The 57,671-nt window shown below is 27.2% G+C and carries 63 protein-coding genes, 10 tRNA genes and 1 pseudogene (2 of these 74 only partly in view); 51 read left to right on the top strand and 23 right to left on the bottom strand.

Going from position 1 to position 57,671, the window contains the following annotated elements; genetic code table 4:
* The 13 genes from MSROBK_RS08415 to MSROBK_RS08355 all read left to right on the top strand — a co-directional run.
* On the top strand, positions 1-1,205 hold the 3' portion of the coding sequence (locus MSROBK_RS08415) for a DAK2 domain-containing protein (RefSeq protein WP_040093977.1). It extends 415 nt beyond the left edge of the window; 1,205 of the gene's 1,620 nt are visible here — the last part of the coding sequence; its start codon lies off the left edge, out of view; the stop codon is at positions 1,203-1,205.
* A gap of 94 nt (positions 1,206-1,299) precedes the next feature.
* Positions 1,300-1,375 (top strand) — tRNA-Cys (locus tag MSROBK_RS08410).
* Positions 1,376-1,413: 38 nt separating this feature from the next.
* A tRNA-Arg gene (locus tag MSROBK_RS08405) sits at positions 1,414-1,490 on the top strand.
* Positions 1,491-1,513: 23 nt separating this feature from the next.
* Positions 1,514-1,590, top strand: a tRNA-Pro gene (locus MSROBK_RS08400).
* Between the two features lie 15 nt (positions 1,591-1,605).
* A tRNA-Ala gene (locus MSROBK_RS08395) sits at positions 1,606-1,681 on the top strand.
* A 34-nt stretch (positions 1,682-1,715) separates the two neighbouring features.
* A tRNA-Met gene (locus MSROBK_RS08390) sits at positions 1,716-1,792 on the top strand.
* A 1-nt stretch (position 1,793) separates the two neighbouring features.
* Positions 1,794-1,870: transfer RNA gene (locus MSROBK_RS08385), tRNA-Ile, on the top strand.
* Between the two features lie 31 nt (positions 1,871-1,901).
* A tRNA-Ser gene (locus tag MSROBK_RS08380) sits at positions 1,902-1,994 on the top strand.
* Between the two features lie 55 nt (positions 1,995-2,049).
* A tRNA-Met gene (locus MSROBK_RS08375) sits at positions 2,050-2,125 on the top strand.
* A 2-nt stretch (positions 2,126-2,127) separates the two neighbouring features.
* Positions 2,128-2,203, top strand: a tRNA-Asp gene (locus MSROBK_RS08370).
* 5 nt (positions 2,204-2,208) lie between these two features.
* Positions 2,209-2,284 (top strand) — tRNA-Phe (locus MSROBK_RS08365).
* A 95-nt stretch (positions 2,285-2,379) separates the two neighbouring features.
* Positions 2,380-3,072, top strand: a complete 693-nt coding sequence (locus MSROBK_RS08360; protein WP_040093975.1) for a hypothetical protein — start codon at positions 2,380-2,382, stop codon at positions 3,070-3,072.
* 25 nt (positions 3,073-3,097) lie between these two features.
* Positions 3,098-3,823 (top strand): amidohydrolase family protein, encoded by a 726-nt coding sequence (locus MSROBK_RS08355; RefSeq protein WP_227991210.1) that lies wholly within the window; start codon positions 3,098-3,100, stop codon positions 3,821-3,823.
* 85 nt (positions 3,824-3,908) lie between these two features.
* Here the strand turns inward: MSROBK_RS08355 and MSROBK_RS14090 are convergent, their stop codons facing one another.
* On the bottom strand, positions 3,909-4,307 hold the full coding sequence (locus MSROBK_RS14090) for a transposase family protein (protein ID WP_416375050.1): 399 nt from the start codon (positions 4,305-4,307) through the stop codon (positions 3,909-3,911).
* Complete coding sequence (locus MSROBK_RS14085) at positions 4,292-4,744, bottom strand: IS5 family transposase (RefSeq protein WP_040092446.1); 453 nt, start codon at positions 4,742-4,744, stop codon at positions 4,292-4,294. Before MSROBK_RS14085 ends, MSROBK_RS14090 begins: the two co-directional genes overlap by 16 nt.
* A 75-nt stretch (positions 4,745-4,819) precedes the next feature.
* On the opposite strand from MSROBK_RS14085, the gene MSROBK_RS08345 reads away from it, so the two are divergent.
* The 12 genes from MSROBK_RS08345 (at position 4,820) to MSROBK_RS08290 (ending at position 11,725) form a co-directional block, all read left to right on the top strand.
* Complete coding sequence (locus tag MSROBK_RS08345) at positions 4,820-5,329, top strand: amidohydrolase family protein (protein ID WP_227991209.1); 510 nt, start codon at positions 4,820-4,822, stop codon at positions 5,327-5,329.
* 58 nt (positions 5,330-5,387) lie between these two features.
* On the top strand, positions 5,388-6,134 hold the full coding sequence (gene nagB, locus MSROBK_RS08340) for a glucosamine-6-phosphate deaminase (protein ID WP_040093973.1): 747 nt from the start codon (positions 5,388-5,390) through the stop codon (positions 6,132-6,134).
* Positions 6,135-6,310: 176 nt separating this feature from the next.
* Positions 6,311-6,622, top strand: coding sequence for a lipoprotein (locus MSROBK_RS08335; protein ID WP_040093971.1), 312 nt, complete (start codon positions 6,311-6,313; stop codon positions 6,620-6,622).
* Between the two features lie 139 nt (positions 6,623-6,761).
* Complete coding sequence (locus MSROBK_RS08330; protein WP_040093969.1) at positions 6,762-7,520, top strand: hypothetical protein; 759 nt, start codon at positions 6,762-6,764, stop codon at positions 7,518-7,520.
* 580 nt (positions 7,521-8,100) lie between these two features.
* Complete coding sequence (locus tag MSROBK_RS08325; RefSeq protein ID WP_040093964.1) at positions 8,101-8,340, top strand: hypothetical protein; 240 nt, start codon at positions 8,101-8,103, stop codon at positions 8,338-8,340.
* A gap of 509 nt (positions 8,341-8,849) precedes the next feature.
* Positions 8,850-9,071, top strand: coding sequence for a hypothetical protein (locus tag MSROBK_RS08320; RefSeq protein WP_133165075.1), 222 nt, complete (start codon positions 8,850-8,852; stop codon positions 9,069-9,071).
* A gap of 1 nt (position 9,072) precedes the next feature.
* Positions 9,073-9,210, top strand: a complete 138-nt coding sequence (locus MSROBK_RS08315; protein WP_157944246.1) for a hypothetical protein — start codon at positions 9,073-9,075, stop codon at positions 9,208-9,210.
* Between the two features lie 2 nt (positions 9,211-9,212).
* Positions 9,213-9,914, top strand: coding sequence for a hypothetical protein (locus tag MSROBK_RS08310; protein ID WP_040093959.1), 702 nt, complete (start codon positions 9,213-9,215; stop codon positions 9,912-9,914).
* 1 nt (position 9,915) lies between these two features.
* Positions 9,916-10,839 carry a recombinase RecT gene (locus tag MSROBK_RS08305; protein WP_052443531.1) on the top strand — a complete coding sequence of 308 codons (924 nt, stop codon included), beginning with the start codon at positions 9,916-9,918 and terminating at the stop codon, positions 10,837-10,839.
* Positions 10,824-11,330, top strand: a complete 507-nt coding sequence (locus MSROBK_RS08300) for a hypothetical protein (protein ID WP_133165074.1) — start codon at positions 10,824-10,826, stop codon at positions 11,328-11,330. Before MSROBK_RS08305 ends, MSROBK_RS08300 begins: the two co-directional genes overlap by 16 nt.
* Positions 11,320-11,523: a hypothetical protein gene (locus MSROBK_RS08295; protein ID WP_105629002.1), complete on the top strand. Its 204-nt coding sequence runs from the start codon at positions 11,320-11,322 to the stop codon at positions 11,521-11,523. The genes MSROBK_RS08300 and MSROBK_RS08295 overlap by 11 nt, the downstream gene beginning before the upstream one ends.
* Complete coding sequence (locus tag MSROBK_RS08290) at positions 11,495-11,725, top strand: hypothetical protein (RefSeq protein ID WP_105629001.1); 231 nt, start codon at positions 11,495-11,497, stop codon at positions 11,723-11,725. Before MSROBK_RS08295 ends, MSROBK_RS08290 begins: the two co-directional genes overlap by 29 nt.
* A gap of 19 nt (positions 11,726-11,744) precedes the next feature.
* Here the strand turns inward: MSROBK_RS08290 and MSROBK_RS08285 are convergent, their stop codons facing one another.
* From MSROBK_RS08285 to MSROBK_RS08260, 6 genes are read right to left on the bottom strand one after another with little or no spacing between them, the layout of a single operon-like run.
* A complete protein-coding gene (locus tag MSROBK_RS08285) occupies positions 11,745-12,143 on the bottom strand; it encodes a hypothetical protein (protein WP_133165073.1) in 399 nt (132 codons plus the stop codon).
* A 13-nt stretch (positions 12,144-12,156) separates the two neighbouring features.
* Positions 12,157-12,762 (bottom strand): hypothetical protein, encoded by a 606-nt coding sequence (locus MSROBK_RS08280; protein WP_040093947.1) that lies wholly within the window; start codon positions 12,760-12,762, stop codon positions 12,157-12,159.
* Positions 12,763-12,774: 12 nt separating this feature from the next.
* Positions 12,775-13,743: a hypothetical protein gene (locus tag MSROBK_RS08275; RefSeq protein ID WP_105629000.1), complete on the bottom strand. Its 969-nt coding sequence runs from the start codon at positions 13,741-13,743 to the stop codon at positions 12,775-12,777.
* Positions 13,733-14,650, bottom strand: coding sequence for a hypothetical protein (locus MSROBK_RS08270; RefSeq protein ID WP_040093943.1), 918 nt, complete (start codon positions 14,648-14,650; stop codon positions 13,733-13,735). Before MSROBK_RS08270 ends, MSROBK_RS08275 begins: the two co-directional genes overlap by 11 nt.
* A 6-nt stretch (positions 14,651-14,656) precedes the next feature.
* A complete protein-coding gene (locus MSROBK_RS08265) occupies positions 14,657-16,021 on the bottom strand; it encodes a hypothetical protein (RefSeq protein WP_040093941.1) in 1,365 nt (454 codons plus the stop codon).
* A 16-nt stretch (positions 16,022-16,037) separates the two neighbouring features.
* Complete coding sequence (locus MSROBK_RS08260) at positions 16,038-16,499, bottom strand: hypothetical protein (protein ID WP_105628999.1); 462 nt, start codon at positions 16,497-16,499, stop codon at positions 16,038-16,040.
* 341 nt (positions 16,500-16,840) lie between these two features.
* Between MSROBK_RS08260 and MSROBK_RS08255 the strand changes: the two genes are divergently transcribed.
* Together MSROBK_RS08255 and MSROBK_RS08250 are read left to right on the top strand one after the other, a co-directional pair.
* Positions 16,841-18,331 carry a ribosome-inactivating family protein gene (locus MSROBK_RS08255; RefSeq protein WP_040093936.1) on the top strand — a complete coding sequence of 497 codons (1,491 nt, stop codon included), beginning with the start codon at positions 16,841-16,843 and terminating at the stop codon, positions 18,329-18,331.
* A gap of 11 nt (positions 18,332-18,342) precedes the next feature.
* A complete protein-coding gene (locus tag MSROBK_RS08250) occupies positions 18,343-18,855 on the top strand; it encodes a lipoprotein (RefSeq protein ID WP_040093934.1) in 513 nt (170 codons plus the stop codon).
* A 31-nt stretch (positions 18,856-18,886) separates the two neighbouring features.
* Here the strand turns inward: MSROBK_RS08250 and MSROBK_RS08245 are convergent, their stop codons facing one another.
* Positions 18,887-20,560, bottom strand: a complete 1,674-nt coding sequence (locus tag MSROBK_RS08245) for a hypothetical protein (RefSeq protein ID WP_159373256.1) — start codon at positions 20,558-20,560, stop codon at positions 18,887-18,889.
* A 107-nt stretch (positions 20,561-20,667) separates the two neighbouring features.
* Between MSROBK_RS08245 and MSROBK_RS14080 the strand changes: the two genes are divergently transcribed.
* On the top strand, positions 20,668-21,120 hold the full coding sequence (locus MSROBK_RS14080) for an IS5 family transposase (RefSeq protein ID WP_040092446.1): 453 nt from the start codon (positions 20,668-20,670) through the stop codon (positions 21,118-21,120).
* Positions 21,105-21,503, top strand: a complete 399-nt coding sequence (locus tag MSROBK_RS14075; protein WP_242441474.1) for a transposase family protein — start codon at positions 21,105-21,107, stop codon at positions 21,501-21,503. Before MSROBK_RS14080 ends, MSROBK_RS14075 begins: the two co-directional genes overlap by 16 nt.
* A gap of 85 nt (positions 21,504-21,588) precedes the next feature.
* Here the strand turns inward: MSROBK_RS14075 and MSROBK_RS08235 are convergent, their stop codons facing one another.
* The 6 genes from MSROBK_RS08235 to MSROBK_RS08210 form a co-directional block, all read right to left on the bottom strand.
* Positions 21,589-22,188 carry a hypothetical protein gene (locus MSROBK_RS08235; RefSeq protein ID WP_040093929.1) on the bottom strand — a complete coding sequence of 200 codons (600 nt, stop codon included), beginning with the start codon at positions 22,186-22,188 and terminating at the stop codon, positions 21,589-21,591.
* A 74-nt stretch (positions 22,189-22,262) separates the two neighbouring features.
* Positions 22,263-23,195 carry a hypothetical protein gene (locus tag MSROBK_RS08230; RefSeq protein ID WP_040093927.1) on the bottom strand — a complete coding sequence of 311 codons (933 nt, stop codon included), beginning with the start codon at positions 23,193-23,195 and terminating at the stop codon, positions 22,263-22,265.
* A gap of 3 nt (positions 23,196-23,198) precedes the next feature.
* On the bottom strand, positions 23,199-24,590 hold the full coding sequence (locus tag MSROBK_RS08225; RefSeq protein ID WP_040093925.1) for a hypothetical protein: 1,392 nt from the start codon (positions 24,588-24,590) through the stop codon (positions 23,199-23,201).
* Positions 24,583-24,861, bottom strand: a complete 279-nt coding sequence (locus MSROBK_RS08220; protein WP_040093922.1) for a hypothetical protein — start codon at positions 24,859-24,861, stop codon at positions 24,583-24,585. Before MSROBK_RS08220 ends, MSROBK_RS08225 begins: the two co-directional genes overlap by 8 nt.
* Positions 24,861-26,321 carry a PBSX family phage terminase large subunit gene (locus MSROBK_RS08215; RefSeq protein WP_040093919.1) on the bottom strand — a complete coding sequence of 487 codons (1,461 nt, stop codon included), beginning with the start codon at positions 26,319-26,321 and terminating at the stop codon, positions 24,861-24,863. The genes MSROBK_RS08220 and MSROBK_RS08215 overlap by 1 nt, the downstream gene beginning before the upstream one ends.
* A complete protein-coding gene (locus MSROBK_RS08210; RefSeq protein WP_040093917.1) occupies positions 26,314-26,712 on the bottom strand; it encodes a hypothetical protein in 399 nt (132 codons plus the stop codon). The genes MSROBK_RS08215 and MSROBK_RS08210 overlap by 8 nt, the downstream gene beginning before the upstream one ends.
* 328 nt (positions 26,713-27,040) lie before the next feature.
* Between MSROBK_RS08210 and MSROBK_RS08205 the strand changes: the two genes are divergently transcribed.
* Positions 27,041-28,018, top strand: a complete 978-nt coding sequence (locus MSROBK_RS08205) for an IS30 family transposase (RefSeq protein WP_040093915.1) — start codon at positions 27,041-27,043, stop codon at positions 28,016-28,018.
* A gap of 360 nt (positions 28,019-28,378) precedes the next feature.
* On the opposite strand, the gene rpsD is transcribed toward MSROBK_RS08205, so the two are convergent.
* Positions 28,379-28,993 (bottom strand): 30S ribosomal protein S4, encoded by a 615-nt coding sequence (gene rpsD / locus MSROBK_RS08200; RefSeq protein WP_040093914.1) that lies wholly within the window; start codon positions 28,991-28,993, stop codon positions 28,379-28,381.
* 289 nt (positions 28,994-29,282) lie between these two features.
* Between rpsD and MSROBK_RS08195 the strand changes: the two genes are divergently transcribed.
* The 7 genes from MSROBK_RS08195 to MSROBK_RS08165 all read left to right on the top strand — a co-directional run bounded on the left by MSROBK_RS08195 (position 29,283) and on the right by MSROBK_RS08165 (position 38,642).
* Positions 29,283-31,013 carry a septation ring formation regulator EzrA gene (locus MSROBK_RS08195; protein WP_040093913.1) on the top strand — a complete coding sequence of 577 codons (1,731 nt, stop codon included), beginning with the start codon at positions 29,283-29,285 and terminating at the stop codon, positions 31,011-31,013.
* 15 nt (positions 31,014-31,028) lie between these two features.
* A complete protein-coding gene (thiI, locus tag MSROBK_RS08190) occupies positions 31,029-32,225 on the top strand; it encodes a tRNA uracil 4-sulfurtransferase ThiI (protein WP_040094056.1) in 1,197 nt (398 codons plus the stop codon).
* Positions 32,212-32,559: a hypothetical protein gene (locus MSROBK_RS08185; protein WP_040093912.1), complete on the top strand. Its 348-nt coding sequence runs from the start codon at positions 32,212-32,214 to the stop codon at positions 32,557-32,559. Before thiI ends, MSROBK_RS08185 begins: the two co-directional genes overlap by 14 nt.
* 70 nt (positions 32,560-32,629) lie before the next feature.
* Positions 32,630-35,671, top strand: a complete 3,042-nt coding sequence (locus tag MSROBK_RS08180) for a DNA polymerase III subunit alpha (protein ID WP_227991207.1) — start codon at positions 32,630-32,632, stop codon at positions 35,669-35,671.
* Positions 35,672-36,325 carry a copper homeostasis protein CutC gene (locus tag MSROBK_RS08175; protein ID WP_040093908.1) on the top strand — a complete coding sequence of 218 codons (654 nt, stop codon included), beginning with the start codon at positions 35,672-35,674 and terminating at the stop codon, positions 36,323-36,325.
* Between the two features lie 129 nt (positions 36,326-36,454).
* Positions 36,455-37,423: a phosphate acetyltransferase gene (pta, locus tag MSROBK_RS08170; RefSeq protein WP_040093906.1), complete on the top strand. Its 969-nt coding sequence runs from the start codon at positions 36,455-36,457 to the stop codon at positions 37,421-37,423.
* A gap of 31 nt (positions 37,424-37,454) precedes the next feature.
* Positions 37,455-38,642, top strand: a complete 1,188-nt coding sequence (locus tag MSROBK_RS08165; protein ID WP_040093904.1) for an acetate kinase — start codon at positions 37,455-37,457, stop codon at positions 38,640-38,642.
* Between the two features lie 54 nt (positions 38,643-38,696).
* On the opposite strand, the gene MSROBK_RS08160 is transcribed toward MSROBK_RS08165, so the two are convergent.
* Complete coding sequence (locus tag MSROBK_RS08160; protein ID WP_227991205.1) at positions 38,697-39,782, bottom strand: phosphatase PAP2 family protein; 1,086 nt, start codon at positions 39,780-39,782, stop codon at positions 38,697-38,699.
* A 437-nt stretch (positions 39,783-40,219) separates the two neighbouring features.
* Between MSROBK_RS08160 and MSROBK_RS08155 the strand changes: the two genes are divergently transcribed.
* The 5 genes from MSROBK_RS08155 (at position 40,220) to MSROBK_RS08135 (ending at position 45,286) form a co-directional block, all read left to right on the top strand.
* Positions 40,220-40,807 carry a hypothetical protein gene (locus MSROBK_RS08155; RefSeq protein WP_040093902.1) on the top strand — a complete coding sequence of 196 codons (588 nt, stop codon included), beginning with the start codon at positions 40,220-40,222 and terminating at the stop codon, positions 40,805-40,807.
* A gap of 94 nt (positions 40,808-40,901) precedes the next feature.
* Positions 40,902-42,044, top strand: coding sequence for a hypothetical protein (locus MSROBK_RS08150; RefSeq protein ID WP_040093899.1), 1,143 nt, complete (start codon positions 40,902-40,904; stop codon positions 42,042-42,044).
* Between the two features lie 104 nt (positions 42,045-42,148).
* Positions 42,149-43,318 (top strand): DNA recombination protein RmuC, encoded by a 1,170-nt coding sequence (gene rmuC / locus MSROBK_RS08145; RefSeq protein ID WP_040093897.1) that lies wholly within the window; start codon positions 42,149-42,151, stop codon positions 43,316-43,318.
* A gap of 23 nt (positions 43,319-43,341) precedes the next feature.
* Entirely contained in the window at positions 43,342-44,403 is a 1,062-nt protein-coding gene (locus tag MSROBK_RS08140; RefSeq protein WP_040093895.1) for an alanine racemase, read from the top strand.
* A gap of 241 nt (positions 44,404-44,644) precedes the next feature.
* The gene (locus MSROBK_RS08135; RefSeq protein WP_040093893.1) at positions 44,645-45,286 is read left to right on the top strand and encodes a hypothetical protein; all 642 of its coding nucleotides are present in this window, start codon (positions 44,645-44,647) and stop codon (positions 45,284-45,286) included.
* A gap of 11 nt (positions 45,287-45,297) precedes the next feature.
* On the opposite strand, the gene MSROBK_RS08130 is transcribed toward MSROBK_RS08135, so the two are convergent.
* Complete coding sequence (locus MSROBK_RS08130; RefSeq protein WP_159373255.1) at positions 45,298-45,795, bottom strand: hypothetical protein; 498 nt, start codon at positions 45,793-45,795, stop codon at positions 45,298-45,300.
* Between the two features lie 254 nt (positions 45,796-46,049).
* Between MSROBK_RS08130 and MSROBK_RS08125 the strand changes: the two genes are divergently transcribed.
* The 6 genes and pseudogenes from MSROBK_RS08125 (at position 46,050) to MSROBK_RS08110 (ending at position 49,655) form a co-directional block, all read left to right on the top strand.
* Positions 46,050-46,625 carry a hypothetical protein gene (locus tag MSROBK_RS08125; RefSeq protein ID WP_040093887.1) on the top strand — a complete coding sequence of 192 codons (576 nt, stop codon included), beginning with the start codon at positions 46,050-46,052 and terminating at the stop codon, positions 46,623-46,625.
* A 26-nt stretch (positions 46,626-46,651) separates the two neighbouring features.
* A complete protein-coding gene (locus tag MSROBK_RS14070) occupies positions 46,652-47,104 on the top strand; it encodes an IS5 family transposase (RefSeq protein ID WP_040092647.1) in 453 nt (150 codons plus the stop codon).
* Positions 47,089-47,487, top strand: coding sequence for a transposase family protein (locus tag MSROBK_RS14065; protein ID WP_242441474.1), 399 nt, complete (start codon positions 47,089-47,091; stop codon positions 47,485-47,487). Before MSROBK_RS14070 ends, MSROBK_RS14065 begins: the two co-directional genes overlap by 16 nt.
* Before the next feature lie 500 nt (positions 47,488-47,987).
* Positions 47,988-48,410: pseudogene (locus MSROBK_RS11800) on the top strand (aldo/keto reductase); the annotation flags it as partial.
* Positions 48,411-48,455: 45 nt separating this feature from the next.
* The gene (locus tag MSROBK_RS11795) at positions 48,456-48,707 is read left to right on the top strand and encodes an aldo/keto reductase (protein WP_052443529.1); all 252 of its coding nucleotides are present in this window, start codon (positions 48,456-48,458) and stop codon (positions 48,705-48,707) included.
* A 72-nt stretch (positions 48,708-48,779) separates the two neighbouring features.
* Positions 48,780-49,655: a lipoprotein gene (locus MSROBK_RS08110; protein ID WP_146182470.1), complete on the top strand. Its 876-nt coding sequence runs from the start codon at positions 48,780-48,782 to the stop codon at positions 49,653-49,655.
* 16 nt (positions 49,656-49,671) lie between these two features.
* On the opposite strand, the gene trpS is transcribed toward MSROBK_RS08110, so the two are convergent.
* The gene (trpS, locus tag MSROBK_RS08105) at positions 49,672-50,694 is read right to left on the bottom strand and encodes a tryptophan--tRNA ligase (RefSeq protein WP_040093882.1); all 1,023 of its coding nucleotides are present in this window, start codon (positions 50,692-50,694) and stop codon (positions 49,672-49,674) included.
* Positions 50,695-50,877: 183 nt separating this feature from the next.
* On the opposite strand from trpS, the gene eno reads away from it, so the two are divergent.
* From eno to MSROBK_RS08090, 3 genes are all read left to right on the top strand, one after another.
* Positions 50,878-52,254 (top strand): phosphopyruvate hydratase, encoded by a 1,377-nt coding sequence (eno, locus tag MSROBK_RS08100; RefSeq protein WP_040093879.1) that lies wholly within the window; start codon positions 50,878-50,880, stop codon positions 52,252-52,254.
* A 213-nt stretch (positions 52,255-52,467) separates the two neighbouring features.
* Entirely contained in the window at positions 52,468-53,190 is a 723-nt protein-coding gene (locus MSROBK_RS08095) for an MrcB family domain-containing protein (protein ID WP_040093877.1), read from the top strand.
* The gene (locus MSROBK_RS08090; protein WP_040093875.1) at positions 53,191-53,577 is read left to right on the top strand and encodes a protein NO VEIN domain-containing protein; all 387 of its coding nucleotides are present in this window, start codon (positions 53,191-53,193) and stop codon (positions 53,575-53,577) included.
* Positions 53,578-53,619: 42 nt separating this feature from the next.
* Here the strand turns inward: MSROBK_RS08090 and glpK are convergent, their stop codons facing one another.
* The 4 genes from glpK to MSROBK_RS08070 form a co-directional block, all read right to left on the bottom strand.
* Positions 53,620-55,131 carry a glycerol kinase GlpK gene (gene glpK / locus MSROBK_RS08085; protein ID WP_040093872.1) on the bottom strand — a complete coding sequence of 504 codons (1,512 nt, stop codon included), beginning with the start codon at positions 55,129-55,131 and terminating at the stop codon, positions 53,620-53,622.
* Between the two features lie 18 nt (positions 55,132-55,149).
* Positions 55,150-56,328: a type 2 glycerol-3-phosphate oxidase gene (glpO, locus tag MSROBK_RS08080; RefSeq protein ID WP_040093870.1), complete on the bottom strand. Its 1,179-nt coding sequence runs from the start codon at positions 56,326-56,328 to the stop codon at positions 55,150-55,152.
* 31 nt (positions 56,329-56,359) lie between these two features.
* Positions 56,360-57,109 carry an MIP/aquaporin family protein gene (locus tag MSROBK_RS08075; RefSeq protein WP_040093869.1) on the bottom strand — a complete coding sequence of 250 codons (750 nt, stop codon included), beginning with the start codon at positions 57,107-57,109 and terminating at the stop codon, positions 56,360-56,362.
* 384 nt (positions 57,110-57,493) lie between these two features.
* On the bottom strand, positions 57,494-57,671 hold the end of the coding sequence (locus MSROBK_RS08070) for a spiroplasma phage ORF1-like family protein (protein ID WP_174842687.1). Its footprint extends 230 nt past the window's final position; 178 of the gene's 408 nt are visible here — the last part of the coding sequence; the start codon falls outside the window, past its right edge; the stop codon is at positions 57,494-57,496.

Here is a 57,671-nt window from a genome sequence, read left to right as displayed (position 1 = left end):
AACATGTTTTAACATTGGATCAAGAAATTCCGCTTCCTGATTTATTTCAGAAAATTGTTGATTTTTCAACAGAATCTCTAAATAATACCCCAGAGTTATTACCAGTTTTAAAAGAAGTTGGTGTTGTTGATTCGGGTGGTTTTGGCTTAGTAAAAATTTTTGAAGGAATTACAATATATTGAAAAACTGGGAAAATTGTGCCACAACGGAAAAAACAAATTGAAAATACTGGTGATAATGTTGTAATGGATTTACAAAACGAAGAATTTGATTATTGTACTGAAGCAATTGTTATCTTAGATAGCAAACATATTAATAAAATTAATGTTACCCAAGTTCGCCAAACCTTAGAAGATCAAGGTGGCCATTCAATTGTGGCTGTTGTTGATAATGACATTTTAAAAGTGCATGTTCATACCTTGATGCCTGGAAATACTTTAATATTTTTACAACAACATGGTGAATTTAAAAATATTAAAATTGAAAATATGAATTTACAAGCAGCAAAACATGTTAAAACAATTAGCGTTGAACGGGAATTAAAAAATCCAGCGGCAATTATTGCAGTAACACCAGCAAATGGTATTGCTCAATTTTTTAAAAGTGATTTAAATATTCAATATACTGTTAATGGTGGTTCTTCAATGAATCCTTCAACAGATGATTATTTAAGTGCTATTGAAGCGGTTGATGCAGTTGATGTTTTTATTTTACCTAACAACAGTAATGCAATTTTAGCAGCACAACAAGCAGCAAAAGTTGAACGAAAATCAAATGTTTATGTTGTACCGACAACTTCGATTCAAGAAGGAATGGTTGCCGCATTATCATTTGAACCAGGTGAAATTGCGAAAAAGAATTTTTCAACTTTAAAATCAAGTTTAAAAACCGTAACAAGTTTAGGAATTACTGCTTCGGCAAAGACAACATCAATTGATGGGGTTAAAATTAATAAAGGGGAATATATGGGTATTATGAATAAAAAAATTATTTGTTCATATCCAACCTTATCAAAAACAATGAAATATTTATTTGACCGCGCGATTAGTAAATCAACAGAAATTGTTACAATTTTCACGGGTGAAGATGCTGAAAGGCGAGATATTAATGCCATCCGGAAATATCTTGACGAAAGTTTTGATGTTGAATATGAATTTATTGATGGTGATCAACCATTATATTCATTTTTAATTGCTGTTGAATAAAAAATTTTTATTAAGAAAATGATTTTAAGTTTTTTGTCTATTTTAGTTGAAATGCATTGTGAATATGATAATATAGTAGGGGTTTAGATTTTATGGCACTATAGCCAAGGTGGCTAAGGCATGGGACTGCAACTCCCCGATCGTCGGTTCGAGTCCGACTAGTGCCTCCATTTAAATCGGATTAACATTTAAATACTTTTACTTCTATGCGCCCATAGATCAATTGGATAGATCGTTTGACTACGGATCAAAAGGTTGAGGGTTCGAATCCTTCTGGGCGCGCCATCTATTTAAATGTTATTTTTTTTCGGAAAGTAGCTTAGCTTGGTAGAGCACTCGGTTTGGGACCGAGGGGTCGCAGGTTCAAATCCTGTCTTTCCGACCATTTTTTTATTTAATTGGGCCCGTAGCTCAGCTGGGAGAGCACCTGCCTTGCATGCAGGGGGTCGACGGTTCGATCCCGTTCGGGTCCACCATTAATTTACCAAAAAGCAATTAAAATTTTTATATGGCGGGATAGCTCAGCTGGTTAGAGCGCTCGGCTCATACCCGGGAGGTCAAGAGTTCAAGTCTCTTTCTCGCTACCATGGACCCTTAGCTCAGTTGGTTAGAGCATCCGGCTCATAACCGGATGGTCACTGGTTCAAGTCCAGTAGGGTCCACCATTGTTATATTTAATTGCTTTTAGAGCATCGTGGAAGATTACCCAAGCCTGGTTGAAGGGATCGGTCTTGAAAACCGACAGGCGGTGAAAGCCGCGCGGGGGTTCGAATCCCTCATCTTCCGCCATTTTTTTGCAAGAAAAAACTTGCAATTAAAACTTAAAATATGATAGTATTAAAATTGTGGGGTGGAGCAGTGGTTAGCTTGTTGGGCTCATAACCCAAAGGTCGCGGGTTCAAGTCCCGCCCCCGCAACCAATGGTCTTGTAGTGAAGTGGTTATCATGCCTCTCTGTCACAGAGGAGATCGCGGGTTCAAATCCCGTCAAGACCGCCAATCGTGGTTCAGTAGCTCAGTCGGTAGAGCATTTGATTGAAGCTCAAAGTGTCGGCGGTTCAATTCCGTCCTGAACCACCATTGAATTTAGTTAAAAATAACCCTAGACTCTAAATTAATAATTGATTAGTTTAGAGTTTTTTTATTTTGTTATATAATTAACAAAGGTGATGGAAATGTTTTCAAGAATGACAAAAGATGTAACTTTTTATTTAAAACGTGAAAAATGAAAATTTGCTTTAAATGAAGATAATTTTAAGTATAAACCACGGTTTGTGTTAGACCGTTATCAGAAAAAAATGGGTGAGCAAAACTTTCGCAGTTTTAAGTATTGGATTTTTAAACGCTGGATTTTAAAAAACTTTGCTTATACGCAAGATTTTATTCATCGTTTTTATAAGTATCAGCGGAAATTAGATTTAGTTTTAAATGGTCGTGAACAAGAATTTATTTATAATGTTGAAGAGGTTAATTTTACCTTGTGACGACCGTTAAAAGTCTTGCCAGTGGCGTTTGATTTAGAATCAAAGGAAAAATGTCATTTTAAAAACAATGCCGTTAATATTCATTTTTTTACTGCTCAAAATGAGACTGATTTTTTTTGCAAAGGAGTATTGTTAATTACGAACAAGCGATTCATTATTGATGGTTTTGATAAAGATAATAATGAAAGGGTTGTGCAGTTTAATTTAAACAATATTAATAATGTTGAATATATTGATATTGGTGTTAAAATTACTGTTGGTAAACAAACTTATTTACTGCGAGAAAATAATCATATGTTAATTTTAGCGCTCTTGTATCGGTGCTTAGGACGAAAAAAAGTAACATTTGATTTGAAAAAATTACCATTAAATTTTACTTTTTAAAGAATAGAAAGATGAGACAAAGAAGATGATTTTAAAAAATGCAAAAATAGTTTGTGAAGACCAAGTAATTACAAATGGTTGATTAGAAATTAAAGATAATAAGATTATTAGTGTTAATGCTGGGCAGACGACTGAACCAGGTTATGATTTACAACAAGCAATTATTATGCCAGGATTTATTGATGGTCATGTTCATGGCGGTTATGGGGAAGATACCGAAAAAGGAACAATTGGTAGTTTTCAAAAATTTGCCCAAGAAGTAGCCCAAGAAGGAATCACAAAGTATTGTCAAACAATTATTACTGGTAGTGATGAAACAATAACATCAATTTTAACTGTTTATCAAGATTATATGGCAAATTATAATAAAGGTCCACAAGCTCGCCAGATTGGTGCTCATTTAGAAGGACCATTTATTTCAAAAACTTTTAAAGGAGCCCATGATCAAACGCTTTTACAAGCACCAAACATTGAACTTTTAAAAAAATGAATCGCAGTTTCAAATGATAATATTCGGATTGTAACATATGCACCTGAAGAAGAAGAGGGTAGTTTCACCAAGTTTTTATTAGAACATAATATTTTACCATCAATTGGTCATTCAAATGCGACGTTTGATTTAGTGGCGGAGCGGGTAAAAATGGGGGTTAAACATGTTACACATTTATATAATAGACTTCTTGCATTACTTGTTAAAAAATTGCAAATATTTGTAAAAAAGATACTAATAGAAAAATATAATTTTAATTAATTATGTTTTTTATTTAAAAATTTAATATTTTTCCACAACGAAAAATTAATTTATTATTTAAATTATTTAATTTTAAATAAATATTTTATGTTAAATATAATAATTGTAAATTATAAATTGAGGCAATTAAATTAAATCTTAAACCAAATCTTTTTCTTCGATTACGATATTTTTCTGTAATAATTTTAAATTTTTTAAGAATAGCAAAAATATTTTCAATAATAATTCTCATTTTTGAAACTAGTCTATTATATTGCTTTTGTTCTTTGTTTAAAGGGTTTTTCTTTGTTTTATTTGTAGGTATTAGAACATTATTGTGATTTTTTTGTATTCCTTGATAACCACTATCAACTATTAATTTGGTATTTTTTAAAATTGGGATTTTTGATTCTTTAAATAAAGCATAATCATGTTTTTTTCCGAGCGAAAAACTTGTTGCAATAATTTTTTTGGTTTCTTGTTCGATAATTACTTGTGTTTTGATCGTGTGTTTTTTCTTTTTACCAGAATAAGATTGTTTTTGTCTTTTTTTGGGCGTTGGATTGGAGTTTCGGTAGCATCAATAATAATAGTTTTATCATTAAAATAATCATTTATTAGTGCTTTTTTACCAGCAAGTTGTTGAAAATCAGAGTTTTTAATTAAAATATCTTCAATTCACTTAATATTACGATAACAATTAGCCTCACTAATATCAAAACTTTTACCAAGATGAAAATAAGTCTGATATTCTCGTCAATATAATAAAGTCATCAATAATCTATTTTCTAATGATAATTTATTAGTTTTACCACCTTTTTTAAATTTTTCTATTTCAGCAACTTTTAAAATATCTAACATTTTATTAAAAGTGGATTTTTTTATTCCTGTTAATCTTAACCATTCTCTATCATTAAGAGTATTAAATTTATTATTGTTCATATTTTTATGTCCTCATAAATTATATTTTATAATAATATTTTTAATAAAAAAGGGTATCGCAAGAAGTCTAATGCAATGAGTAAGTATGATCATCGCCAACCAGGAGTTGTTCCAGCGGTTTTAAATTTCAATGAAGTTGTTGGAGAGTTAATTAGTGATGGAATTCATGTCAATGAAAATATTATTAATTTAACTTACAAGATTAAAGGAGCAACGGGCATTGCGTTAGTGACTGATGCGATGCTTGCGAAAGGGCTTCCTGATGGGGAATATCAATTTGGACCTTTGCCAGTTGTTAAAACGGGGCAAAAAGTTGTTATTAAAGGAACGGAGACAATTGCTGGGTCAGTGGCAACATATGATTATTGTGTTCGTAATTTTCATCATTTTACTAATTGCTCATTACAAGAATTAGCATTGGTTGCTAGTACTAATATTGCCAAGCAATTAGGAATTTTTGAAAAGACCGGTTCAATTGCTGTTGGCAAATTAGCGGATTTAGTGGTGTTGGATGCAGAATTAAAGGTTTTAATGACATTATGTGAAGGTGAAGTTGCTTATTCACAATTGAAATTCAAGCAATAAAAGAAGTTTTTAGGTTATAGGATATAATAAGACAATAGTAAGAAATGAGGTTAAAAAAATGAAATTAATTGTTGTTGAAGATGAAAATGCAATTGGAAAGGTTGTTGGGCAAATTTTTGTCAATACAGTGCAACAAAATCCAAAGATTGTCTTTGGATTAGCAACTGGTTCTTCACCAGAACCAATTTACCAGTATCTTATTGAAGATTATCAAAAAAATAAGACAGATTGAAGTAAAGTGACAACTTTTAACTTAGATGAATATGTTGGTTTAGAACCAACTCATCTTCAAAGTTATCGTTATTTTATGAATGAAAAGTTATTTGATCATCTTAATATTGATAAAAACCATACGTATGTTCCATTGGGAACAGGTGATTATGTTGCTGGGGCAAAGGAATATGATGCTTTAATTGCTAAAGCGGGGGGAATTGATTTACAACTATTAGGGGTTGGAACAAATGGTCATGTTGGGTTTAATGAGCCACTAGCTGATTTTAATTCCTTAACAGGTGTTGTTGATTTGGTAGAAACAACAATTCAAGCAAATGCCCGTTTTTTTGCTTCAGCAAATGAAGTACCAAAACAAGCAGTATCAATGGGAATTAAATCAATTTTAAATGCTAAAAAAATTATTTTAATTGCCAATGGTTCAAACAAAGCACAAGCAATTAAACAATTAGTTGAAGGAGAAATCAATAATTTATGACCATGCACCGCTTTACAAATGCATCAGGATGTTACTGTTGTCGTTGATAAAACGGCGGCTGGTTTATTACAATCTCACGGAATTAACATTAATTAATGGATTAGAAAAAAGTTTTCACGACTATTGAAATTAAAGTTGTTAAAACTTTTTTTGTGATATAGTAATTTTGCTATTTACTAACAAAAAAAGTAATAATAATTTATTAATTTAATAATAATATTAAAATTTTCAATAAAAATTGTATTTTTTGCTTAAAACAAGGGAGTGGAAAGATGAAAAAGCTTTTAACGCTTTTAAGTGGTTTAACATTTATTAGTACAACGAGTCTAGGGGCGATTGCTTGTAAACAAAATAAAATTACATCAATAAATCCAACAATAGAAGTTGACAATGAAAAAGAAAAGAAAGAACTTGAAAAGCAAGAAAAGAATTTTAATGAAAAAATTAATTCTTATTCTGAGACAAATCCAATGATTTTAGATAATGAAAATTATAATGATATTAAGGCAGATGATGTAATTAAAAAATTATATGATGATCACTTTGCAGATATTAAAGATGAATTAGCAAATAACGCCCGCTAACTTTAAAGAAATTACGGCTGATGAAGCGGGGCGATGAAAAGCACATGGTCATTTACAATTAACCGCAAAATTTAAAGGGCATGATTTAAAAAACAATAAAATAGCTGAACAAAAAAATACAATTTTTTCAGTTTACTTTATGACTAATGTTTTAAATCTTAAAGAAGTTGAAACAATAAAGAAAAATATAACTAATTTAGATGGTGATAATGAAAGGTTAAATGTTTCATTACTTGTAGAAGCATCTGTTTTTAGTAACATATTAAAACTATTAACATCAGTTAATAGTTTAGGCCCTTTGCCAACAGTAATTCCGACCAGTTTTAATGAGAGTGACCCTCATTGAAAACAATGAAATGAATTTGTTAATAGTTTACAATTAAGTTCTGAATTTAGTAAATTATTAAGAGAAGACTATAAAGAAAGTACTTTTTCGGGTGAAACAAAAATAATAACGGGTCTGACAATAACATATCAAGGTAAATATCTTGATATTTTAAATGCGTTATTACCAAATGTTATTAACTTTAATAATTTTCTGCAGCAAGAAAAAGATATTAATAATTCGGATAATAAATTACTTTTATTAGGGAAATATTTATTTGCTAAACCAAAAAATATTAATAATGATGGTTTTTTAAGCGTTAATAGTAAAATCAAAAATAAAGCAATTAAAAAAGATGACGAATTTTTAAAGTTTAATACTAATCTTGAATCACTTTTTCATAATATTTTAGAAGGTTGACAAAATAAGAATGGTGAATGGTCATCTGCTGATGAACCATTATTATTAGAAACCTTAGGTTCATCAAAAGATGTTGCTAGTGGTAAAGTTAAATATAATAAACCATGAGAACAAAGTGAGAATGAATCTAAAATTAGTTATGCAATGACATAATTACTTGAAATTAAAAGAGTTAAAGATTCGTTTAGTAATTTATTTACAAAGAGTTTAAATGAAAACTGGGGCATAACTATCACAATTCCGAAGGCAATTCTTGGTAACGAGGATTATCATTATAATTTTATAATATTATCTAGTGATACAATTAAGAATTTGTTAACTGAGGCTGTTTTTAAAAAACTTGATTTAATAACTAATGAAAGTATTTCAATCACAGCAACCTTTACTAAAAAAATGATATTTGAATATTTGGATAAAACAACTAAACAATTGTAAACTGTAAAACGAAACGCGCTAAAACAACTCTTATTAAAGGGTTGTTTTTTTATTTGTAAACCCATAATTATTAATTAATTCAGAGAAAGGACAGCATCTTAAGTTCTTAAAATAGAAACTTTTTATCACAACTTTTATTAACTTTTTAAAAGTTGTATTACACATTTGTTAAATATCTTAGAAATCTTTACAAAGTGTACCTGTTTTTTCTCCTAATTTAAGGTGTTGTCTTTTCTCTGTTTCAATTAATTAATTTTGCTAATAAATAAAAAAATAATACCAAAGAAAGGAATGAGTAATGAAAATTAATAAACAAAAACAAATTTGCGATATTGATAATTGCTATAAAGCAATATCATTCATTACCGAAGAATTTGTATCAAATAAAGTTTTATGAACTTGTGAAAAACATAAAGATTTATTAAATCATACAAAAGATAAAAACCAAAAGCTGTTTTATAAACGCTTAGAAAATTCAAAAATTATCTTTGATTATGAAACTGGTTTGTTAAAACTTTGATTTTATAAAACAACTTAATGCAGTGTGGGACGGTTATTTTAAATAACTAAGTGTTTTTATTCCACGTGAGGCGGTCTAGCCCAGCGGTAATCAGTCCGGAAATAATAGACGCTTTAACAAGCGATAGTCGTGATAAGTGCGAGGTCAACATCAAACGACAATAAATATTGAGATGGCCACTTTATAAATAAATTTGCGATAGATATTATCCCATTAGAGGATGACAGAGGTTTTAAAAACCGCAAAGTCAGCATTAGGCTCTTCAAGGTGCAAGTGAATTTATTTTAAAAACTGAACGCTTTGACCTGAAATGGTGCGGATGAAGAGAGAGAATTCTCTGGCATTATCTTATAAAAACAACTGTCGATTATTAAACATTAAACAATAAAACATACCGCCACCACTCACCCGCAGTGAAGCGAATGGCGTAGTAAATAAATAGATAAATACTTAATTATATAACTAACTCTCGCTTTGGCACTTTCACTTGGGAGTGAGTGCCAGCGAGTTAAAAATAGGAGGTAAATATGACAATCAAAAATCTAATATCAATATATATGTACAATGATTTTTGTATTAATATATTTGATAATAAAACAGGGCAAAAAGAAAATATTAATGATGATATTAATTTAATTAAAAATGAAGAAGCATATTTATTAAATCAAGAAATAATTTATTTTGATGTTAAAGAACAAAAAGGAAGAAAATTAATAGAAATATTAATATCAAAAAATGAGGTAAATTAGTATGTGAAAAGATGAAAATGGTTATGTTTATACAGAAGAAGACTTATTCAATATTGCATTAGAAGAATGTCATTCAGAAGAAAGTGCTTATGAATATATTGATAATTTAATTGAAGAAATGGAATTAGAGGAAATTTAATTATGGAAGATTTAAAGTTAAATAATGAAGTTAAAAATATTACTTATCCATTTTATTTAAAAGGAAATGATTTTAAAGAATTAAGTTTAAAAGCATTACCAATTAAAAAATGAATTGATGAAAATGGACAAGAATTAGCAGAATTTATATATCGACAACAAGCTTGATTAATGAATGGAGGATATAAATCACAATCACTAAAAGATTTAAAATTAGTAGTTTCAAAAATTGATTATGTTTTTAGAAAACCATTAGAATTAATAAAAAATTTTAAAGATGAATTAAATTTTATTAGAAAAGATATTTTGAATTTAGAAAATAATATTAAGAATAATCATGATTCTTTAAAAAATAATGTTATTAATATTCAATTTCAAAAACAAAATGAAATTATTGAAAATCATAAAAAAGAACAATTTTTAGAAATTAAAAGTATAGCAAAACAAGAGCAAGAATTAAAAATTATTACTAGTAATTTTCGTAAAGATAAATTATTAATTAAAGATATTGAGGTTATTGGTATTAATGATGATTTTTTACAAAAAGCCGATAAATTAGAACTTATTAATCTTATTAAAAATTATTTAACTATTGATGAACAAATTGTTAAAAATGAAATTAAAGATCAGTGAGATAGTAATAAAGATATTAATTTAATTGGGGTTAAAGGTATTAATTTTAAAATAAATAAAGGAGAAAAATAATATGGCAAATATTGTTGAATTTTTAAGAACAGATAGAACAACAGAATGAATAAAAAGTAAATTTTCTAATGAAAATGAAATTGCAAGATTTAAAAGTAATATAATTGCAATATCAAATAGTAATGAATTATTACAAAAAGCCGATCCAAAAACAATTATGACTGCTTGTTATCAAGGTGTTTTATTAAATTTACCAATGGAAAAACAATTTGGTTATGCTTATGTAGTACCATATAACACAAAAATAACAAGAATTATTAATGGTCGTGAAATACAAGAATGAGTTAATCAAGCACAATTTCAAATGGGTTATAAAGGTTATATTCAATTAGCCCAAAGAAGTGGTCAATATTTAGATATGTCAGTATCAGATGTAAAAGAAAATGAATTAGTAAATTATGATCGTTTAAAAGGAACTAGTTTTAATTGAATTCAAAATGAAGATGAAAGAGAAAAATTACCAATTATTGGTTATGTAGCATACTTTAAAATGGTTAATGGTTTTGAAAAAACTTTATATATGACCAAAGAACAAATGGAAAATCATTTTATGAAATATTCTAAAACTTATGCTAAAAATAAATCATTTTATATTGCTAGTTTTGATGAAATGGCCCTTAAAACCGTATTAACATCATTATTAAGAAAATGAGGTATTATGTCAGTTGAATTACAACAAGCATATAAATCAGATCAAGCAGTTATTACAACTAATGATGAAAAGATTTATATTGATAATGATGCTACTTTCACTCAAAATAAGGGGCATATTAACGATGAAATTTTATCAAATAATATAAAATTATATACCCCACCTAATGATGAAATAGTGGACATAAACGATAATGTAGTTAAAGAAGAAGATATTTCAAATGTAGTACCAACAGTTAATAATAATAACGATGAGGAATGAGCCACTTGATAAAAATAGGTATTGACCCATCAGGAACTGGTACTACTGCTATTGTTATATATGAAGATAATAAATTAATTAAACAAAATGAATTTACTAGTAAATATTGAAAAGAACATTATAAATTTATTGATGAATTTATAGATGAATATTTATATTCAGATTATTATGTAAAAAATAAAGGTGAACTTTTTCCAAAAGGATTAAATATTGAAGATTGTTTATATACATCTGCTAATGCTAGTAAAGATAGAGATGATTTATTAAGATTACTGGGTGCGATTGAAAATACTTGAGTTAGTTATAATTGAGTATCACCACGCCATACTAAATCAGTTGTTAAAAATATGGAAAATTTAAGTAAATATAATGATAGTTCTGTATGAAAATATGAAAAAGATATTAATTTAACTTATGAATATGGTAAAGGTTGAAAAAATAAGAATGAAAAAATAAGTAATCATTTACGAGATGCCATTATTATTGCTAATTATGAGAGTTAATATTATGAAACATTCATATAATCAAAAAACTGGAAAATATTATTCTTGCAAAATTAGGAATGTTAATATTTACTTAAATAAAAACGAAGAAAAAGTTTGAAATGAATTAAATTTTAGTACTTATTCTCAAAAAATAGAATATCTTATTAACTTTTATATAACACATGATAAAGGAAATAAAGAATATAAATAATTATATTTTATGTTATCGCTATGAACAAGGTAATCGCCCTTGTAAAAACCCTCGTGGTGAATATATAATTGGGATTGATAAACAAGATGTAGATATTAATTCAACTGAATACTGAGAATATTATAAAAATAATTATGGAGAAAATAATTTAGTTATTTGTAAAGTTAAAAATTTAGACTTAATATTAGAAAATAAAAAATAACCAATTAAGGTTATTTTTTTTAAATACTATTTGTTAGTTTTTTAATAGCATCTTTTTGTTCTTGTTTTTTATCGTTTACTTTAACTTGTTTTTTAACATTTTTAATTTGACCTGTTTTTAATGCTAATTCAGTTGCATAATCAGGTCCTCGTAAATGTTTTTCGTGGGCAATAACAGCAGTTCTTAATTCTCTAATTTCTGCTTTATATTTTTTAATTTTTTTAGCAGATAATCCAAGAATACCAAGACTACCCATTCCACCAGCACCCGCTAATACAAGTAAAGCAATTACTATTTCATTACTAATTTCCATTTCTTTATTTCCTTTCTTATCCTTACTCAAACAGTGGCCATCCATTCTTTCAGAACAAAATAATTTATAAATTAAACTATATAACCACCCAAAAATATCAGCCACCCCTATATATAGTCTATTTTAAATTTAATTCTTTGTTATTTTCATTTTGTATATTTTTTAATTTTTCTTCTGTTATGCCATCTAAATTATTTCATTGTTTTGCTATTCGTGGTTGAATAACACGCGGATTAATCCGACAATCTAAACAATGTCTTAAATGGTCTTTTTTTCATTTTGATTTATCAATTCAAATTATAATTAAAGAAATTATTAAAGTGATTAAAGGTAAAATTGTAAATACTAATCCCATTTTAGAAACTTTTAATCGTGGTATATCAATTTTCATATCTACTTTGGGCTTACTACTAGCAACAAATATTCCTTGAATTCCATGTGTAAATAAAGGTGTTAATAATATTGCTATGCCATTACCTCAATATTGACCATAATTATATCAATCAATTTTATTCTTAATACCATCAATCATCCCATATTCTAATCAACAATTTAATGCTAAAAATATTAATGTATAAAAACTAACTACTCAACTACGAATTTTATATTTTCTTTCTCATTCTCTAATATCTTTATGAGTTCAATTATAAGTTGGAATAGGGTCTTTTTTAAATCAATTTCAAGGTAAGGCACCCTTTAATCAAGTTGTTTTATCTTGTTTCATTAATTGCCCCCTCTAAATTACTTTTTTTCTTTCAATGTGTAAATAAGAAATTGTTCCATCAAATCTACCAGTATATATAGCAATAATTCCGTCATCTTCTAATTCTACACGATGAGAAACAGGACTTTCTAATTCAGCAGACCCAATAGTTATTTTTCCTATAAAATTTTTGTATGTTGCTAAATAATAATTATTTTGATTACTTGTTTTAATTCAAATATTATATTTATAATTTTCTTTATCTCAATTATTTATTTGATAATCATACCTTGTATTATCTAAATCACTTGTATCAACAACTTCTCAATCATTTATATTAATCTTAATATATTCGTTATAATCAATTTTACTAAAATCATTAATAATAGGATAAGTAATATTTATTGAATTATCTGTTTGTAATCGCTCTTTTAATCAAAATAATAATGTTGGATAAAAAGTTTTTTTACTAATATGTTTATATTCTTCTTCTCATGGATGAGCATAATTATCTAAACTATAATTATAAGGTCTAGATACTGTTTTACTAGATATAATATCAATTATTTCACCTGCTAATTTTAAAGCATTTTTAACATCACGAGTAATATTTTCATTTGCCTCAGGGTCATTAGTTTGTGAATATGCTACACCACCTTGTGAAAATGAAGCACTACCAGTTAAATCATTAACTCCTTTGGGTAAATATCAATTAATAACTGCTAATAAACAAGCAGATTGAATATAACTTAATCATTTATCATATTCAATTAAACCAGTATTATCTTTTTTTACTCATGGAAATAAATCTTTTTTATTTATTTTATCTGAAATTGTCCCACCTGATAATCTATCCATTCATAAACTAGTTTTTAAAATAGCATTATAAATTAAATTATCATTATAAGCAGATTTCTTTCTATCATTAGTAGGTTGTCAAAGTTTACTTGCTTTAACATCTTCAACTGTTATAAATAACAAATTACTTAAATTATTTTCCATATAAAACACCCCTTAATTGATTACGATATTTATTTTTTAAATTATTTGGCTTATAACTATTAACTCTTGTTTTTGTTTTCTTAATTGTTTTGATAGTTTGATTGGTTTTGTAAAACATATTTTTAACTGGTGTTTTATATAAGTTTTTAATATTTTTAACATCACTTTTTCGCTCTCGATATCATTTTTTATTATTAATTTCACCAGCAAAATTAAAGTTAAAATGTCCAATCTTTAAATTATTAATAAACTTTTTAATTTGTTGTAATTTTTGAACTGTTGGTAATGTTAATTTAGTAGTTCCTTTGGGATATTTTTCTTTTAATGCTTTTGGTAATCGTTTTTTAATATAATTTCTTAAATGACTAGGTAATCATTTTCTTAATCAATAACGTCAAAATAAAGTTCCTGCATTAGATACAGCATTACTTAATAATTTTCAAATTTCAACTGGAACACTAGGATAAACATAGGGTCCATAAAATTTTGGATGTTTTGCTGTTTTTGTATATATTAAAATAGTTAAATTACCTGTTAAAGTTAACTTATTTGTAATATTAAACATTCCACTATCAAGTCAACTACTATTTAAAGGTTGTCAATTAGTATTTAGATAATTTTCATTTTTAAATTGTTCTCTATTTTTAATATTATTATCTTTTTCTAATTGACTTAATATTTGTTGTATTTCTTTTTTATGACCTTTTTTAATTAAATCTAAATAAGTAAATGGATCTAATCATTTATAAATATCTTCAATCTTATTTGTAATTTTTTGTAAGGGATTAGAATAATATGAAGCAAATTTATTAACCTTATTAATTAAATTAACAAATTTATTTATTACTAACTTATTACCTAAATTTTCTGTTAATAAAGTTAAAACGCGTAATATTAGTAAATTCATTGTTTATTAAGAATTTTTAATTATAACATCAATCGGATTTGTTTGACCAGTGGCCTTGTTTTTACCCTCAATTTGAACTTCAACAGTTTTATCATTTGTAATATCTATTGGTCAATCTTCACCCTTAGCTTCAATAAAGTAATCATAATCATTCTCAGTTAAAGAACTATCTACGGCTTTAATTGCTTTTAAAACGACAGCTTTAAATTGTGGTTTTAATTGTTCGGCTGTTGTTTGAGTTGGGTCTGTAACGTGAATAGTTGGTTTATCTAATTTATTAATTCCATTAATATCAATTTTATTTGATGATGGAATTACATAATCAACAGGAACTCTAAATGTTTTATTAAGATTACTTTTAGCAGTATTAATTTCATCTTGGGTTGGCGCTTTTTCTAAAATAATTTTACATGTTTTAGGATATAAAATAGTTGGTGTTGCATACTGCACTTTACCAATTCATTTAGGGTTAGCAGTATCATTATCTAAAACTTGTTGAATAGTATCCATATTAATTGGATATGCTCATACTTGTTTATTAATAATTAAACCATTTACATTAGTAAAATTATAACCTTTATCACGGTTAACTTGTCCTTTTGTATATGTTTTTTCTAAATGAAAACTTTTAGATACAGGAATACCCATTGCAGTATTTTCATATAATTCACCATTAACCATTGCTTTTAATTGAGCTTGTGAACCAATTACTTTTAAATAAGCTGGTGTTAATCCTAAATAGGCTCTTCTACCTAAAACCATAAACATTTTATCGGTTGGTAAACCAAAATATAAATTACTAATTTGATTTGTTAATTCAATCAAAGTTTCATTTAATGTAAAGAATGCTTTATTTGCATCATCAGCATTTTCGGCTGTATAACTACGAAATGGAATTACTTCATATTGACCATCTGCTAAGCAATAATCATAAATAGCCTGAATTAATTCACATTCTAAATTAACAAATTTATTTTGTACAACACTAGAAATAGCATCAGCAATAACACCATTTTTAATATTTTGTTCTATTAATGCTAAGTCAAAAGCCTCATTCATTAATTTTAAATTAAATCTTTTATCAATAGGTACTGGAATTCTTGTTAATCCCATAGTTTGAGTTGTCCCACCATTTGGTAAAGTATAATCATTTTGTCATACCACACGATGAGTTAAATTATATAATGCTTGTCCTGCATTAGGTAATCAAGCAACTTGTTCCGCGGTTGCAGTAGCATATTGCATAATGCTTGCATATTCGTTATATAAAGGTCCGCGCAATAAAGCATTGACCATATCAACATAGGCTTTTTGACCTGTTGTATTACCTTGTAATGTAAAAGGTACTTGTGGCAAATTAATTGTTGCCATAATATTTCACTCCTTATTATCTAAGGTTTTTAAGCGTATAATCAGTTAATTTTTTAATTTCTTCTGGAGTATATGCTCCTTTTTCTTTAATAATTTCAATTTCATTATTTTTATTTTCAGTTGATTTTTCAATCATATCTTTAATAAAATTAGTTGGTGAAACTGAGGGTTGTTCTTCAACAAACAAATCAGGTTTTAATTCTTTTAAAGTTTGCATTTTTTCAGTTAAAGAACTACCACTAACTTTATTTAAATTAGTTTTAATATCTTCAATTTTAGTCGATGGAACATCTTTAAATGCTTTTAATTCGTCTAATTCATTAGCAACTTTTAAATACTCTTCTTTTGAAATAGTATCTTTTCGTTTTTGTATTCCCTCAATAATTTTTTTTGTTTCATTATGAAATTCATTTAATATATTATCTGCTATTTCTTCACTTAAACCTTGTTCGATTAATTGTTCTTTTGTAAGTGCCATTTTATAAACCTCTTTTTTTTATTCTTGTTCGAATAACAAGTCAGCATAAGTATTTTTAAGGCGGAAAGCATAAACCGTAAATTACTTTTTTGTTAAAAGGATAAACCATTAATTTAATTATATACTAATAGTTTACTAATACAATACTTTTTATTAATAAATACTAAACTTAATATGCTTGATTGCTAATTTAACCTTTAAAACGCGTCATAATAGTCATTTTTCAAGATAAAATTTTGTAAATAATTCCTAATTTTGCTTGTATGTATATATATATATATATATAATGTCAATGGATCTTGATAAAAAGTTTCAAGATTAAGAAAAGGAGAAAAACAAGTATGAAAAAATTACTTAGTTTATTAAGTGTATTGACAATTAGTGGAACTGCTGTACCAACAACAATTGCCGCTAGTCCTTATCAAAAAGAAGAAAAATTAAATAATGATATTAATTATTCACAAACAAATAATTTAGAAAATTTAAGTAGAAATAAAAGAGAAAATAATAACATAACTCCTGATGTTAAAGTTTCTTATGAAATTAATGATTATTTTTCTGATTTATGTAATGCTATTAATTTTCTTCAAAATAATGATAATATTAGATTAATTAATCCAGAAACAATAGGTACCACAGAAAGGTATTATGAAACTTATTTTATAAATAGCAATAATAACGACAATAAATACTTTGTTATGCCAATTAACATAGAAAATGATAGAAGAATAAGTTTAATTTTTAGAAGTAGTGATTTTTATTTGCAAGGATTTATTGGTCATCCAACATCTAATAATCAAACTTTAAATGTTTATTATTATTTTAATGATTCAACAATAACAAATGTTTCAGGAACCACAAGTTCACAAAGAATGTCATTTGGTTCAAATTATACTGGTTCTAATGGACTTCGAGCTGATGAAAGAGCACCAATTAGATGAACAGGTATAATAGATGCTTTTCATCAATTAGCAAATTATGGAGAAAATCCTTCTTTTGTTGATAGCAATACACTTCGATCATCTTTTCTTCGTGTTATTTTGGCAACAGCAGAAAGTATGAGATTTAGAGAAGTAAGAAATAATATAATTTCTAATCACAATAGTGATACTTCAACTAGTAATTGAGGTTGATATTTTAACAATTTTTTAAGAAATTGGGATCGTATTTCACAAGAAGCATTAAATTATTTAATTCAACTAGGAACACTAATTGGATTTAATCAACTTCAAAATGTTAATATATTTTCTAAAACATTATCAAAGGATTTTAAATCTTGTAATAGAAGAAGCGCTAGAGATTTAAATAACAATGAATATTGTTTTAATTTACCTGAAAAAATTGCATATTTTAGATCAGATCATGGTATTTCAGAGCACTATGCTGAATATAAAATGGAGAAAAGCGATGAATTTTATGATTTTTCTGAAGTTGAAGTTGGAGAAATTTCTCCTTTAAATTATAATGAAATTGATTTTTTTGGTGAAAAACTAACTAAGGTTAGTTGAGGTAATGATACATATTATGGAAAAAAAATAAATGATACTGATTTAAAAAATAAATTTAAAGATTATGCTTTTAATTTAAATATAAAAGATTATTCTGAAGAAAAATATAAAGAAATTGCAAAAGTTTCTTTATCTGATTCTTGTGAAAAGGATGGGTGGGCATGAATGTGTCACACACAAAAAGTTGGTATAACATTTTATAGAAATCAAGCAACAAAAAAATGACATATTCAAATAATTTCATATAAATGAATTAGATCTGGTGACACCTCTTCTGGTGGTGCTAGTTGAATATGACTTGGAAACGGTATTAAACTAACTTAAAATTTAAAGATATGAAAAAAATATTAAGCCTTTTAGGAACAATCACTTTAATTGGAACAAGTACGACAAGTTTAGTTGCTTGTAATACACCACAAGAATATACACCTGAAGAATTAGATAAATTAAAAAAAGAAAACCAAATAAAGACAAAAAATGAAAATATTAAAAACAATTTAGAATGAATAGCACCACAGGAAAAACCATTTAATGAAAAAGATGATAAGTTATATTATGTAGTATGGCGTGGTGATAAAAATGCTAATTGAAAAATTATTAACTTTAAAAATAACCAGCAAGATAGATTAAAAAATAAAGATGAATATGATAAATATAAACTTGCACTAGTTCAAGATTTAGACTGGCATAGTATATTTGATTTAGCTATTCAAAAAGGTACTTTAATATGAATATTTTGACATAATGATAATCAATATTTTAAATCAGTTTATCGTTGAAACTTAGATACTAATGAACCTAATTTAATTATTGATGAAAACAGTAATGTAAAAGTTAACGGAGAATAGAAAAAAGACATTTAATAATGTCTTTTTTCTATTATTTTGGTTTAATTGTAATTTTAATTTGGTCAGTACTTTTATTTCTAATACCTAAAACATTTGGATTAGAAACATCTACTGTTATATTTTTATCATTACCAAAATATTTATAAATTTTCATAGTTTTTTTATTTCAATAAAATGTTGATAATTCTATATACAATATTTTTGAAAATCTAATTTTTAATTTTAAATCATTAGTATAATATGCTTGTAAATATATTTCTTTAATTTTATCATTAACTTTATTTGCTAATGATGTTATTTGAAGTAAAAATTTTAAATCAACATTTCCGCGATTATAATTATTTTGATAATCACCATAATTTGGCAAACCATTAGTTTTACCAGTAGCAAATGTTTGAATATCATTAGTTATTTTTTTCGTATCTATTATAAAAGTATTTGTAAAATTAACATTGTCAGTTTGTGAAAGTCCTTCTTTTTTTAAAGTTATATTAGACAATAACCCACTATTAAAATCGCAATTATTACGACCACCAGATAAATTAATATCTCTATTAGGAATAAAATTTTCTATTTCTGGTGGTCCACATTCAACTTGCAAATTACCAAGATTACTTATTTCAATATTTTTATAAGCATCTTGGAATTTACTTATACTTTGAATTGTTGGGTCAATTTGTTTTAAATCAATTTCTATTTCATAATAACCTTCATAATAATTATTATTAAATAAATTAATAGGCTCAAATCCAGAATGTTCACTAAAAATTAAAGATTGCGTATTAGTACATTGTGCTGGTGCTGTAATTTTAGTTTTTAATGGTTGGACTGTATTGGCATCTCAGATACCTTTTGTATACTCTGGATAATTATATGGTACTGGTGGCAATACATATTGTGGGTAATTAAAGGTTGGCATTTCATAGTTATGTGGGAGTAAGAAACTAGTTTTATAATTAGTTGTCATATCGCGTAAATAATTATTTAATGTACTTTTTGTTTTACCTCTAAAACTCCATACTGATAATTTTAAGTAATCTTCTTCATTATTAGTATATGGATTATCTGCATAAAAGATGATTTCAAAATTACCTTTATATAATGCTTGAATTGAAAACATATCAATAATATAACTACAATTTGTTCCATCTGGTGTTTGTAAGAATTCGCAATCATTATCTTTTTCACTATCACTAACTGGTGTTTGAGCGTCAACTGATTTGGTTTTTTCATTAATTAAATAAACTCGGTTAGTTTTTTCATTTAATTGTTTTAAATTATAAGTTGAATAAACTAATTCTTTTGTTGGTTTACCATCCTTAGTTAAAACAATACCTTGTACTTTATCAGTTAATAAAGTAGTAAAACCTAAACTATTAGCATTTGCACCAAATATAGCACCAACTTTGTCGTTCCCTTGTTCTCTAAATATTTCAAATGGTAAATAACCCTTACCTTTTGATTTTTCAGACCAAAAGGCATCATTATAAAAACTATAAATATTAGCACTCATAAAACCATTAAGTCATTGAAAATTAGGTCATGATTTTTCGTCTTGGTTAATTACTCAACCTCATGGAATACCAAATGAAATAAAGTTTAAGAACTTACCAACTCCGCCTGGTATCGTAAAAGGATTAAAAACTAACTTTTGAGTATAGTTTAAAGGCAATACAGTAATTTGGCGATTAATAAAATTATTCATATTTAAAATATCTCAAATATTACAGGCACCCATTTTATTAGACTTCTTGCGATACCCTTTTTTATTAAAATATTATTATAAAATATAATTTATGAGGACATAAAAATATGAACAATAATAAATTTAATACTCTTAATGATAGAGAATGGTTAAGATTAACAGGAATAAAAAAATCCACTTTTAATAAAATGTTAGATATTTTAAAAGTTGCTGAAATAGAAAAATTTAAAAAAGGTGGTAAAACTAATAAATTATCATTAGAAAATAGATTATTGATGACTTTATTATATTGACGAGAATATCAGACTTATTTTCATCTTGGTAAAAGTTTTGATATTAGTGAGGCTAATTGTTATCGTAATATTAAGTGAATTGAAGATATTTTAATTAAAAACTCTGATTTTCAACAACTTGCTGGTAAAAAAGCACTAATAAATGATTATTTTAATGATAAAACTATTATTATTGATGCTACCGAAACTCCAATCCAACGCCCAAAAAAAGACAAAAACAATCTTATTCTGGTAAAAAGAAAAAACACACGATCAAAACACAAGTAATTATCGAACAAGAAACCAAAAAAATTATTGCAACAAGTTTTTCGCTCGGAAAAAAACATGATTATGCTTTATTTAAAGAATCAAAAATCCCAATTTTAAAAAATACCAAATTAATAGTTGATAGTGGTTATCAAGGAATACAAAAAAATCACAATAATGTTCTAATACCTACAAAGAAAACAAAGAAAAACCCTTTAAACAAAGAACAAAAGCAATATAATAGACTAGTTTCAAAAATGAGAATTATTATTGAAAATATTTTTGCTATTCTTAAAAAATTTAAAATTATTACAGAAAAATATCGTAATCGAAGAAAAAGATTTGGTTTAAGATTTAATTTAATTGCCTCAATTTATAATTTACAATTATTATATTTAACATAAAATATTTATTTAAAATTAAATAATTTAAATAATAAATTAATTTTTCGTTGTGGAAAAATATTAAATTTTTAAATAAAAAACATAATTAATTAAAATTATATTTTTCTATTAGTATCTTTTTTACAAATATTTGCAATTTTTTAACAAGTAATGCAAGAAGTCTATTATATTCAATTTGAACACTACCTAATGTATTACCAAATTCATCTTTTCTTCTAAAATATGATGAAGCTTGGGTACTAATAATATTATCAACATTTCCACTATTTACTTTTATTTTATTTGGTGGTGTTATTTTTCAATCTTTAGATCAATAAAATTTAGAATCCTTATCTTCTTTATGAATATTTCTACCAACCGTAGAATTAGATGCTGATGTCGTTGCAGGATCAGTTATTAAAATCCCCTCACTATTTTTTTGTTTTCAAAAATCATATCTACTTTCCATATCTTTTTTTCAATCTTCATAACCAGTTATCATTGTTGGTTGAATACCTTGAATGTTATATCAACTTACTTCGGGTGATGCATAAGTATTTATTTTATCAGGTGGAGCAGGAAACATGTTATACATTAATAAGTCTCTTGAATTCATTACTTTTTTATTAAATTGACCTTTAATAATTGGTCGCCCAATTACTGGCATATCAAAAAAGATAGGATTACCATAAAATTTAACTGCCATTGCTCTAACACCAGGGTCTTTTAATAAAACCTCATCTAATTCAACAATACCTTTATTTAATTTTTTATCATAAGTTATTTTAGGAAAACAATAACCTTCACCAGGTGCTGATGTTTGAATAAATTGTCGTACTGATAAACCACTATTACTAATTTTGTATTAATACTTGAAAAAGTAATTTCTTGTCATAAGAAACTGCCATCATAAGGTGAATAATAATTAATAACATTTGAAGGATATAATCATTGTCTATCTTGTGGTGCAGAATTAATATCACCACCACCAATATTTAATCCATGGTCATTAAATACAGTATAAAAATTATAATAATCATTAATATTTAATTTATTGACATCTTCATCTAAAATTAATAAAGTATATTGTCTTTCTGTTGATTGCTGAGTAAATACTTGTTCAAATTTGGCTTCACCAAATTGAATTGAAATTCTATCATCAATCATATACGCATCTCAATATTTACCAACTTTAACTTCTTTTGTATAAAAGTTATCAGCTTTATTATCATTATTAATAAAATAACTTAATTTATATTGTTTTAAGTATTCTAGCATTCTATTAATATCATAAATATTTTCACCATCAATTAATTTTCAATAAATATTATTATTTTCATCTTTTAATTTTATCGCAAAAGGTGTTTCATTATTGGCTCATATAGTTGAGTTAACTGGTTGTTTATTAAAATCATCAATAGTTAATATATTAATTTCTTCACCTTTATATTTTTGTACTATTTTTAAACTACCTTGTCATTGTGCAATCGTACTTTCCATATTATCAAATATGCGTGAATAACTACCATAATCACTTGGTTTGGCATTATTTGGTTTTCAACCCGTTTCTGTATCGGGAATATATGAACTATAAACATTAAAAGGAAATACCATTCAATGTCTATTATCTTTTATGTTTTCTCTGATATCTATTAAAGTATCGTGGGCTTGTCTTCTTAATTCTTCGATAACCCCTGGGTTAATTCTACTCATTTGTTAATTCTCCTTAATTTCTGTTCTACCTTGTAAGGCATTTTGATTATTACCGGTTTCATCATATTCCATTAATTTATTATTATGTTCGATTTCTTTTGCTTGCATTTTATTTTGTCATGCTTCTATTTTTTCTAAATATTTTGCTGCTTCTAATTCATCAATATTTTCATATTCAGTAATTGCCCTTATTGGTTCCATTGTGCCATTATCTAATCTAGCAGTAATTAGTTCATTTTGTCGCATTTGGTCAACTAAACTAGCACTAACAAAATCAAAACCATATTCTCTTTCACCAACACCATCTCATAAACCATAATATTTTAAAACAGTATCAAACATTTTAGTATAGTATTGCTTACGATATGCTTGTAAATATGCTTGTTTTTCTAAGTCTTTTGTTTTAGTTAATAAAGATTGTGTTTTATTTTGGTCATTATCTGATTTATCACCAAAAGGACTAGAAAAATGACATGCTAAATATACTTGTTCAATAATTGATTTTTGGTCTTCGGTATATGTTTCTAATGTTGGTTTTCCTTGTACTACTTGTAAAGATTGGGATAATTGACCATCTACGGCTGATTGTCCTGATTGAATAAAAATATCATCAAAAGCATCTTGTAATACTTTTTTATTACCTTTGTTATAAGCAGTCATTAAATCATCATCTAATATCCCATATCAATGCGTACGATTTGCTCATCTTTCTTTTGATTTAATATTAAAACTATCTTCTAAATCAAATTGTAATTTATAACAATTTGCCATAGTAGGCCATGGGTTTAATGTTGTTGAAGTTGATAAAAATAATGGATTAGGTTCATTAATCATTTCTCAAAAAGGCACAATACCTAATTTGTTTTTAAATTCTTGTACTAAAACAGGTCTAACATCATCTTTAATTTGGGTTTTACTTTGTCCAACAACTACTTCATTATTTTTAGGTCAACCTTTAATAACTATTTTATCTTTGGTACAAATTAAATTTAATATAAATCCACTATCTGATTGATGATAATTTAATCAAATATCAGCACCTTGTTCAATTTCATTTATTTTACTTACTCGTGATGTAAAGTTAAAAGGGTTAATTCATAAATCAATATTGCCATCTGATGTTTCTAATAAACCAAAGATAGTTTTACCCATTAAACTTGCTGTTAATTCATTTTTATCTAATTTTTCTTTTATTTTATAAGTTTCATATCATCAATTTAATTTTTGTAAAATGTCTTTACGATGAGACTTAAATAAAATATCTTTACCATTAACTAATCTCATTTGATGACGAGCAATAATATTGGCTAAATTAATAGTTCAATCATAATTATAAAATTTTAAAACACTATTAATATCATTTAAGTTTGGTAAACTAGGGAAAGTATTATTCATTGTTATTTTTCTCCTTTAATTTTAAAATAAGTGCGTAATTAATAATATTTACTGTTAATAAATTTGGTTCATTTGATAAAACTTGCACACATACTTTAACTTTTTGATATTTCTTAATATATTCGTTATATAAATTTAATTTACATATTGCGATATTATCTTTTTTTAATTCTTTACAAAGTCTTTTTTTAACTTGTCCACAAACAGACATATAAGGTCTTTTTGCATTTATTACACGCTCATCATGTATTACATAAATATCTTTTTTCATTAAGTTAATCACTCCCTTTGTTGTCATAATTTATAATCTGCTGAACTATTATGTTTAACCATTGGTACTAATTCAAAGTGTAAAGCATAAAAATCACTATCAAATGTATCATCATATAAATCTAACATTCGTTCTTCTCTGGCATCTGGTTTATCTTCTCATTGAATTAATTCATATTGGGTTTTACTTACAGGACATTTTTCTCATAATCATTTTAATTGATTAGTATTTATTAACATTGTAAATGCTTCTACACGATGTTTTATTTTAAACTTCTGCTTTTGTGCTGGTTTAAAATTCATGTATTGACCAAAAGTATAATTATATTTTTCTCTATTTAAACTTTCTAATGTTGCATAAGCACTATCATCAACATTAATTGATATTCCTTGTTGTATTAAATTAAAGTATTGGTTTAATTGATTGTTGTAAAACTCTAAAATATCTTTAACTTGTTCTAATGGTCCTTTAAATTGTTGAGTAGCATTTGAGTGTGTATATTCTGCTACTTTATATGCTTTTTTATCAAATAAATTATATATTCAAAAACTAGCAGCGGTTGTATGTCCTTTTGGACTAGTAGAATTTGCTAAGTCAACACCACCTAATAATTTCGTTGGTTGAATAATATCTGTTGCTTGCATAATATCAATATATCTTGCAAAGATTGAACCACTAGTATTGCCTGGTAAACCTCAACTCCAAACTCTTGCTCTTTCAATATCTAACTGCTCTAATCTTAATTGTTCATTAACTTTATCTTGTGGTAATTCATAATTTAATCTTCAACTAGAATAATGAATAATAATCTTCATATTTCATTTTTCAATATAATTAATTTGTTCATATTTACTACGCATTATTTCTTCATTAAAAGGTAATAATTCATTACAATAACCAACAATATATCTTTTTAAGCTTTCAGGATTACAGGTATTAATTGTTATTTTATTTTGATAACCACGAATAGCAAACTCTAAATCACTTAAATCTTTTTGTTGAAATTGATCACATTCTTCTCTTCAATCAATAACTAATTTATATTTATTTAAATCAGCAAATGCTTTTAATTTTTCTTTTCGACTTGGTGAATGTAAACCTTTACAATATATTTTGCTCCCATTTGATAAAGTAAAAGTAAAATTAGATAAATTAATAGTATAAGAAATATTATTTTCATCTAACATATTTCATATATTTTGAAATACACTATCTTTTAAATCTTTACTTCAATACATACTAGCAATAATACAAATTGGTTCTTTAATTAATAAACTAATTTTTAATAATTCACCAAACATTTTAATATTTGAAATAGTTTTACCACTATATCGTGTTCCAATTTGATTAATTTCATTAACTAACTCATATTTCTTTGCAAAGGGATATTTATCACCAATACTACTATTTTGTAATAACCAATAAGGTGTTTCTAACAAATAAGTAAAATGATTAAGCATTATTATCACTTTCTTTTTTTATATCTCTAATATCAGTTTGTAAATTAACAATTATTGGCTGTTGATTATTTAAGTTTAATTCTTGTTCTAACTGTTTTTCTTGCAGTGAATACTTATGATTAAATGCACGCTGTCAATATAATCTAGTACCTTCTGGCGTTTTAACCATTTGTTTAATAAGTTCACTTTCTATTTTATCAATTTGTCTTTCAAGTAAAGGAACTATCTTTTCGCTCTTGTAATTTTCATATCTTCATCTATTAGAAAGATTGAATTTATTGGTTAAATCGTTTAAAGTATAGGGAATATTAGGCAATTTATCACGTCAAAACTGCTCAATTTTACGCTCAAATGTGCGTAAACTTGCTGTTTTTGGATTAAATTCTTTCATTTTTACTCCTTTTTGCATATTAAAATTGCTATTATTTAATGAATATGATTAAATAAAAGAGTAATAAAGAAACTTACAAAGAACTAAACACCTATCAAAATGCATTAAAGAACTTAATATTATTTTTATTATGTTTATTTTATATCAAAAAAAGACTTTTTCAAGTCTTAATTTTTTAATTTATAAACAAGTTTTTAGAGCTTTGGAAAATCTATTAAACTTTTATAAATATAACTTAAATATAACACTTTATACAAAAATGTCAAATAAATTTTTAAAATTTTATTTTTTTATGATAAAACTATTTTCAGAAAGGGAGCTTTTGGATATGAGAAAATTTAAACATTTAAGTATTAATGAAAAAATTATATTAAAGGATTTATCTATATCAGAATTATATAAAAAGAAAAATGGTAAGATTAATTATTCAAAGATAGCACGTTTTATGGGAAGAGATAAGGAAACAATTCGGCGTGAACTTAAAAAGTTTAAGGAATATGATCCTTTAAAATCACAAAAACAATATCTTAAAAATAGAAAAAATTCTAAAAAACATATTACTTTAACAGTTAAACAGATTAAGTGATTAAATAAAAATTTTAATACTTTACATAATACTCCAGAAACAATTTGCAAATTATATGAACAAGAATTTAATGAAAAGTTTCCGATGTGTTTTAAAACACTTTATAAATATATTTATTTAGGATTATTTAATATGGATAAAAAATATCTTTATTTTAAAGGAAAGAAACGAAAAACGAAAAATAGTACTGATAATCGTGGTAAATTATCAAATTACAGAACTATTGAAGAATCAAAGCATGATAGATATGAATTTGGTTGATTTCAAATGGATTGTATTGTTGGTGCTGATCATAAATCAGTTGTTCTTACTTTTACAGAAGAATTAACAAATTTTACTATTGCTGAAAAATTAAAAGAACAAACTGCAGAAGAAGTTGTTAAAACTATTAGAAGTATCTTTAAGAATAGATTATTTAAAAAATGTATTAAAGGTATTATAACTGATCAAGGTAAAGAATTTAGTAAATGAAAAGAAATTGAAAAAATTACTAATGCGAATGTATACTTTTGCGATCCTGGAACTCCAACTCAAAAACCAAAAGTTGAAAGAATGAATCGTGATATTAGACATTGGTTACCACCAGGAACTGATTTTAATTTAGTTGATACTAAAAAGTTAAATTGAATTATGAAAACAATTAATGAAAAACTACGACCCTCATTGAACTGAATATCTTCTAAAAAAGCATTTAATTTTTTAGCATTAGTTACTAAGTAAATTTATTTGAAAAACTTAATAAATTATTTTTCGTTGTGCTAAAATAAGAACAAATTAAAAAAATAACACAAAAAGAGTTGCATTATTTTTTAATGGTGTTATTATCTAATCAATAAGAGCTTTTGGAAAAGCGCACTTGCATTTACAATTTACAAATGAAAAAAAATTACTAATTTTAATGATTTAGAACAAGCAATAAATATACGTTGTAAAGTAACAGATATAGAATTTGAAATAAAATCAAAATTTAACCCAGCGATTGTTGATACAATTAAGAAACAGGAAGCATTAATATTTAATATCGATATTGCTTAATTTAATTATTTTAGTATAAAAAAACATCTCTTCTGAGATGTTTTTTTATACTAAACGGTTGTATCATTCAACGATTAAAGCATCATTAATATTACTATTTAGTTCTTCACGAACAGGGAAACGAACATATGTTCCAGTCATCTTAGCTTTATCAAATTTTACAAATTCTAACGTGCTAACTTGACTTTGTAAACTTTCTAAGATTTTAACATTTTTTTGTGAACTTTCTTTAACGCTAATAACATCACCTGGTTTACAACTATATGATGGAATATCAACTTTTTTTCCATTTACTAAAATATGTGCATGGTTTACTAATTGACGAGCTCCAGCTCTTGTTTGTGCTAATCCCATCCGGTGAACAATGTTATCTAAACGTGATTCTAACATAATTAAGAAGTTAGTTCCGGTAATTCCTTTCATTTTTTTTGATTTACTGTAAGTATTACGGAATTGACGTTCTGTTAAACCATACATGTAACGAACTTTTTGTTTTTCATGTAATTGTAATCCGTAGTTTGACAATTTTGTTCGGCGTTGCCCATGTTGACCTGGGGCTGTTGTTCTTTTTTTCCCTTTTGAAAATTCTTTGTCATTTTCTAAGATACTAAATCCGTATCGTCTTGCTTTTTTAAATGTACTTCCACGATAACGTGCCATTAAAAAAACCTCCTATATATCATTGTGACATACAAAAAGATTCATTGAATTACTCTAATAATGGAAATTTTTTGCTTCACCCTAACAGCTAGGGTTACTTTTAATGGTTAAATCATAAGTGTTTAAAAACTAAGAACATTACTATGCAATTCTGCTGCTTCTCTGTGTTGTCTAGGAGTTATTGTATAATAAAATACAGGATAATTCAATATTTTTTTAATTTTTAATGTAATATTTTTGGCAAGTGCTATAATTCAATTGATATGTAGTTTGATGGGGGCAAGATAAAATGGGTAATGTTATTAATAATATTATTAGTAATCCACTTAAATTAACATTATTTATTTTATTTTTTGTTTGCTTGTTATTATTAAGTATTACACTTTTATTTTGGGGCAGAAAACGGCATTTAAAAACAGTTGAAATTAAAATTTTACAAAAGTTTGATATTTTAAAACGATTACCATTAAAACATAAAGTTTTTCGAATTTCAGAAATTGCTCGTCATAATAATCGTTATGCTAAAGATCTCGTGGTTTGACGAACAAAATATGAAATTATTTATGAAAAAAAGTTAATAAGTTGTTTAGAAGTATTTCGCAAACTATATCAAATTAATAAGACAACGCCAAAAAAGATGCCCAAGTTATCTGCTCAAAAAATTATTCCATTATTAAAAGAATTAACATTACTGGAAGAAGAAGCTCGTCGTTTATTAGATGAAATTAATAGTCAATTACAGATTGAATTATTACAACGCGATTATATTTTAGCGCATAAAAAAATGTTTAATTCATTATTAGAAGATGCCGTTAAACTGCAAATGAATGTTTCGTTAGATACGAAAAAAATTAATGATTTTGAACGAAATATTGAAGGAATGTTTGATGAGTTTGAAGATTATTTAACAGCTGGTAATTTTGCAAAGACAGAACAAATTTTATCAAACATTACTACTTCATTAATAATCTTTGTTGAAATTTTAGATAATATTCCACAAATTAAAACATTATTAACAAAAGTAGTTCCAAACAAATTATCTTTGTTAAAAGATAAATATGTTTTATTTAATAAGGATGAAAATAGTCGTGATGTCTTAAAATATAGTTTTGATGAATTAACAAAAAATATTGATGAAACAAAAATTTTAATTTCAAAGTATATAGATAATTTACAATATAAAAAAGCAACGAAAAAAACAATTGAAATTATTAATCATATTAGTGATTTTGATCAAACAATTGAGCATCAAAAAGCAATCATTGCATGTTTTAAAAAATATTATAAAGTTGTGATGGAATATATTAATAAAATTGAACGTAGTTTTAATGTCATTTCACGACAAATTGAAGCCTTACGTAGTTCATCAACCTTAACCGAATATGAAGAAGGTGTTTATCGTGAAGCAATGGGTAAAACAAAAGAATTAAAGCATGATACAAATCGTTTAGTATTAGAAATAAATCGTAATGGCCGTGATTATATTGGTTTTAATAAAGAACTAGTTCGTTTATTAGAAAATGCGGTTGTTGCTCAAGAAGCCTTAGAAAATGTTGTGAAGATTATTGAAAAGCGTAATTTTGCGGAAACTGAAATTCGAAAAACAATTCATTTATTGGAAGTTGTTTTATTACAAGCTGAAGTCCGATTAAATCAATTACAATATCGAAAATTATTAACAAAATATGAAAAATCAATTAATGATTATCGAACAGCCCTTGAAAAGGTTAAACAACTCTCGTTTGATGTTAATAATCGTTATGAAGTTGATGAGGTAACAGGAAAACTAAATCGCCTAAAAATAGAAGTGTTAAAATTATTTGAAAAAATTAAAAATAATATTTTATTAGATTTATTAGCGCAAGAAACATTAGTTTATGCCCAAAAATATATTTTAACAAATGATGATGTTGATGATCAGTTACGAAATGCCCAAATTGCATATCGTGATGGGGATTATGATGGATCATTGTTTTTAACATTAAAAATTATTAATGAAGAACGAGGAAAAAAGAAATAAAAAATGGAGTATAAAATGAATTTTGATGTAATATTAGTTCGTTATGGAGAGTTGACAACAAAAGGGAAAAATCGGAATGATTTTACTAGGGTGTTAGTCAATAATATTAAAAATAAGTTACAAGGATATGAAAAACAATATCGCTTAAAGAAAGAATTTGATCGGTTATTTATTGAATTATTAGATCCAACCGTTAGTGAAGCAGTTATTAATATTGTTAAAAATGTTTTTGGTTCATCATCACTTTCATTGGCAAAACGTGTTGATCGGGATTTAACAACAATTGCTAATTGTGCAATTACATTAGTTCAATATTATCAACCAGATACTTTTAAGTTAGAAGTTCGTCGGAGCGATAAAACATTTCCATTAACTTCAACGGAAATTAAGCAACAATTAGCACCAAAAATTTTGCAACAAACAGATGTTAAAGTTGACGTTCATCATCCAACTTTGCAAATTGATGTTGAAATTCGTCGTGAATTTACCTATGTTTTCATTAACAAAATTAAAACCATTGGTGGTTTACCAGTTGGAATCTCTGGGCGAGGATTAGTAATGTTATCGGGGGGAATTGATTCCCCGGTTGCTGCTTTTTTAACAATGAAACGGGGAATGAATGTTGAATATTTACATTTTGCAACACCACCCCACACAAGTGAAGAATCCTTAGAAAAAGTTAAAACTTTAGTGCAAAAATTACATTATTATACTGGTCAAAATCAACAAAAATTGCATGTTGTTAATTTTTCAATGTTGCAACATGAACTAATGCATATTCCTGATGCAAGTTATCGAATTACGATTATGCGCCGGATGTTTTATCGAATTGCAAACATTTTAGCTACAAAATGAAATTGTCAGGCAATTATTACTGGTGAATCATTGGGGCAAGTTGCATCACAAACAATTGAAAGTATCAATGTTATTAATAACGTTTCAACATTACCAGTGTTACGTCCAGTATTATGTTTTGATAAAAATGAAATCATTGCAATTGCAAAAGAAATTGATACTTATCAAACATCAATTTTACCGTTTGAAGATTGTTGCAGTCTTTTTGTTCCAAAAAATCCAGTGACAAAACCACGCATAAAACAAACGGAATTCCAAGAACAAAATTTAATGTGACAAGAAATAATTGATGTTATAATTAATAAGAATATAAAGACATATGTAATTGACAGGGATGAGATCTATGAAGAAAGCTAATCTTTTTCAAAAAAAGAAAGAAACATCAAAAACACTAGTTAATGAACGAGCATTACGATCAACAGAACGTTCACGAACTAATTTTTTAGAAGAAACAATTTTAATTGATGAAGAATTTTTAATCATTCGTGATTTTAAAGATGATGATATTAAAGTTGTAAATATGAACAAAGAGAAAAATAATTTTTATAATGAAAATGCTATTGATTTAGAAAAAGTATTATTACAAGAAATGACACCAAAGAAAAACCCCCGTTTATGGCGTTTTTTAGTTTTTGGAATTTTAGCAATTTTAATTGTTGTAATGATTATTATTATTGTCATTAAACTATAAAATTAGGCCACAATTGTGGTTTTTATTTTCTTTTTCGTTAAAATGAAAGTAGAAAGAGGTAACAAGTATGATGATTCCCCACTTAAATGTTCGAACAAGTTACAGTTTATTATCATCTTTAATTACATTTGATAAATATTTTAATTATGCAACAATGAATGGATTTTCAACTTTAGCAATTTGTGATAGTAATATGTTTGGTGTTTATGAGTTTCATCAGCTTGCTAAAAAAAACAATATTAAACCAATTATTGGGTTAAATGTTACGATGTTGTTTGATGATGAATCATATAATCTAAATTTATTTGCCCGTAACCAAAAAGGATATTTTAATTTAGTTGAAATTTCATCATTAATAATGATTAATGCTGAACATAAAACAACATTAACTTTTGACGACCTTAGTAAGTTTTTAACAACTGATTTAAAAATTATTATTAATTATACTGTTGATAATTATCAACCAAAAGTATTTCAAACGTTAAAAAATAATTTAGTTAAGATAAATGATTTATTTTTAGGCGTGAATAATGGGAATGCCGTGCTATTAGATCGCTTTCTTAGTTTAGGAGCAGCAAAACAGATTATTTGGAATAACAAAGTGCAATATTTTACCAGTGATGATTTTACCGCTTATAAAGTTGTTGATACGATTAAAACACAAACTTTATTTAAGGAAAGTAAATTAAATGATTTATATGGTTGAGTTGCACCACCGAGTCGTTATGAAGAATACTTTGAAAACATTAAGCAGTTTATTACTGATATTGAAATTTTTCCATTAAACAAAGGGACTATTTTTGATAATTTGTTACAATATCCACTTCCAAATGGTGAAACATCACAACAATTTTTAGCAGAAATTTGTCAAACAACGTTAAAAGCAAAAAAGTTAAATGGTTTTCATGGCAAATATGAAGCACGGTTAAGTTATGAATTAGATGTTATTGATAAAATGGGTTTTAATGATTATTTTTTAATTGTTTGAGATTATGTTCGTTATGCTAAACAACAAAATGTTTTTGTTGGTCCGGGGCGTGGAAGTGCTGCTGGAAGTTTAGTCAGTTATTTGTTAGACATTACAACAATTGATCCGATTGCTTATAATCTTCTTTTTGAACGTTTTTTAAATCCGGAACGAAAAAGTTTGCCTGATATTGATATTGACTTTCAAGATGATAAACGGGAAATGATTGTTGAATATTTGTTTGAAAAGTATGGGAGAGACCATGTCGCACATATTGTTACTTTTCAAACGATTGGGATGAAAATGGCAATTCGTGATATTTGTCGAATTTTTGACATTGCAATTGAAGAGGCTGATAAAATGAGTAAGGCAGTTCCCTTGGAATATAATTATCATTATGAGCAAGCAATTGGTTCTAATCCTGTTTTTGAAATTTATCAAAAAAAATATCCCCAAGTATTTTTACATTTACAAAAAATTATTGGTTTGCCACGTCAAACAGGAACCCACGCCGCGGGAGTTGTGTTAACACAGCAACGGTTACAAGAAATTATTCCAGTTAAAGAAGGTTATAATGGCATTTATCAAACGCAATATTCAATGAATTATTTAGAAGAACTTGGAATTTTGAAAATGGATTTATTAGGATTACGAAATTTAACAATTTTACATGATGTTGTTGATAATATTTATCAAGAAGCAAAAGTAAAATTAGATGTTAATAAATTGCCATTAAATGATCAAAAAACTTATCATTTGTTAGCTCAAGGTGATACAAAAGGGATTTTTCAGTTAGAATCACCTGGAATGACGAAAGTGTTAGTTGATATGGTTCCTGATCAGTTAGAAGACATTGTAGCAACTTCGTCATTATATCGACCAGGACCACAAGATAATATTCCATTGTTTATTCAACGAAAAAAAAATTTAACAAAAGTTACCTATATTGATGATCGCTTAACTGAAATTTTAGCACCAACATATGGCATTATTGTTTATCAAGAACAAGTTATGTTAATTGCCCAAAAAGTTGCTAATTTCTCATTAGCCAAAGCTGATGTTTTACGCCGGGCAATGGGGAAAAAGGATGCTAGTATTATGGCCCAAATGAAAACTGAATTTATTAAAGAAGCAATTAAAAATCATTATGTTGAAAAAACTGCTCAAGAAATTTGAGAATTAATTTATAAATTTGCCGCCTATGGTTTTAACCGGAGCCATGCTGTTGCTTATTCGCTATTAGGTTATCAAATGGCATATTTAAAAGCAAATTACCCTTCACAGTTTTTAGCTAGTTTATTAACGAATGTGATTGGTGATGAACATAAAACAAATGATTATATTGCCTTAGCAAAAAAGAATCATTTAACAATTGTTCCACCCAATATTAATGCTCCGTATCGCCAATATCATACGGTTGACAATCAAATTTGTGTTCCTTTATTAATCATTAAACAAATTGGTTTTGCTTTCTTTAAAAAAATTGCTAGTGAATATCAAAGTAATGGTACTTTTGGTGATTTATATGACTTATTTATTCGTTTATATAAAAAAGGGTTAAATCGAAAAACTTATGAAGCATTATGTTTTTCAGGAGCATTAGATTTATTTAAAATGAATCGTGTTACTTTATTTAATAATTATCAACGAATTATTACCTATATTGAATTAATTAAAACCCAAGAAGAAAATGAAAACTTAGTTGTTGATTTTTCTCTAGCTGAAAAACCAGAGTTAGTAATGGAACCAGATGATGAGGTTATTTGTTTGGAAAAAGAATATGAGTTTTTAGGGTTTTACTTATCAAACCATCCGCTAAAGTATATTCGTGAAAAAGAAGATTATCAAGATAAAACAACCCTAATTAGTAATTTACGATTAAGTTTGGGGTCAACAAATGTTTTAGTATTAGTAAAACGAAGTAAAGTAATTACTGATAAAAATAATAATAAGATGGCTTTTTTAGATTGCTACGATGAAACTGGAGAAATTAGTATTACTGCTTTTGCTGGGATTTATAAAGATTATGCTAATTTGTTAAAGGTAAATAATGTTTTGTTATTAAATATTAAATTAGGAACATATAATAATAAGATTAATGGAATTATTAATCGCATTAAATTTATTAGTGGGGAGCAAGAATAAATGTTTATTGAAATTATTGCAACAAATTATCATGATTGTCAAATTATTGCGCAAGCAGGAAATATTAGCCGGATTGAATTGTGTGCTGATTTAAACCGTGGTGGTTTAACCCCACCATATGATGTTATTAAAGAAAGCGCTGCCGGAATTAAAATACCAATTCGTGTTATTGTCCGTCATCGTGATACAGATTTTTATTGTCCTGATGATGAATATCAACAAATTAAAAAGGATATTGCCTATATTAAGACAACTAAAGCGGAAGGGATTGTTGTTGGTATTTTAAAACCCGATTATCAAATTGATCTTGTTCGAATGCAAGAATTAGTTACCTTAGCATATCAATTAGCAGTTACTTTTCATCGCGCATTTGATTTAATTCCTGATAAAATAGCAGCAGTTCAACAACTAGCACAGTTAGAGGTTAAGACAATTTTAACCAAAGGAGGAGCGGCACCAATTATGGAAAATTTGGCAATGTTACAAGCATTACGTAATTATGGTGTGCAAATTCAAGGTGGCAGTGGGATTAATTTAACTAATTATGAAACAATTAGTCAATATTGTGATGCTGTTCATTTGGGCAGTGCGGTGCACGAAGATGGAACATGGGAAACAAAGATTAATTTATCAAAATTACAACAATTACAATAAGGGTTAAAAATTTAATTAAAGTACCAAAAATTATTTTATAATTACCAATTAATCGCACACTTTTTCTAAAATTATTAAAAAAAGTAATATAATTATTTGGTAAAGATTTAATGAGAAAGAGGGTTAAAGATGAATGTATTAGAAAATACACTTAAAAAAATTAATGAATTTTCAAAGAAAATTAAAATTATTTTTCCGGAAGGAAATTCAGAACGAATTCAAGAAGTTACAAAACAATTAATTGGAACAAATATTACTCCAGTTCTTGTTTTTAAAACTTATGCTGAAGTTCCAACGACAATTGCTGATTGTCAAGCAGAAGTTTTAATTGCTGAAGAACAAAATATGGCAGAATTAGCTGAATATTTAGTGGACCTACGAAAAGGAAAAGTTTCAATTGCAGAAGCAACACGATTAGTTGGTGAATGTAATTATTTGGCTGTCTTATGAGTTAAAAAAGGTTTAGCTAATGGAATGGTTGGGGGAATTACTTATGATACAAAAGATATTATTGGTCCAGCGTTACGAATTATTAAAGCTAAACCAGGGGTTAAATTAGTTTCATCATTCTTTTTAATGGTTCGTAATGATGAACGTTATATTTTTACTGACTGTGCATTAAACATTGACCCAACAGCGGAAGAACTAGCGGATATTGCTTATTTAGGATATGAAGCAAGTCAAGTCTTTGAATTTAAAAAACCACAAATGGCCTTATTATCATTTTCAACAAAAGGATCAGGACGAGGAACTTCTGTTGATAAAGTTCGTGAAGCATATGAAATTTTAAAAGCAAAAGAATTGAAAGATTGTCGAATTGATGGGGAATTTCAATTTGATGCGGCATGAGATGATACAATTCGGAACAAAAAAGCACCAACATCATCTTTAACAGCCCCAGCCGATATTTTTGTTTTTCCAAATTTAGATGCTGGAAATATTGGATATAAAATTGCTCAACGTTTAGGGGGATTTGAAGCGGTTGGTCCAATTGTAATTGGCTTAGATCGTCCTGTTAATGACTTATCGCGGGGAGCAACAATTAATGATATTTATAACACCGTTCTTGTTACGGCATACTTATGTGTATATAAATAATAAAAAATAATTAAGTGAAGGAGAAAATAATATGATTTTAGTAATAAATGCGGGAAGTAGTTCAATGAAATTTCAACTGTATAAAGTAACTAATAATAATTACGAAGTGATTTGTAAAGGTTTAGCGGAGCGAATCAATATTGATGGAATTTTTACCATTAAATTTAATGGGCAAGAGTTTCAAACAAATGAAGATTTATCAGACCACAGTGCAACAGCAAAGGTTTTAATTGCTAAGTTAAAAGAGCACAAGATTATTCAAGATTTTTCTGATATTCAAGGAATTGGGCACCGTATTGTTCATGGTGGTGAAAAGTTTACGCAATCAACGGTTATTACCGATGAAGTTTTTGCCGAAATTAAACGAATGGTAACATTAGCACCATTACATAATCCACCTGCAATTGCGGCAATTGAAGCGTTCCGTAGGATTGTTTCAGTTCCAAATGTAGCTGTTTTTGATACATCATTTCATACCACAATTCCAGAAGAAAATTATTTATATTCAGTACCATACGAATGATATACTGAGCATCAAGTTCGTCGGTATGGTTTTCATGGCATTTCATACCGTTACATTACAAAACGCTTACGAGAAGTTTTACAAAAACCTGCGGCAAATCTTAATGCCATTATTTGTCATTTAGGAAATGGGGCGTCTGTTTGTGCGGTTAAAAATGGAAAAAGTTTTAACACGTCAATGGGGTTAACGCCCTTAGAAGGATTAATTATGGGGACTCGTAGTGGTGATATTGACCCCTCAATTCATCAGTTTATTGCTAGCCAAACTGGTGCATCATTAGATGATATTACTAATACATTAAATAAAAAATCTGGTTTATTAGGAATTTCGGGGGTATCTTCAGATTTACGTGATGTCTTTAAAAGCAGTAAAGATAATAGCCGTAGTCAACTAGCTTTAACAATGAGTGCAAAACGAATCGCAAAGTATATTGTTGATTATGCCAATGATTTAGGAACTAAACTTGATGCTGTTGTTTTTACGGCTGGAATTGGTGAAAACTCAAGTGAAATGCGTCAATTAGTAATTAATGAAGTTAAACTTTTGAACTTAGAATTATCAACGCAAGCAAATCAAAGTTCATATGAAAATGAAATTTTAATTTCAACTCCACACGCAAGTTACCCAGTGTATGCAATGCGTACAAATGAAGAAGTAATGATTTGTGAAGACACTTATCATTTAATTAATAAATAAAAAATTAAATTAAAAGGGTTTAAAATTCTATTCAGGATTTTAAACCCTTTTTTATTATAAAGCAAGATGTTTAGCAAAGATTTTATTAACACTAAAATGAATAATGATAATCATTAATGTTGAAAAAATAAAAGTGAAAGCAGTATCTGAAATTCAATGAAATCTTTCAACAATAAGGGCAAAATTCATCGATAATATATGACATAATCATAATATGAAGCATAGTTTTATTTTTCAATTAATTTTATTATTGTTTTTATTTTTTAAAAATAAAAGAATTAATGCACCACTACAAAATGTTGCGTTAATATTACCACTAGGAAAAGCATATTCTCATGGTGTTTTAAATGTTGGCATATTGGGATTGTTAAATAAGGCAAATGCTGGTTTTCATCATGGGTATTGTCATTCTGTGGGAATATTATTAACATAGCCATTCCCAAGATTATAACCGTAACGAAAAGATGATTGTAAATAGTGATCTAAAAAGGTGGTATGTTCTTGTATTAAATCACCAAAAATAGCATTATAACAGTAAATTCGATGAGTTGCTCCTTTCATAATAACAATAATAAAATAAGACACAATTAAAAAACTTGCGGTTTTTACGGCTTTTAATCAATGTTGTTCCGTTAATAGGCGTTGTTTTTTAACTAAACAATAACGAATATAGTATAAACCAAGACTCAAGAGAATTGTTTGATAAAAGAAAACTAAAATTGCACTTGTTAATTTATAATGGTAATCATCAAATAAAATAAAATCAATTCTAGGTCCAAATCCGTCATCTTTCCTAGGAATTAATGCTAAATTAACGGTATTTCCAATTACTCAGGCACTTAAACCTAAAAAATAATAAGCAGCTGTAATTCAATAGTGTTTTTTAAATTTTTTGTTTTTTTGATTAATTTTTATTAAAAACCATGTTTCAATTAAAATTGCAAGATAAATTATTACAACTACAATTAATTCTGTATTTCCTAATTGATCATAAAAATAAACTCAGTATTTTACAAATTCATTTGTTAAGACTTTTGCAAATTCGACAGCAATTTGATAATCAATTGGATACCATCCTGTTGCAATTAAAAGACCAATACTAACAATAACATAATTAATAATGGAATGGCAAAAAATCAAAAAACACCACTTTTCTTCATAAAAAAATTTATTTGTTTTTGGTGCATATCTTGGCTCCATTCTTTCATAATTATAAAAGGATTAATAAAAAATGATAATTGTTATCTTTTCCATTATATGTTAAAAAACCATCATAAAAAATATTTTTTTCGTTTATTTTAAAATTTTTCACGGTATAATTACTCTGAACATTATTAATAGATAAAATAATTGTTAATTGGTTTTAACTGTTAGTTCACAAAGGGTTTTTAATTGAATTTAAAGTTAGATATAATATTAAGTGGGCAATGTCATATAGGTGATTAAAATGAAGACAAATTTCAAAAAGTATTTTCAAACATTTTTAATATATATTCCATATTATTTATTCTATATTTTGGAATTTCATTTTTTTAACGCGTTTTATTCGCCATTATACTAATTGAGCTTTTATTACTGTGACTTTAAATTTAATCTATATTATTTTAATAACGGGTTCTTTTTTATTTTTCTTAGCAATTTTAATTCAAGTTTTACAAAATTTTAAGCATTATAAACGGATTATTTTGCAATGAGATAACATTTTAAAAATCAATATTATTGTAATATTATTGTGAATAACTAATATTTTATTATTATCATATAAGGTTTATGTTAATACTTCTGCCACAGTTTTGGTTAATCGGTTTACGCAATTTTACTATCAGTTTTACCAATCAATTTTAATTTCATTTTATTTCTTTTATGCTTTATTTGTTATTACTTTTTTTGTTACTTTAATTACCTTTCAAATTTACTTAATTTATTGATATAAGATTAATGATTTAATTTATTTTAATCCATTGATTAATTTAACATTATTCTTTATTATTTTAAGATCATATACTTTTGTTAAGTATCGAATTAATGATTTAATTATTTTTTTATTAAAAAAATTAATTTTAATATCTTTTCTAATTGCAAATATAATTAAAAGTTATCGTTTACTGCTTTTTAAAAAGGAAACAACCCCACCACAAATGTTAGAATTTAAAATGATTTTATAAAGGAAATATTTTTATTAAAATTTAATTTATTATTTAATAATACTTAAGAGATATAATTAAATTTACTAAAATTAAAACAAAGGAGAAAGAAAAAATGAAAAAAATGATGATGATTTTAACTTCATTAGCATTAACAACACCAATTGCAGGGGCTGTAATTGCTTGTAAAGATGTTAACAAAGGGGGCCAAACTGAAGATGGGTTTCCAACAGTTACTAATATTAAAAGACAATTAAAAAAAGAAGGGTACAATATTGATAATTTAGATGTTGATTTGGCACCAGGAATGAAATCAGTAATAATCCGTTTTATGCCAGGGGCACCAAACCGACCATTTTCAACAAAAGAAATGGCTTTAACATGACCAACAACTGACATTAATAAAATTATTACCGTTACATCAATGCCATATGATAAAGGAATGGGGAGCCCCTTAGCAGCACAAACTGTATTAGATGCTGTTAATGGCTTAAATGGGACGAAATTTACTCTTGCTGATGTTGACGTTGATGTTGATCAAATAACTCATAATTCAACAATTACTCCAAAAGCGGGGGGAAATTTTACTGGGACACCAATAACAATTGTTAATGAACCAATCACCTTTCCTGAAGCCTTTCCGCTAACAAATATTGGTGATATCTATATTGATGAAACATTATGAAATAATTATAAAGATAAGCAGGAGAATAACAAAACAGTGTTAACGGCTGCTATTATGGAGTTTGTTGGCGATCGCAATCGTTTTGCAGCTTTATATAAAAAGACAATGTTTGAGGTAATGATGAATGTCATGATAAACGATGATGTTACCTTAACAATTGATACAAATACTGGTGTGGGAAATCTAAAGATTGAAGCAAGTGCGGTTGGAGTTATTAATAAATCAGTTTTAACAGCTAACTTTACAATTCATTCAACGCCACGAAAATTTTTAAATGATAAGAATGCAAAGCCAAAATCGGGTAGCACAATTAATGTATCATTAGATAAAACTTATACTGAAGCAACAGTTGATATGTTACGTTATGATCTTGTGACAAAGTTATTAGGACAAGAATTTGCTGATCAATATAAAGATATTTGGTATGATGAAATTTGAGTAGTCTTTAAAGCAGAAAATTCAGGAGCAACGGTTAATGCTAAACCAGGGTCAAAAATTTTAGCAGCATCTGATGCTTTAGCATCATCAATGACAAATATTCCATCGTATACTTTAAATGTAACTTTTGCTTAAAAGAAAAAAGAAACTCATTAACTTATGAGTTTCTTTTTTTGTTATGACAGTTTATAATTAAAAAGACATATTAATGATCGTTTATAAAATTAAGGGGGAGCAGTATGACAACAATTTCATATGTTTTATTAGGTATTATTTTAGGTATTTTAGTTATTTTTTTAGGAATTTATTTATTTAAATCAAGTAAAAAAACAATGGCCAATAATGATTCAGCATTATTACAAAAAGATATTAAAGCATCAAAAGAAATTTTAGAAAAACAAGTAACAATGTTACAAGGGCAACTTACAGAACAAAAACAAGAATTATTAAAATTAATTAGTGAGTTTCAGCGTTCTTCGATAACTAATGATAATGAGTTTAATCGAAATCTTACAAGCTTATATGAGGGTTTAAATAGTTTTAAAAACAATTTATCAAAGCAAGACAGCGATTTAAAAAATAACTTAAATCAACAGGGGCAGTCTATTTCAAAATCATTTAGTGATGTTTTATCAAATTTAAATGTTTTAAAAGAATCATCAGTAACTTTAAAAGAAGTCGAAGAAAAAGTTAAAGCATTAAATGATATTTTTTTAAATAATAAAAAACGAGGTAATTTAGGAGAATATTTGTTAGAAAAAGTATTGAGTGATATGTATGGGGAAGGACATCAAGGATGAGAACGCCAGTATCGCTTACCAACCGGAACCCTAGTTGATGCGTTAGTTAAAACTGGCGGAGCGAAGGAAAACATTGCGATTGATGCTAAGTTTCCGTTAACAAATTATAATAAATATTTAGAAACTAGTGAAAAAGCAATTAAAGATAAATTTTTAAACTTATTTAAACAAGATTTAAAAGATCGCATCAATGAAGTTGCAAAATATATTAACTTAGAAAATGAAATTTCAAGTGCAATTATGTTTGTTCCCTCAGAAGATTTATTTGCTTTTATTTATGGTCAATTCCCTGAGGATGTTATTACTTTTGCTTTTCGAAAGAAAGTGTGAGTTACTTCACCAACAACTTTGTCTGCTATTTTATTTGTGTTAGAAAAACATATGCGTGAAGTTGCTTTTAATAAAAACTTAGAAGTTATTAAAAATAATTTATTGCGAATAAAAAGTGAATTCGACCGTTGAGTTGAACGATGAGAAGAATTTACGAAAAACTTTACAAAATTAAATGGCAATATTGACCAATTAAATACCACACACCATAAAATTCATAGTCAATATAATAAAATTTTAAATGATCAACAATTAGAACAACCTCTTGATGAAGTCTAAAACAAAGAGGAAAAGGAAAAACCATGTATCCAAAACTAATATGAAATTTACCCCGTATTAAAACAAATTGCCAAATAATGGTGCAAGAATGTACAACTAGAAACTTAGACCTTGTCGGGGTTGTTAAATTGGGGGCCGGCCAAGAAAAAATTGTCTCAACATTAATAGAAAGCGGAATTAAAACAATTGCTAATTCCCGCATTTTAAACTTGCAACAATTTGTCCATTTTCCAGTTAGAAAAATGTTATTACGATTACCAATGTTAAGTGAAGTTACAATGGTTGTTAATAATGCTGATTGTGTTTTGGTATCTGAACTTGCAACAATTAAGGCTTTAAATCAAGCGGCACAAATTATTAATAAAAAATTTGAAATAATTTTAATGATTGAAACTGGTGATATTCGCGAGGGATTATGAGATGAGGCATTAATTTTTCAAACAGTTAAAGCGGTATTATCGCTATCGCATATTAAGTTAACTGGTTTAGGAACTAATTTTGCTTGTTTTGGTGCAACAGTTCCCACTGTTAAAAAATTAAATCAATTAGCAAACTTAAAACAACAATTAGAACAACATTTTAATATTATGTTGACAATTATTAGTTGTGGTAATTCAAGTCATATTACAATTTGAGATAACCCACAATTAGACCGAGCAATTAATCAAATTCGGAGTGGGACAGCTTTATTAATTGGTTTAGGTTTAAATGATGAACCAATTCCTTTTTTACAACAAGATAATTTATGATTAGAAGCTGAGATTATTGAATTGCAAACAAAGCCAAGTGCATCAATTGGAGCACGAGGATTAGATGCTTTTGGCCGGGTAAAAGAATTTGATGATGTTGGCAATCGGGTAAAAGCAATAATTGCCTTAGGACGACAAGATTGTCCTTTCGAGGAATTAACACCTTTTGAAAAAGGAATTACTATTTTAGGACAATCAAGTGACCATACAATCTTAGATGTTGCTGATTATCAGGAACAATTAGCAGTTGGTGGCATTATTAAATTTAAAACAACATATTTAGCAAACTTAATGTTAGGAACTAGTTGTTATGTTCAAAAAGAATTTTTAGAATAACAATAGTTTGGTTAACTACTCTTACTTGGCTATGGTAAAATAATATTACTAAATCAAAAAAGGTTTAGGTTATTTTTATGGTATAAATAAATTTTTAAAAAATATTAATTATATTAAATATCAATAACCTGTATCAACAAATATTTATAAAAATAGATTTTATATTTTTATATTTTTTATTTGTAAAAATATAATATTTTTGTAATTTAATAAAAAATATCAGAAAGGGACAACAAATAAAATGAAAAGACTTTTACAATTATTATTAATTACCACAATTGCAAGTAGCGTTTTACCAATAACAATTGCTGCTAGTTTATGAAAAAAAGAAACCAAAATAGAAAACAAACCAAATGATTTTTTAAAAGCAAATAGTTTTAAAACAAGTCATAAAACAAAAAGAGAGAATCATCCGATATTTTTACCAAAATTAATAAAAAATACCAATTTAGGGAAAATTCCTACAAACAGCGAAGAAGACATTTTACAGCAAATTATTGCCTTAAATAGAAATGTTAGGAGGAATGAAATTGCTGTTGCAAGATTATTAGATAATCAAGCACAAATCGTGTTGCGAGAAAACTTGGAGAACAATACTTTTTATCAAAATAATTTTATCTGAGTAACTTTTGAGACTCAAGGTGATATTGAAATTAGAGTCGGTAATTCAGTGTTTTATTGCAGTTCTGATCAAGTTCATTTAAGACGAAACAATAACAATTCATCACTTTTTAATAATTTTTCAAATCCAACTTCGTCTTTATTTAACGATCATACAAGTATTAATTTAGGAATAATTCCTAATAATCAATTAGATACGATTATCAACGGTATTAATAATTATTTATTAAATCATAATGGTGCTAATTTTTTGGATAATTAATATCTAGTACATTATAGTCATTCTGATGCTATTATTGCACCAAAATTTTCACAATATGAAGGTGAAATTGTAGTAACTTTTACTCCAAACACAATTGGCTTAAATTCAATAATTACTAACACTGATTTAGGAACAATTAGTCTGCAAGAGTTTCTTCCAAGAATATATCAGTTAAATCCTTTATTAAATAATTTACCACTTTCTTTTGCTTTTATTTCATATAATGAGGCAATTGTTTGAACAAATGATAATGGATTATACTTTGGTTCAGTAAACGTTACATATAATCTTGATGCTGTAACTAACAATATTCCAGACCAATCACAAAATAAAAAATTTGATTCGCCAAATAATTCGGGAGAACAACAAAATTTTAATAATACACCACAACCAGCACCAACCGCGTTGCAACAAATTCCAGCTTCAGCAGCAAGCTCATCGTACAATAATGATAATTTTAATGGCGGTAAAAAAGCTAAGAATGTTGTTATTGTGTTAGATGAAAACACGCAAGGTGGACTCTTACATACTGGTGATAGTTATATTGGAACAAATAATGGTGTTATTTTAAACTATGCTCAAAAAGGGGAAAAAGTCATAACTTTACAAATTTGAATTTTCCAATCGTTAATCTTACAGCAGACGGTAAAGGTGGAGTTTTTTCTCTTAATAATATTGGTGAGATTTATCATTTAGATTCACAAAAATTAAGTTCAACTTTAATGCCAAATCTAAAAAGCAGCAATTTAAAAAAAAAGAACTATTGCTTTATTTCAATAATAGAAAAGAAAATGTTACCATATCTTTTACGGCTAGTAACAATATTAATTCATTTGATATCTTTACCTTTAACCTTGGGAAAATAAACCCATTAAATTATAAATATATTGAATTTAATGATGTTGATTCCCATGCAGGAACATATTGAGGAAAAACAAAGTATGGTTATCCTTATGAAAACGAAGATAAAGTAAGATATAAATATACCATTCCAAAAATAAATTATACTTTTAATAGTTTACTAAAGACAAAAGATAATTTATTAGAAAATATTATTACAAACAATAGTAATATTAATGGTGGAACGCCAATTCAAGAAATTGATAAAACAACGTCTAATACAATTCAAGAAATTGATACCTATTACTATTCTGCCTGAATGGGGTCAAAACAAAAATTTGGAATAAATTTTTATTGATATAAGGGTAATTATTACTTTCAATTAATTTTATTTCATTTGTTAGATTGAAGAGCTTCTTATGCTAGTTTAGAAAGCAAAATACAACTTGGGAATAATAGACTTCTTGCGATACCCTTTTTTATTAAAATATTATTATAAAATATAATTTATGAGGACATAAAAATATGAACAATAATAAATTTAATACTCTTAATGATAGAGAATGGTTAAGATTAACAGGAATAAAAAAATTCACTTTTAATAAAATGTTAGATATTTTAAAAGTTGCTGAAATAGAAAAATTTAAAAAAGGTGGTAAAACTAATAAATTATCATTAGAAAATAGATTATTGATGACTTTATTATATTGACGAGAATATCAGACTTATTTTCATCTTGGTAAAAGTTTTGATATTAGTGAGGCTAATTGTTATCGTAATATTAAGTGAATTGAAGATATTTTAATTAAAAACTCTGATTTTCAACAACTTGCTGGTAAAAAAGCACTAATAAATGATTATTTTAATGATAAAACTATTATTATTGATGCTACCGAAACTCCAATCCAACGCCCAAAAAAAGACAAAAACAATCTTATTCTGGTAAAAAGAAAAAACACACGATCAAAACACAAGTAATTATCGAACAAGAAACCAAAAAAATTATTGCAACAAGTTTTTCGCTCGGAAAAAAACATGATTATGCTTTATTTAAAGAATCAAAAATCCCAATTTTAAAAAATACCAAATTAATAGTTGATAGTGGTTATCAAGGAATACAAAAAAATCACAATAATGTTCTAATACCTACAAAGAAAACAAAGAAAAACCCTTTAAACAAAGAACAAAAGCAATATAATAGACTAGTTTCAAAAATGAGAATTATTATTGAAAATATTTTTGCTATTCTTAAAAAATTTAAAATTATTACAGAAAAATATCGTAATCGAAGAAAAAGATTTGGTTTAAGATTTAATTTAATTGCCTCAATTTATAATTTACAATTATTATATTTAACATAAAATATTTATTTAAAATTAAATAATTTAAATAATAAATTAATTTTTCGTTGTGGAAAAATATTAAATTTTTAAATAAAAAACATAATTAATTAAAATTATATTTTTCTATTAGTATCTTTTTTACAAATATTTGCAATTTTTTAACAAGTAATGCAAGAAGTCTAATATTAGACTATATAATTAAATTTCAAAAACAGGATTATTTTATTAGTAATCCTGTTTTTTCGTTTAAATTTTTAATGTAGTGTTTAAAATCATAATTGATATTTTAATAATTCTTGTGATGTTTAATAGTCTTCTTGAAATGTTTGAATAATTTAGATTGTTATTTAGATTGTTATTTTTTTAAATAACATTTACAATATAACTAAAGGTCTAGGAAAAGAGGAAAAATAAAAATGAAATTAATTGAGACAAAATTAAAACTTTTAAATGGAGTTGAAATCCCGTTAATTGGCCTAGGAACTTATAAATTAACTGATTAAACCGAAACTTATCAAACTGTTTTAACAGCATTGCAAAATGGTTATCGTCATATTGATACAGCACAATATTATGGGAATGAAACAATTATTGGAAAAGCAATAAAAGATAGTGGGGTTCCCCGTAATGAAATTTTTATTACAAGTAAAATTTGAAATGCTAATCATAAATATGATGCTGCTTTACAAGAAGTTGATAATATTTTGCAAAGATTGGATATTGATTATTTAGATTTGTGTTTAATCCATTGACCAACTGTTGATCGGAATGAATGTTTTCGAGCATTAGAAACTGCTTATAAAGCAAAAAAAATTCGAGCAATTGGCGTTAGCAATTTTGAAGTTAGTCATTTACAAGAATTGATGACAATTAGTGAAGTTAAACCAATGGTTAACCAAATTGAATTACATCCTGGCTTAAATAACACTGCTGTTGTTTAATTTTGCCAACAAAATGGCATTATTGTTGAATCATGAGCAACACTAATGCAAGGAAAATGTGTAACAAATCCAACCATTTTAAAAATTGCGGAAAAACATCAAAAAAGTCCAGCTCAAGTTTGCTTAAAATGAGCAGTACAACAAAACATTGTTGTTATTCCAAAATCAACGCATAAAGAACGTTTGATTGCTAACACTCAATTAGATGATTTTATGTTAGATGAAGCAGATATGGCAACATTGTTTGCATTACCACAAGAAAAATTAGGACCAGATCCAAATTATGTTGATTTTTAAAATTATTAGTTAATAATTTTAAAAATCTTTTTTTTGTTATAATTTACAATATAGCTTAACAAAAGGAATGATATGATGAAAAAAATAATAGGTATCCTAGGAACAATAACAATGATTGTAACACCTGTCACAACAGTAATTAGTTGTAATCAACAAGAAAGACATTATGTTCCAACGCGAAATACTGATATGGAAGCTGATATTAGTCAGTTTTTGTCGCAGTTTACTTTGCAAGCATTTAACGATGAAGGTGATTACTGAGTAAAACATGATAATGATGATTTAATTTTTACAACCTTTAATAAGGAAAAAGAAGCCCACACTTTGGCACCAATCATTAATTATGACTTTAATAATTCAGAAGCAGTTTCAGCTTTTGAATTACCAAAACAAAACATTTTATTTAAAACATATCTTGTTGCAATGCCATCAAAGTTACCACCACTAGAACAATTGTATCGTGATTTTCAATTATTTTCCTTGATTAGAAATACTACTGCATATAGTTATACAAAGGGTGAAACAACAATGCAAGAAATTACGATTGATGGCGAACATTTAACAACAAAAATTTATTATTTAACAATTAATTTAAATAGTAATGTTTTTTGAAATTATGAAATTAATAAAGATTTATTAAGTTATTTAATTAATTATATCCAAACGAATCCAAGTTTTATTTTTTCACAAAATATGACTGACGAAGCAATTATTACAAGATGGTTAACAGCTGTTTACACTGACTCTAATAATTTCAAAATTAGTAATATTAAAACAATTAAAAATATTTCGGATTTAACTGCTTATTTAACTGATAAACTTAATTTTCAGTTTAATAATTTAGATACTAAGCAAATTGGTAAGCAAGGTGAATTTAACTTTAATGTTAGTGATCAAAAAAACAATTATCGTTGACAATTGAACCAGTTAAAATATGAAATTCGTTAAGAATAATTGTTATGTGTTATTTTCTTTTATAATTTAAACCAACGGTATTTTTAATTTTTGTTAATTTTTTATTGGCAAGATAGCGAGCTTTTTCTGTGCCAGCATCAATTAATTGGTCAATGGTATCATCTTTAATTAGTTGATGATATTTTATTTGAATTGGTTCTAAGGTTGCAATAATTGTTGATGCTACTTCTTCTTTTAACTGACCATAATCATAATTATTTAATGTTTTAACAGCAGTTTCAATTGTGATGTTTTTTAAAACAGCATAAATTGTTAAAAGATTACTTACCCCTGGTTTTTGTTCAGGATTATAAGCAATTTTCCCGTCAGAATCAGTTATTGCGGAACGAATTTTTTTACGAATAATGTCTGGGGCATCTAATAATTCAATAAAAGATTTTGGATCATTTGAGGATTTACTCATTTTTTTAGTTGGATTTTGTAAATCCATAATTTTGCCACCAACAGGGGGAATAAAATCATTAGGAAGTTTAAAAAGTTCTTGTTGGTAACGATTATTCATTCGTTCTGCAATGTTTCGTGTTAATTCAATATGTTGTTTTTGATCTTTCCCAACTGGAACTAGGTCAGCATCATATAATAAAATATCAGCAGCCATTAAGGTTGGATAAGTTAATAGTCCGGTTGGAATAAATTCAGTTCCATTTTCCGCTTTCATTTTAATTGATTTATCTTTAAATTGTGTCATTCGTGATAATTCTCCAACAGTGGTGTTACATAATAAAATATGGCTTAATTGGGTTAATTCTAAGACATCTGATTGAACATAAATAATTGCTTTGTTAGGATCTAAACCACAAGCATAATATAACGCAATCATATTTTTAATATTGCTTCGTAATTCTTCTTTTCCAATGGGAATTGTAATTGCATGTAAATTTGCAACAAAAATAATTAAATTATTATCTTTTTGTAATTCAATAAAATTTTTAATTGCGCCAATATAATTTCCTAATGTTAATTGTCCAGTGGCAGTAATTCCTGAGACAATTGTTGGTTTTTTTCCTTCCATCTTTTTTCCGTCCTGTTCCAAAATTAATGATATATTAGTATTATCATAGCAAATAATTTTATCTTTGCCATCAAAAAACAAGGAAAAATGATGTTTTTTCTTGAATTTTCATTGTAATTTATTTACTATTGCTAGAACAAATAATATAATAATCTCATAGACTTAGAAGGAGAGTACAAAATTATGTCAAAAATTGAGAAAATTTATGCTCGTGAAGTAATTGATTCACGAGGTAATCCAACGGTTCAAGTTGAAGTTTGAACAGAATTTGGTGGATATGGTTCAGCGATGGTGCCATCAGGAGCTTCAACAGGAAGCCGTGAAGCACTAGAATTAAGAGATGGTGATAAAGGACGTTACCAGGGGAAAGGTGTCTTAAAAGCTGTTAATAATGTGAATACAAAAATTGCTGAAGAACTTGTTGGTATGGAAGCAACTGATCAAGTTGCAATTGATAAAGCCATGATTACTTTAGATGGAACAGATTTTAAAAAGAATTTAGGGGCTAACGCTATGTTAGGAGTTTCAATGGCGGTTGCTAAAGCAGCTGCTTGTGAATTAGAACTACCATTATATAAATATCTAGGCGGAGTTAATGCTAAAAAACTACCAGTACCAATGTTAAACATTATTAATGGTGGAGAACATGCTGATAGTTCAATTGATTTCCAAGAATTTATGATTATGCCTGTTGGAGCACCAAGTTTTAAAGAAGCGCTACGATGATCATCAGAAATTTTCCATACGTTAAAAAAAATCTTACATGATAAAGGAGACATTACTGCGGTTGGCGATGAAGGGGGCTTTGCACCACACTTTAATTGAGCTTATAAAGATCAATCATTAGCATCATTCCAAGCAAGAACACCAGCTGAAGTTGCCTTAGACTTAATTGTTGATGCAATTAAAGCAGCCGGATATAAACCAGGCGAAGATGGAGTTATGATTGCAATGGATTGTGCTTCATCAGAATTGTATTTTGAAGATAAAAAATACCACTTTAAGAAAATTGAAAAAGTAACTGGTAAAGAATATGCAATGACAACAGAAGAATTAATTAAATATATTGATAAATTAGTTGACACATATCCAATTATTTCCGTTGAAGATGGTTTAACAGAAGCAGACTGAGCTGGATTTGAATTACAAGTTAAAACAATGGGACACAAAATCCAAATTGTAGGAGATGATTTATTTGTTACAAATCCAAAAATTACAACGGAAGGAATTGCTAATGAAGCTGCTAACTCAGTTTTAATTAAATTAAACCAAATTGGAACAGTTACTGAAACGATTGATACAATTCAATTGGCCCAAAAAGCTGGATGAACAGCAGTTGTTTCACACCGTTCGGGAGAAACAGAAGATTCAACAATTGCTGATTTAGCAGTAGCTTTAAATGCTGGACAAATTAAAACGGGAAGCATGTCACGAAGTGACCGTATTGCAAAATATAATCGTTTATTAGCAATTGAAGATGAATTAGGACCTGTTGCTGAATATGATGGAATTAAAACATTCTATAATTTAAAAAAACATGTTTTACATTTAAAAAAATAGTTATTTTAATTAGCAAATTAAATTGTATAAGGCACCATTATGTGCCTTTTTGTTTGACAATGTTAATATATTTACAAGTAAAGGAGTATACACTGTGGATAAATTTATTGAAATAGGTGGTTTACTTAAAACTACATAAGGGGTAGAGTATTATACGAAAATAGAAGATTATTCATCAGATAATCAAAAAAATTGAAGAAAGTTTTTTCATTAATGAAAGAAATAAAGGATAATATTTTAATTGATTTTGATCTAGATTTAAGTGAATATAGTGCTAAGTATTCCCAAGGAAGTGGTCGTTTAGCTAAAACTCCTTGAATAGGCATTAAAAAAGATAAAGCTTCAGCAAAATGATTTTCAGATTCTAATTGTTTTGCAATTGCATTAATTTTTACTCCAGAACTTAATGGTATTTTTATTTGTATTTGTGGTCGTGCCGAAAATATGATTAATAGTAAAAAATTAGTGAAGAAAAAAAGTATTATTTTTAAAACATTAATTGAATATAATCAAAAATTCAAAGAAAAGTTAGAAAAAGAATTTAATTTTAAATATAATAATATGTTACCCCCAAATCCAGAAAAATTATTAATTCCTTCAAATCCAAATAAATCTTCTAGGGGTAATTCATATTTATATTCTTCATTTGTATATAAATGACTGTCATTTGATGAAATAAATGAAGATATACTTTTTAATGAGCTAAATTTATTATTTGAAATTTACGATAAAATTACTGAAAACATTAATATGTCCTCTTATTATAATATGTTAGAAAAAATTGATTTAATAGATAATATTTCTGATAACTTATTAGATGGAATCATTAAAAAAGTTGATAAGGTTAAGAGTTATAATTTTAATGAAAGAAAATTAATTCCAATTAAAGGGAAAACAGAAAAAACTAATAAAAAAAACATAATTTCTAGAGTTTAAATGCAAGAAGCATTAACTAAAAAAACAAAAATAGGAAACAAAGCAGAGGAAGTTGTTAGAGATTATGAAAAACATTATTTAATAGAAAATAATAAAAATGATTTAGCTGCAAAAGTAAAAATTTTAGATATTGATGATGCTGGATATGATGTTGATAGTTTTTATTTAAATGGAGATTCAAAGAAAATTGAAGTTAAAGGAACTTCTGGAACACAAAACAAAATTTATATATCTAGTAATGAGTTAAATGCTGTTATTAATGATGATGTTTTATTATACTTTGTTAAAAAAGTTAACACTGAGGAGCCAGAAATATTTCATGTTGAATTAAACACAGATACTGAATACAATCCAATTGCTTATGAAATAAGATTGGAATATAAATAAAAAAATGCTATAAATAGCATTTTTTTATTTGACAACACTTTTTTATTCAATATCTTTTAGTCAATTTAATGTTCGATTGACAGCAACCTTTCAACCTTTTAATAGTTTTTGGACAATTGCTTGATCTAATTTAGCATGATATGTTTTATCAACATTTAAAATTTGTTTAATTTCATCACGGGATGTTCAGAAATCAACAGCTAAACCAGCTAAAAAGGCTGCTCCCATTGCCGTTGTTTCAATACTTTTTGGGCGAATTACTTCCACTTGGGTAATATCCGCTTGGAATTGCATTAAATATTCATTACGGCTAGCACCACCGTCAACTTTAATTCTTTTAATTGGTTTTTTTAAGTCTTCAGCCATTGCCATAATAACATCATAAGACTGATAAGCTAATGATTCTAAGGTTGCTTTTACTAAGTGTTCACGTTTTGTTCCGCGTTCTAATCCAAAGATTGCTCCGCGTGAATAAGAATCCCAGTATGGTGACCCTAACCCCGTAAAGGAAGGAACAACATACAGTTGTTGGTCATCTTTAACAAGATTTGTGTATCAATCCGTTTCACTAGCATGATAAATGATCTTAATTTGATCGCGTAATCATTGGACAGCTGCTCCCGCCACAAAAACCGAACCTTCTAAGGCATAAGTTATTGTTCCTTTATAATCAAGAGCAATTGTTGTTAATAAACCATTATTTGATTTAATTGGAGTTTGACCGGTGTTCATTAAAATAAAACATCCAGTTCCATAAGTATTTTTAACTTCACCTGGTTCTAAACAAAGCTGTCCAAACAAGGCTGCTTGTTGATCACCAATGGCACTAGCAATTGGAATTTGAACGTCGGTTTCTTTGCTTAATAATCCCGGAAAAGTATGACCATAAACTTCTGAAGAGGATTTTACTGTTGGTAAAATGCTCTTTGGAATATCCATTAAGGTCAATAATTCATCATCTCACTCTTTCGTATGAATATTAAATAACATTGTTCGACTGGCATTAGTTGAATCAGTAATGTGTGTTTTACCACCCGTTAAACGATAAATTAATCAAGTATCAATTGTTCCAAAAAGTAAGTTATTATCCTTTGCTAATTGGCGGGCTCCTTCAACATTATCTAAAATCCATTTTATTTTTGTCGCAGAAAAATAAGGGTTAATAATTAAACCAGTTTTTGTTTGGACTAATTCACTTTTTCCTTGGGCAATTAATTCATCACAATATTTGGTAGTACGACGGTCTTGTCAGACAATAGCATTATAAATCGGTAAACCAGAGCGTTTATCTCACATTACTACTGTTTCACGTTGGTTAGTAATTCCGATTCCGACAATATCTTCTGGTTTAATTTTTGCTTTATTAACTGATTGCACTAATGTTGTTCGTTGTGAGTTTCAAATCTCAACTGCGTTATGTTCAACTCAACCAGCTTTTGGGAAAATCTGACTAAATTCTAGCGCATTACTTGCGACAATTTCACCTTTGTGATTAATTACAAGAGTGCGACAACTTGTTGTTCCTTCATCTAAACTTATAATATATTTTGGCATTATAAATGTTTCCTTTCGTTAAATTGTTGGAATAATTTCAGTTTGGATAGGATCAAAATGCGGGTTTGTGATTAATTCACAGCCAGCGGCCGTTAGTAAATGGCAAATATATTTGGCAATTGCAGGGGCACTACTTAACCCGGGAGATTTTGTTCCAGCAACATTGATAAATCTTGGATTATCATGGGCTGGTTTTAAATAAAAATCTTTGGAAAGGGGTTCAATTGGGCGTGATCCCGCAAAAGTTTGACATGTTTTTTCCATTTTAAGGTTTGGAACAATTTTAGTTCCAATTTGACCAATTTTTTCATACATTGCTGGTGTAACAAGACGGGTTTCTGCTTTTGGAATATTGTCTTCCGCGGTTGGGCCAACTAAGAGATGACCATTTAACGTTGGCGTAACAATAACACCTTTACCATGAATTGTTGGCACCATAAAAATAATATTTTTTACTAAATTACCCTCACTTTTTTCTAAAACACGATATTCACCACGTTTTGTAACTAATTCGTAATCGGGATAACCAGCTTTTGCGGCAAGGATATCACAATAGTGGCCAGCAGCATTAATTAAGTATTTTGCAAAATAAGTAACTTTTTGTTCTTGATGTAAGGTTGTAATTTCAAAGTGGTTCTGATCAGCATGATACTTAATATTTGTTACCATCTGATCTAACTTTAAATGTTGCTTATTTTTAATACTATTTGAAAAAAGACTTTGGGTTAAGACCACGGGATCAACAACATACGAAGAAGTACATAACAATGCTCCTTGAACATCAGGACTTAGGTTTGGTTCTAAAGCATGGACTTCTGCTTGGTTAATAAGACGTAAATGTTTTGGATCAACATTGTTTGTAATTCCCCGTTCATATAGCATTTCTAAGTGTTTTTGTTCTTCATCATTAAAAGCAATCACAAGTGAATTAACTTGTTGATAGGGAATTGTTAGTTCTTTAAAAATCGTTTGATAAAGGTGATGTCCCTCTATATTTAATTTTGCGGTTAATTTTCCTGGTGTTGGGTCAAAACCACCATGAATAACACCAGAATTTCCAGCGGAAGTTTCCATTGCTACTTTTTTATTTTTTTCAATTGTAATGGTTGTTAATTGATAGCGGCTTAATTCACGGCTAATTGCCGCACCAATAACGCCACCACCAATAATACAAACATCATAAGTGGATTTTTTCATGATATTTATAATATCCTTTCTATTAAATTGCTTAAAATAGTAAGAAGATTCCGCCAGTAGCAAGACCAGCACATGTTGGTGCTACAACTGGAATTCAACTATAACTTCAATCTGAGTTGCCTTTATTTTTTAATGGTAAAACAAAATGAACAATTCTTGGAATTAAGTCTCGAACAGGGTTAATGGCATAACCAGTTGTTCCTCCTAATGAGATTCCAATTCCAAAAACTGTTAAACCAACAAATAGTGGCCCTCATGTCCCCAAACTAAATGTTTCATATTTACCAATTGCTAAAATTGCGGCAACTAATAGAAATGTTCCAATAAATTCAGCAAAAAAGTTAAAGAAGGCAGGACGATAAGTTGGTCCTGTTGCATGCATCGCAAGAATAAAATCGGGATTATCATTAACAGTATCTTTAATATGTTTTCAATAAAAGATATCTACAATAATTTGGCCAATTAAAGCCCCAGCAACTTGCCCTAATAATAAGGCTGGTAGTAAGAATCACCCGTTATTAATAAATCAAGTTTGTTGAACAACCATTGCAAATGTTACTGCTGGATTTAAATGAGCAACTCCTTTTAGAGCGCTACTAGCCATTGCTCCAACTAGCACCGCAAAACCTCAGCCGGCAGTAATTGCAAAAAAACCTTGTCCATTTCCTTTTGTATTTTTTAATAAAATGTTAGCAACGACACCATTTCCTAAAATAATTAAAAGCATTGTGCCGAACATTTCTAAACCAAAATGTTGAAAAAATAATTGGGTATTTGCCATGTTTATTTTCCTTTCTTATTTGTAAAGTATGATGTTTCATTCAGATTTTATTATGTTTTAGGCTAATAATAAATTCCCCCTTTCTAAAATAATTTAAATAAAATAATTATGAATAAAGTGCTAATAATTTTTAGCAAATTACTGAAAAGTAATTAATTTTTGGTAATATTTGGTAAAACACGATTCAATTTCGGTAATGATTAAAGAAGCTTTTTTCTTTCATAAATCATAATTTTCTAAGTTATATAAGATTGTTGTTAAAATATGGATCAAGTAAAGGGGCGTTGCCCCTAAGTCGCTACGCGACTTTTACCCGTTTAAGTAAGGCGGTGCGTGGATAAACCACCACACCGCCTTACTTATTTTTACTAACAACATTATATACTAAAAATATCGTAAAAGTCCATTAACCATTGCTAACACTAAAATAGAACTTAACATAATCTTAAATGTAATATCAAAAGCAAACAAATTACCAATATTATTAAATAAATCAGATACATTGCTAAATACATATACTATCCCATTAACAAAATTATAAACATCTTTCATACCAGGCAAA

This window comes from Spiroplasma poulsonii, from assembly GCF_009866525.1.
Lineage (GTDB): Bacteria > Bacillota_I > Bacilli_A > Mycoplasmatales > Mycoplasmataceae > Spiroplasma > Spiroplasma poulsonii.
Note: the sequence above shows the minus strand (reverse complement) of the source record. Positions and strands in the feature narration are given on the sequence as shown.